Below are 54,773 nucleotides of genomic sequence, written 5' to 3' on the forward strand. Positions count from 1 at the left end.
ATGACCACCATGAGCTGGACATAGTTGAGGTCGGAGGCCTGGACGGCGCCGCTGACGAGGCCCGCGACGCCGCTGAGGCCGAGGAAACGGGTGAACATCACCGCGCCGACGCCGATGATGAAGAGCGAGGCGCAGGTGGCCAGGGTTTCCAGCATGGACTGGCGCAGCACGTCCCAGTTGAGTCTGCCGGTGAGCGCGACCAGTACCAGGGCGCCCGCGGCGCCGACGGCGCCGGCCTCGGTAGCGGTAAAGAGGCCGGAAAACAGCCCGCCAAACACCAAAGCGATCAGCACCAGAATGGGCCAGACGGCGCGCAGCACCTGGCTGGTTTCGAGGTGCTCGATGCCTTCGACTTCGGCGGGGATGATGTCCTTGCGCAAAAAAGCGATCAGCAGGATGACGATGGCATAGCTCAGCGCGGTCAGCAGGCCGACGGAAATGCCGCCCATGAACACCTGGGTGACCGAGGTTTCGGCAAAGACGCCATAGATGATCATCAGGATCGAGGGCGGGATCAGCGCGCCAATGGTGCCGCCGGCGGCCAGCGTGCCGGCGGCAATAGAGGGCTTGTAGCCGGCGCGAACCATTTCGGGGATGGCGATGCGGCCCAGGGAGGCGGCGGTGGCCAGGCTCGAGCCGCAGACCGCGGCAAAGCCGGAACAGGCGACGATGGCGGCGATGCCCAGCCCACCGGGCACCTTGCGCAGGCCCACCTTGGCGGCGTCGAACAGGCCGGCGGTGAGCCCGCCATGAAAGGCGACAAAGCCCATCAGCAGGAACATGGGCACGGCCGACAGGGTCCAGCTGGCGATGAACTCATAGGGGGTATTGGCCAGCACGCCGATGGCGGGCGCCAGGCCCAGCATGAGCCAGACCCCGGCAAAGGAGACCACGATCATCGCGATGGCAATGGGCACCTGCAAAGCGAGCAGCAGGAAGAGGACGGCGAGCGCGGCAAGGCCCAAAGTGACATTCATTTGGCGGCTCCGGGCAGCGGCGGCATGACGCCGCGATAAAGGGCCACCAGGGCCGCAAGGGCAAAGGCCAGCGGCAGGATGAAATAGCTCGGCCAGACCGGGACGGCGACGCTGAGCGAGATGACATAGCTGCCCGCGGTGAACTGGCGCATGGCGACCGTCCAGGTGGTGTAGGTCAGCACCAGATAGGCGGCAAAGGTCACGACCGAGACAAAGACCGCGTTGATGCGGCCGATGCGGCCGACCAGGAAATGGCTGAAGATCTCGACCGAAATCATGTCGCCGCGCCGCTCGGCCCAGGCCAGCGGCAGGAAGGCGATGGCGACCATGTAGTAGTAGGAGACGATCTCGACCGTGGCGGGAATGGGTGCCGAGGCGAAGTTGCGCAGGATGACGTAGAGGGTGATGTGCACCAGCATGGCCATGACGCCGACGGCGCCCAGCAAGGCCAGGCCGCTGGTGATCGCGTTGACCAGTCTATCAAGCCGTTCGCGCACGGTCCTTCTCCCTCAAGACGATCGGCAACAGGCGGCCCGCGGATGAAAGCTCACCCGCGGGCCGGGCAATCAGAGGCCGTAGGTGGACCAGTCCACCTTGTCCCAGACCTGTTCCTGCACGGCGGCGGCGATGGCATCGACATCGCCATCGGCAGCGTCGGTCAGCGCCGTCCACTTCTCGACCAGCTCCTGGAAGCGGGCGATCTTGGCGGCCGCATCGGTGACGCCGAGCTGGCTTTCGGCCACGGCGACGGCGTCAGGAATGTCGCTGAAGCGGAACTCATTGGTGGCGTCGAGCAGGTCCTGGCTGGCCGGGATGATCTCGATGCCGGCGTCGAGCGCGGCCTGGCGGGCGGCAGCGGCCCGGTCATAGCCCCAGCTCTGGGTGAACAGCGCGCTGGAGCGGTTGGCGGCCCGGGCAAAGCCCTCGCGCAGTTCGGGGGTCATTTCCGCCCAGGCGGCCGAGGCCACGGTGAAGTTGGACGTGGTGTGGTAGGTGCCCAGCGGCACGTCGATGAGATATTTGATGACGTCGACGAGGCGATAGGAGATCAGGTCGGAAATCGAGGCCATGGTGCCGTCGAGCACGCCCTGGGAGATGGCTTCGAACTGGTCGCTCACCGGCACCTGGGCCGGTGCGGCGCCGAGCTTTTCGGCCCAGCGGGCATAGGGGGCGCCGCCCGAGCGGAGACGCAGGCCCTGCATGTCGGCCAGGGAATTGACCGGCTTGGTGGACATGACCAGATAAATGTCGGACGAGCCGGCGCCGACAAAGACGCCACCCATGGCCTTGAACTCGGCTTGGCATTCTTGGCAGGTGACGACATATTCGGTCATCGCCGCGCCCATGGCATGGGGCGTGGTGGCCAGGAATGAGAGGTCACCCATCAGGGCGGTATTGGGCAGGTCGGCCGGCACGAAGAGCGGCAGCAGATTGCCCACCTCGGACAGCGAGGACTGCAGCGCCTGCTTGGCCGCGCCGATCCCCACCACTTCGGGGCCGATCATCACCCCGGTCAACTCGCCACCGGTTTCCTCGGGCAGCAGTTCCATGAAGCTGTTGTAGAGCGGATCGACCGCCGGATGCACCGGGGGCGTGCCGGGGGCCAGGCGCAGTTCGCGTGCATCGGCCGTGCCGGCGGCGAGCGCCGCCAGCGAGACCACAGAAAGCATTCTGAAAAGTCGGTTCATTGATGTCCTCCCGCGACCGCGCGGCGGTCGCTCACATGGTTTCTAGTGTCGTGCCGCTTGGCGCGGTCTTGTCATTAGATTCCGAGCAGGCGGCGTGCGTTCTCCTTGAGGATCAAGGGACGAACCTCCGGCTTGATGTCGAGTTTGTCGAAATCGGCCAGCCAGCGATCGGGCAGGATGGCAGGCCAGTCGGAGCCAAACAGCATGCGCTCCTTGAGCAGGCTGTTGGCGTATTTGACCAGGATCGGCGGAAAGTATTTCGGCGACCAGCCCGACAGGTCGATATAGACATTGGGCTTGTGGGTGGCGACGGCCAGCGCCTCTTCCTGCCAGGGGAAGGAAGGGTGGGCCATGATGATCTTGAGATCGGGAAAGTCGGCCGCCACGTCGTCGATATAGAGCGGGTTGGAATATTTCAGCCGCAGGCCATAGCCGCCGCGCATGCCCGCGCCCACGCCGGTCTGGCCGGTATGGAACAGAGCCGGCACCCCGGCCTCCTGGATGGCCTCGTAGAGCGGATAGGCCGCCCGGTCATTGGGGTAGAAGGCCTGGTAGGTGGGGTGGAACTTGAAACCACGTATGCCGAAATCGGCGACCAGGCGGCGCGCCTCGCGCACCCCCATCTTGCCCTTGGCCGGATCGATCGAGGCAAAGGGGATCAGGATATCCGAATGCTCGGCCGCCAGCGTCGCCACATCCTCGTTATTGTAGCGGCGATGGCCGGTGGCGGCCTCGGCATCGACGGCAAAGATCACCGCGGCGATGCGGCGCTCGCGGTAATAGGCGGCCGTTTCGGGAATGGTCGGCGGGGTCTTGAAGGGGGAATGGAAATAGTGCGCCATGGCATGCTGGAGGTCGTCATAGCCGTCATCGGCATGCATGCCGCAGGCTTCCTCAGCATGGGTGTGGAAGTCGATGGCGACGATGTCGTCGAGGTTCATCGGGCCCGCCATCACTTGAGCTCCGGCCAGCCGGCGATCTTGCGCGACAGCGCGATCAGCTGGGCATGTTCGGCATCATCGAGCATGGCGAGCGCCTCCCGGTCGGAGCGGTACATCTTGTCGGCATAGCTATCGACCTGGTTTTTGCCGGTAGCGGTGACGCTGAGCACGACGGAGCGCCGGTCATCGTGCGGAATGTGGCGGGCGATCAGGCCGCGTTCCTCGAGGGCGCGCACCAGCTTGGTCATGTTGGACCATTTGATCTTGAGCACGTCGGCCAGTACGCCCTGGCGAATGCCCGGATTTTCCGACAAAGCCAGCAGCACGGTGAATTCGGAGATGCGGATCTCGCTCTCGCCGAAGACGGCAAAGAAGCGCTCGAAGGCGGCGAGCTGGGCAATGCGCAGCACGAAGCCGCCGGACGTCTCCAGGGCGCCCAGCGAGACATCGGCCTTGCCGGCCATGCCATCCACGTCCTCGTCAGCGAGCTTACGGACCGCCATCAATCAATTCTCCAGATATGCATAGGGCGCCAGGGGCGCGGGACAGGCCATGCGGCGCGCTGTAGCCCGAAACGGGGGCCAAGAGCCAATGCCAAGCTGTGGATTCTCCCCCCGCCGGCGCCGCGCCCAAGGGTCCCTCAACCCTGGTGTCATGCGGCCCGACATTGTTTACGAGTGTATTATTCGGAAATAAACAATCTGTCGTCAAGCGGTAAAATCAGCGCCGATCAGGCGCACCGGGCGGCGTGCAGGTCAAAGCGCGCCTGGCACAGCGCGAGGCTTTCATCGGCATGGATGCGGAAGGCCATCCAGCCGGAAACAGCGGCCCAGGCGGCCCGCATGAAACTGTCGGCGCGATAGAGCGCGGCGTCGGGCTGGCTCTGCATGGCCGTCATGGCCTGGGCCAGCAGGGCAAGATCGTCGAGCAGTGACGCCACCCTGGCAGCCTGTTCCGGTCGCGCAACGGCACCGGTGGCCAGCTCGCTGCGGGCGTGGGCGAGAAAGACCGCCAGCCCCCGCCCCTCGTCGCGCCAGAGGCGGCGGGTGAGGAAATCGAGCGCCTGCATGCCAGTGGTGCCCTCGTAAAGCGCCATGACTCTTGCGTCGCGCAGATAGTGTTCGAGCGGGCAGTCTCGGACATAGCCGGCCCCGCCCAGCACCTGGATGGCGGCGTGGGCGGCGTCAAAGCCGGTCTCGGCGCCGAAGGTCTTGATCAGCGGCAGCATGAAGCTGGCCAGATCGCCGAGGCCCGCATCATTCTCGAGCCGCGCCAGGTCCATCACGGTTGACAGTTCGAGCACGGCGGCGCGCAGGATTTCGGTGCCGGCGCGGATATCGTGCAATTGCCGGCGCACGTCGGGATGGCGGGCAATGGGGGGTGGCGCCTGGTCGGGGCGCCCGCCCTGGCGGCGCTGGGCGGCATAGTCCTCGGCAATATCGGCGGCGGCCGAGGCCAGGCCCAGGCCCTGGCAGCCGGTATGGAGCCGCATCGGCTCGATCATGGCAAAGAGCTGGCTCAGCCCCCTTCCCTCTTCCCCCAGCAGAATGCCTTGGGCGGCGCGGAAGCGCATGGCGCAGGTGGGCGAGGCATGAAGGCCCAGCTTTTCCTCAAGGCGTTCGACACTCACCCCATTGGGCGCCCCATCAACATGGTCGGGCACGAGAAAGAGGCTGAGGCCGCGCGTGCCGGGCTCATCATTGCTGCGGGCGAGCAGGCAGTGGCCGATTCGGCTGGCCATGTCGTGATCGCCAAAGGAGATCCAGATCTTTTGTCCGGTGATCCGCCAGGTGCCATCGCGCTGCTCGGCTTTGGTGCGGATACGGCCGATATCGGAGCCGGCCTCGGGCTCGGAAATGCAGATGGTGGCGGCCCATTCGCCCGAGACCAGTCTGGGCCCCCACTCTTCTGCCGTGGCTGGGTCGGCACTGGCGGCCAGCAGCTGGATGGCGCCGCGTATCGAGCCGGCGGCCATCATCAGCGCCATGCAGCCGCGATCGAATAGCGGGCCGCAGACGGCCTGCATTGTAATGGGTAGATCCATGCCGCCAAAGGAAGCCGGGGCGTCGATGCCCAGCCAGCCGGATTCGGCATAGGCATGAAAGGCCTGGACAAAGCCGGGCGGCAGTACAACGTGGCCCTCCACCAGCTGCGCGCCGATCTGGTCGCCCACCGGATTGAGCGGAGCCAGCGCGGTTTCGGCAAAGCCGGCAGCGGCGTCGAGCAGCATGGCGACTGTGGCGTCATCGCAATCGGGGCGCAGGGCCTGCAGCCGCGCCCAGCCCGGGGTCAAGGCCAGCATGGCGAGGGTCCGGCTGGCCTGATCGGCAAAGCTCATTTGGGCTGCAGCCTGATGGCGCCGTCCAGCCGGATGACCTCGCCGTTGAGATAGTTGTTTTCGACGGCAAAGCGCACGGCGTCAGCGAATTCGGCCGGATCGCCCAGCCGGGCGGGGAAGGGAATGGCGGCGGCGAGGCTTTCCTGCGCCTCGGTGGGCAGGTTTGCCAGCAGCGGCGTCATGAAGATGCCCGGGGCGATGGTATTGACGCGAATGCCGAAGCGGGCGAATTCGCGCGCCGCCGGCAAAGCCATGGCGACAATGCCGCCCTTGGAGGCGGCATAGGCGGCCTGGCCGATCTGGCCCTCAAAGGCGGCGACCGAGGCGGTATTGACGATGACGCCGCGCGCCTTGTCGTCCCGCTCGGCCAGGCCCGCCATGCGCTCGGCGGCCAGCCGCAGCATGTTGAAGCTGCCCACCAGGTTGATGCGGATGACGGTCTCGAAATCGGCCAGCGGCAGCGGCCCGGCTTTGCCCAGGATGCGGCCGGCCAGGCCAATGCCGGCGCAGTTGACCAGGATGCGCAGTCCATCCCCGGCGGCATTGGCCACATCCAGCGCCGCGGCGGCGTCGGCCTCACTGGTCACGTCACCAAACACGGCGACGCCGCCGATCTCGGCAGCCACAGCCTCGGCAGCCTCGCGGTTGCGGTCAAAGACATGGACCATGGCGCCGTGCCGGGCCAGTAACCGCGCCGTGGCTGCGCCCAGGCCCGAACCGCCGCCGGTGACCAGGGCGCTGGTTGCCTCAAGCTTCATGCGACAGTCTCCCTTGCGGCCTCGATGACGTCGGGCCCGTCGCCATAGAGCGCTTCGACGAGGTCGCTGCGCAGCGCCAGCACGGCGCGCTGATTGATCGAGCCCTTGTCGGTCACCTCGCCCTTGTCAAAGCGCAGCGGCGCGGTCATGGGCAGGATGCGGGTAATGCGGGTGGCCGAGCCGGTGGCCTCTCGCTGATGGGCGGCCAGCTTGTCGGCCAGGGCGGCGCGGACAGCCGGATGAGCCAGGACCTGGACGTCCGACAGGCCATCCCCGCCCGCGACCAGCGCGCGCAGAGCCGGCATGACGGGCACGACCAGGGCGCCCAGGGCACTATGCCCTTCCCCGGTAATGACAGCGTCGCGGATCAGGCCGCCGAACTGGTTGACCAGCTGCGCCCTCAGCACGCCCACCGCCACCCAGGTGCCGGTATTGAGCTTGAAATTCTCCGCCGTGCGGCCGGCGAAATAGAAGCCATGCCGGGGATCGCCTGGCACGGCGAACTTGACCGCGTCGCCGATGCGGTAAAAGCCCTCGGCGTCAAAGGCGGAAGCGGTCAGCTGGGGATTGTTCCAGTAGCCGGGCGTGACATTGGGGCCCTTGAGGCGCAGCTCGTATTTGTCATCCAGGGGTACCAGCTTGAGCGTGACGCCCTGGGCGGGAATGCCGATATTGCCCGGCCCGGCCTGCGGCTCGGTGCAATAGACGGCAAAGGGCCCGGTTTCGGTGGAGCCCAGGCCCGTGCCCATGGGCACGGCTGTGCCGGTGGTCGCCTCGGAGAGCTCGACCAGATCGTCCCAGGTATGCTGGGCCAGACCCGCCCCGGCATACATCAGCATGTTGAGGCGCGAGAAGAAGTTCTGTCGCAGGGCCGCGTCATCGCGCATGGCGCCGACCAGCATTTCGTAGCCGGCCGGCACGTTGAAATACCAGGTCGGGGCGACCTCGCGCAGATTGGCAATGGTCTGGCCCATCAGCGCCGGGGTCGGCTTGCCGCGGTCGATATAATAGCTGCCGCCATTGTAGAGCGTGAGGTTGAACACCTTGTTGCCACTGGCGGTGTGGTTCCAGGGGGCCCAGTCGACCACGACGGGCGGCTCGTCGCGGAAAAAGGCGTAGCAGTCGGCGATCATTTCCTGATTGGCACAGAGCATGCGCTGGGTCTGGATCACCGCCTTGGGCGAGCCGGTCGTGCCGGAGGTGAAGAGGAACTTGGCCACCGTATCGGGGCCGGTGGCGGCAAAGGCGGCGTCGACCGCTTCTGTGGGGTCGGTAGCGGCGATGCCCGCAAAGAGATGGCTATTGGCCCGGCCGGCGGGCAGGTCGTGCACCGCGGCAAAGGCCATGGCCGGCCCAAAGGCCGCGTCGACAGCCGGGGCAAAGCTGGCGCCGTCATCGGCAAAGACCATGCCGGGGGTGATCTGGCCGGCAATCTCGCGCAGCTTGGCATAGTCGGAAGCGGCACTGGCATAGGCCGGGGCAATGGCGGCCGAAGGAATGCCGACATGCTGGGCGCCCAGGGCCATCAGGCCGTGTTCGATGGAGTTCTCCGAGAGGATCAGCAAGGGGCGATCGAGCGACAGGCCGGCGGTCAGCAGGAACTGGCCGATGCGCCGCACCAGGTCGAGCGCCTTGGCATAGGTCACGGTCTGCCAGGGGCCGGTGCCGCTGCGGTCGGCCATCCAGATGCGGTCAGGCGCCGTTTGCGCCCAGTGGATCAGCCGCTCGTTGAGCCGGGCCGGATAAGGCCCGAGCGGATCGGTGCGCCAGATGATGAACTCACCATTGGCCCTTTCCCCCCAGGCAAGTTCGGGCGTCCAGAGCCGGACGGCGCGCGCGGCCTGTGCGGCCATGACCCTCTCCCCTTGGTCATTCTCCTCGCAATTTGTTTACAAGGAAACTATCTACCTGTAAACAATTAAACAATCGGTGCGGCAGCCTGAGGCTGACCGGCGCGTGGTCGAGGGGGAGCTGCCTATGGCTGAGACAAGCACATTCATCACCTATGAACTGAACGGGGCGGTGGCCCATATCGGGCTCAACCGGCCCGCCAAGCGCAATGCCCTCAATGACGCCTTTGTCGAGATGCTGGCCGAGGCGATTGCCCGGGCCGAGCGTGAGGCCAAGGCGGTGGTGCTGTTCGGCCATGGCGAGCATTTCTGCGCCGGGCTGGACCTGGCCGAGCATGTGCAGAAGACCCCGTTCGAGGGGGTGCGCGGCTCGCGGCGCTGGCATGCGGTGACGGCGGGCATGCAGCATGGCAATATTCCCTGGGTCTCGGCGCTGCATGGCGGGGTGATCGGCGGCGGGATGGAACTTGCGGCGGCGACGCATGTGCGGGTCACCGACCGCTCGGCGTTTTTCGCCCTGCCCGAGGGCCAGCGCGGCATCTTTGTCGGCGGCGGCGGCTCGGTGCGCATTGCCGGCCTGCTCGGCGTGGCGCGGATGAGCGACATGATGCTGACCGGGCGCGTCGTCTCGCCCGACGAGGCCGAGCGCTGGAACCTGGTGCAATATGTGGTCGAGACCGGCGCGGCGCGGCAGAAGGCGCATGACCTGGCGGTGAGCATGGCGAGCAATGCCGAGCTGTCCAATTACGCCATCATCAACGCGCTGCCGCGCATCCAGGACATGGCCAAGGAAGACGGGTTGTTCGTGGAATCCTTCATTTCCGCCTTCACCGCCACCAGCCCCGAAGCCGAAGAGCGGCTGCGGGCCTTCCTCGAAAAACGCGTCGCGCGGCTCAAGGCGCCGGGAACGGAATAGGCTTTTGTAACCACGCCGAGCCCCCCACCCAACCTCCCTCTGAAGGGGGAGGAGCCGCGTGGTGGGTGGGTCCGAACGTGCCGCAAACTGGATGGGTCCCTCCCCCTTCAGGGGGAGGTTAGGTGGGGGTATCCGCACTAGCGCTGCTTGCTGCGCCAGCTGTCGGCATAGCTTTCGCGAGCCTGGGCGGCATAGGGGGTGGGCGAGACGCGGACGCGGATCTCGGCCTGCTTGTGCCGCTCGGTCGAGGTCTTCTTGGTGCCGCCATCGGGCTCGCCCCAGACCAGGGTCAGCACGTCGCCCACCTGCACATCCGCATTGACCACGCCCAGCGAGAGCATGGCCCGCTCATTGTAGGAATAGCCGTTGAACATGGACATGCCGACCATCTTGCCATCGCGCAGCACCATGTCGGCGCTGGTCGAGGCATAGTTGGGCTGGGGGAAGTCGATCCACTTGTAGTGGTCCTCGCCGGGGCGGAAGGCCGAGGCGATGACATCGACCACGTCCTCGGCATTCCACTCGAAGGTCACCTTCTTGCGGTGGGTCTGGCCCTTCATCTGCTCAAGCGCGGCCTTGCCAATGAAGTCGTCCTTCTTCCAGCCGACATAGAAGTCATAGCCCAGTTCGAAGGGGGTGACGTAATAGTCCTCGATATTGTCCGAGACGTAAGAGCCGCCAATGGCGCCGATGGATTCGTAGCTGTCGGCCGCCAACCAGTCGCGATAGGCGGCGAGCATGCCATCGCCGGTATAGATGCCGGGCAAAGGCGAGGGGATCCAGCCCGATTCCAGCGTATTGGTGGAATAGGCGCGGCTGCCGCAGCGCACCAGATCGACCTGGGCCTCGCGGGCGGCCTCGAGGATGCAGGCGAGGATATAGCTCTTGTCCTCATAGGGGCCCCAGATTTCGAGGCCCGGCGCGCCGGACATGCCGTGACGCAAAGCCCGCACCTTCTTGGAGCCGACATTGATGAAATCGGTGTGGAAGAACTTGATGTCGGGGATGGGCCCGCGATTGAGCTTTTCGAAGATCTTGGGGGCTTCCGGCCCCTGGATCTGGTAGCGGTAATGGGTGCGCAGCACCCGCTCGCCCTCGGGCCGCGAGGTCGAGCGCGGGTCATGCTTGAGCCGCACATTCCACTCGCCATAGGCGGCACAGAACATCAGCCAGTTGCTGGTCGGCGCGCGCCCCACCAGCACGAACTTGTCCTCGCGCTCGCGGAAGATGATGTGGTCGCCGATGACATGGCCATTGGGCGTGACCGGCACGAAGTGCTTGGCGCGGTCGAGCGCGAAATTGGCGAAGGAGTTGATGCCGTGATGGGAGAGGAATTTTTCGGCGTCCGGCCCCTCGACGGTGAGCTCATCCATATGGTGGGACTGGTCGAACAGCACGGCGGAATGGCGCCAGGCGGCCTGCTCGGTGCGCCAGTTGGTGAATTCGGGCGTCACCACCGGGTATACATACATGCCGATCTGCGAATTGCGCAGGCGACCCACGACGTCCGGGTTTTCCCTCAGAATGTCGCCAAGACTGGAATGTGCCATCGCCGTCTCCTCCCTGTTATTGCGATTGATGTATACATCATGCGCAAAAGAAAGACGGGATGGCAAGCGGGTTTTGCGTCGGCACGCACGCGCGCCGGCGCCGATGCCCAGCAAACCCGGGGCGGCAGGACTAGTGGCGGATCAGCGCCAGGCCGGGGATCTTCTGCAGCAGTTCGGGATCCTGGCTGAAGATGTATTCCAGGTTCTGCCTGGCGGTGCGGGCATGCTCGCGGCCGAGGAATTCGGCCCGGGCGCCCTCGCGCGCCACAATGGCATTGAGCAAGGCATGGTGCTGCTCCTGGGCGGTGCGCAGCGAGCGGCGAAAGGCGGCGATAGCGAGCTTGTTGGGCAGGAAGGCGGAGGGCGAGGCGAAGGGCAGCGCGGTGGCGCGTTCGACTTCGCGCTGCACCATGGGGCTGCCGCACAGCCCGGCCAGTTCGACATGGAAGGCGGCGTTGAGATCGGCATAGGCGTCGAAATCGACATCCTCTTCGCCCGGGCCGAAGCAGGCGTCGAGCCTGGTGACAATGGCGGTGATGGCAGCCAAGGCCGCAGGCGCCACGCCGCGCTCGGCGGCCAGCCGCGCCGCCGTGCCCTCCATGACGCCACGCAGTTCGATGGCATCGACCACATCGGCATAGCCGAAGCGGCGCACGACAAAGCCGCCATTGGGCAGGCGATCGAGCAGGCCCTCCTCGGCCAGGCGCGACAAAGCCTCGCGCACCGGGGTGCGGGAAATCTGCAGCGTCTCGGCCAGCGAGACCTCGAACAGGCGCATGCCGCCGGGCAGGTCGCCATTGATGATCTTTTCGCGCAGTTCGATGACGGCGCGGCGACCATGGGTCGCGACTTCACTGCTCTTCATGGGGCAATCCCTGTTTCGCCGCTCCTATAGCATCGACCCTGCGCGCCGCGAAGAGCGGCAGCAGCGCCTAGTGGCGCCTGCCCCGCCGCGCCAGCACGGCCTGCACCGTCTCGGCCAGCGTCGCCCCGGCTGTCGGCCCGACATCGCCCATCGCGTCCTGTACCGCCGCGATCTCCCGCGCCAGATCGCCGTGCAGGCCCAGGGCGTGGAGCGTGGCGCCGCTTTCGCGCATTTCGGCGGCGCGGCGATGGCCATGGCGGGTGGTGCGTTCGAGCTGGTAACCAGCGAAGCGATCCCAGTCGAGGCCGGGAAAGGAGACTGACAGCGAGGCGTAGATTTCCTCGAAACAGTCCGAGGCCTCGGCCGCCAGCAGCGTCTCGACAGTGATGGCCTCAAGCCCTTTGACAAACAGCGAGCGCACCATCTTGATCGCCGTGGCCGCGCCCGGTGCGGACCCGACAACGCGCGCATCAAAGCCCAGGGCCAGCAAGGCCGGCAGCAGGTCATCGGCAGAGGCGCCGGCCAGCAGGACCGGGGTGGCGTGTCCCTTGGGATGCACCGGGGCCATTACCGCCATGTCGAGATAGGTGGCGCCGGTGGCCGTCACCGCCGTAGCCGTCTCGCGCTTGCGCTCGGGCGATACCGAATTGATGTCGATCAGCAACTGGCCCGGACGCAGATGGGCCAGCAGCGACGTTACCGCCACTAGACTCTGGTCGGCGGTGACGGCGCTGAAGATCCAGTCGGCTTCGGCGAGGCCCGCCAGCGCAACGGGGCTGGCGCCGCGCTCCAGCATGGCGGCGCGCATGGCGCCGGTATCGGCATCGAGCAGGCGATCATGGGCCAGAGCCGGGCCGCCCAGCCCGGCGTGAAAGGCCCGCGCCGCCTCGCCATAGCCCAGGAACCCGATGCGCATGAGCCTCCTCCCCGTTCTAGTGCTGGAACACCACCGTCTTGTGCTTGTTGATCAGCACCCGGTCTTCCAGGTGCCAGGCGACGGCGCGGGCCAGCACGCGACGCTCGATATCGCGGCCCTTGCGCACCAGGTCCTCGGGCGTATCGGCATGGCTGACCGATTCCACATCCTGGCAGATGATCGGCCCCTCATCGAGATCGGCGGTGACGTAATGGGCCGTGGCGCCGATCATCTTGACGCCGCGCGCATGGGCCTGGTGATAGGGCTTGGCGCCTTTGAAACCAGGCAGGAAGCTGTGATGGATATTGATGCAGCGACCGGCGAGCCAGCCGGAAAACTCGTCGGACAGGATCTGCATGTAGCGCGCCAGCACCACCAGTTCGGCGCCAGTTTCCGCGATGATGGATTTGACCCATTCCTCCTGCTCGGTCTTGGTCTCCTGGCTGACCGGGCGGTAGTGATAAGGAATGCCTTCCATCAAAGTGAGGTTGAGCGCCTCGCGCGGATGGTTGCTGACAATGCCGACCGCCTCGATATTGAGCTCGCCGATGCGCATGCGGTAGAGCAGGTCGCCCAGGCAATGGTCGAATTTGGAGACCAGGAACAGCACCTTTCGCCGCTGCCCGGCCGGGCGCAGCGAGAAATCGAGGCCGAGGCTGTCGACCTCGGCGGCAAAGCCGGCGCGGAAGTCGGCCTCCGGCGCTTTCATCTTGAAGCCGACCCGCATGAAGAAGATGCCGGTATCGGCGTCGTCGAACTGGTTGGCCTCGTGGATGTCGCCGCCATGGCGGGCGATGCGCGCGGCCACTGCCGCGACGATGCCGCTGCGATTGGGGCAGCGCAGGGTGAGAATATAGTCGGTCACGATCGCCCTCGCCTCATGCAAAAATATGTCCGTCAAAGAGTTTGCGCGCCGTGCGCAGCACCGCCGCATTGGTCACCGTACCATCGCGCAGGGTGACAATGACGCTCATCTCCCCACTGGGATGCTCCACCGAGAGCAGTTGTTCGTCGCCGCCCGGCACGACGGCTAGTTCGGAAGCCGGGCCGGCGGGCAGCAGGCACGCCGTGGCAACGCTGACCGCGCCGAGCACGCCGATAGCGTCGTGGCAGCGATGGGGGATGAAGGTGCGGGTGGACAAGGCGCCGCCGTTGATCGGGGCGGAGACCAGGGTCATTTTGGGCACGGAGGCTTTGCTCACATCGCCCAGATTCATCAGCGGCCCGGCCTTGAGACGAATGGCTTCGAGCTTTGCGCGCAGAGCGTCATTGGCCTCAAGCGCAGCGGGGGTTTCGGTGCCGGTCACGCCCAGATCGGCAGCGCGGAGGATGACGCAGGGCATGCCATTGTCGATCAAGGTCACGTCCACGCCATTGATGATGTCCACCGCGTTTCCCGTCGGCAGCAGGGCGCCGCAGCTCGAGCCGGCGGTATCGGCAAAGGTGATGGGAATGGGCGCGGCGGTGCCGGGCACGCCGTCGATGCGCGCATTACCTTGGTAACTGACACTGCCGCCCGGCGTCTGCACCAGTGCCTCGGCCAGCTGGCCGGTATTTTCCATGAATATGCGGACCAGGGTCTGGCCGGACTCAGCCGCCACCAGGCCGCGCTCGATGGCGAAGGGGCCGATGCCGGCCAGGATATTGCCGCAGTTCTGCGCGTCGGTGACCACTGCCTGATCGACAAAGACCTGCAGGAAGAGATAGTCGACATCGGCGCCGGGGCGGGTAGATTTTCTGACCACCGCGACCTTGGAGGTCAGCGGATTGGCGCCGCCCATGCCGTCGATCTGGCGCGGATCGGGCGAGCCCATGGCGGCCAGCAGGAAGGCGTCGCGCGCTGCCGTGTCAGCCGGCAGATCATCGGCCAGAAAATAGCCGCCCTTGGAGGTGCCGCCGCGCATCCACATGCAGGGCACGCCGGGCTCAGACATATCTGAGCCCCTTGGCGGCCAGTTTTTCGTGCATGCCATAGATGTCGAGGCCAAGCTCCCCCGCGGCGAGGCGTTTGCGCTTGTCTTCCTCCAGCGCCATGCGGGCCTCGGCCTTGGCGGCCACGGCCTCGGCCTCCTCGCGGCGCACGACGCAGACGCCGTCGTCATCGGCCACGATGACATCGCCCGGATTGACCAAAGCGCCGGCGCAGACAATCGAGACATTGACCGAGCCCAGGGTCTCCTTGACCGTGCCCTGGGCGTATATGGCGCGGGACCAGACAGGGAACTGCATGGCGGTGAGGTCGGCCACGTCGCGCACCCCGGCATCGATGATCAGGCCCCGGCAGCCGCGCGCCCGGGCCGAGGTGGCGAGCAGGTCGCCGAAATAGCCGTCCTCGCAGGGGCTGGTGGGCGCCAGCACCAGGATGTCGCCTGGCTGCAGCTGCTCGATGGCGACGTGGATCATCCAGTTGTCGCCGGGCGGGGCAGAAATGGTGACGGCGCTGGCGGCGATCCGCGCCCCGGCATAGATGGGCCGCATATGACTGGCCAGGAGGCCCCGGCGTCCCTGGGCTTCATGCACGGTGGCGACGCCGCAGACGGCGAGGCGGTCGATGACGGTCTGTTCGGCCCGGGCAATGTTCTGCACCACGACGCTCATCACAGTTCATCCACGGTGCGCGGATAGACCGACTGGAAGCCCTCGGCATATCGGGCCGGGCGCCCCCCGGCCTGGCCGCCGGAATTGCGGGTGAAGTGGTTGGCGCGGTTCTCGGCGACGTTCTTGTAATAGTGCCAGAGGTGTTCCTGGCCTTCCATTGCCTGGATGGCGGCCCACTTTTTCTCCCAGACATCGGTGATGTCCAAAAACACGTCGGGCTGCCAGTCCATCTGCTCGGTCTGGTGCGGCTCGAACAGATAGACCTGCGGCGCGCCGAGGATCTTTTCACCCGGCTTGTGACCCCAGGCCTGGGCCATGGCGCGGCATTCCAGGGTCCACTGCGACACATACATATGGTCGGTATTGTAGGGGTCGTATTTGGAATGGGTCATGATGAAGCCCGGCTGCACCGACCGCATCACGTCGACCAGCCGGTCCTTGGCCTGCCGCGTCATCTCGAGCGGATAGTCGCCCAGGTCGAAGAACTGGATGTCGTGCACGTCCAGCGCCTTGGCGGCATTCTCGGCCTCGCGGCGGCGCTCGGTCTTGACCTTGTCGAGCGTCATGCCCGGCAGCTTCCAGAGCTTGGCGCTTTCGCCGCGCTCGCCATAGGAGAGGCACACCACGGTCACCGCATAGCCCTTGGCGGCATGGGCGGCGATGGCGCCGCCGCAGCGCCAGACGAAGTCGGCCGAATGGGCGGAAACGATGAGGGCGGACTTGCTCATGCTTGCGGCTCCTGGCTGACGGGCGGCGTGCCGTGGGTGTGGAAGGTGTCGATGGTTTTCAGCCCCCAGGCCTGACCCTTCTTGCGCTCGGTCTCGGTCCAGGTGATGGTCTCCCAGTCCGGCGCCAGGATCAGCCGCGCCCCGGCATTGGCCAGCTCGACGCGATTGCCGGCCGGCTCCCAGACATACAAAAAGAACGTGCCCTGGATGGCGTGCTTGTGCGGCCCGGTTTCGATATGGACGCCGTTTTCGAGGAAGATATCGGCGGCGCGCAATATGTCCTCGCGCTGGTCGGTGGCATAGGTGACGTGGTGGAAACGGCCGCTGGCGCCGCCATGCTCCTCGGTGCAGGCCAGGTCATAGCTCTTGTTGTTGATGGTGAACCAGCAGCCGCCCAGCCGCCCATTGTCGAGCCGGATCTGCTCGGTGACCCGGGCGCCGAGGCAGGTGACCATGAAGTCGCGGAAGGCGGTGACGTCGGCCGCCAGCAGGTTGAGGTGGTCGAGCCGGCGCGGCGACGCGCCCTGGCCATGGTAACGACTGGCCATGTTCTTGAGCGCGGGGCGGTCATTGTCGTCGGGCACGTAGCGGCGCGTGTCCCAATAGAGCTCGAAGACATGGCCGAAGGGATCGGCAAAGCGGAAGGCGCGGCCATGGCCCATATCCCCCTCGGTCCAGCCGATCACCTCGTAATCGGAGGCCTCGATGACCTTGACGCGGCGGTCGAGCGCCTCGGGCGAGGAGGTGCGATAGGCGATGTGGCCGACGCCGGTCGTGGCGTGCCGGGTCAGCTTGAGGGTGTGGAACTCGTAATCATCCCAGGCGCGCAGATAGGCGGAGTTACCGTCTTGGCCGGAAAGCTTGAGCCCATAGATGCGGGTGAAGAAGTCGAGGCTCTCCTCGAAGCGGTCGGTATAGAGCTCGACATGGCCCAGATGGGCGGTGTCAAAACAGGGTTCGGCCATGCCGGTTCCTCCCTTGCATCCGGCGCTTTGTGCCGCCGCTTGCCGCCCTGTGCCGGACGGTTCTTGCGGCGCTCGCGCTGGTTCTTGTATGCACTATGCGACATCTCCCGGCCGGACGCAATTGAGGTTTGCGGCCAAATTCACCCATTATCGGCGGTTTTGCGACTCGACTTGATTGCACTCGCCACATCAATGTATACATTATGGGTGTGGATGAGGAGGATCACCATGGGTCTGGCCAAACTGGAGACGCGCCCCGAGACGTCGGCGCTGCGTGCCGACGTCTCGCAGAACTGGTCCATCGAGGTGATGCCGCGGACCGCCGCCAAGGTGGACGATTTCCGCGCGCTGCTGCCGGCGGGCACGCGCGTCTATATCGCCCATATTGCCGGCACGCCGATCGACGACATGGTGGCGACGGCGCGGCGGCTGGCTGAAGACGGCTTTGCCGTGATGCCGCATTTTCCCGCGCGCGAGATTGCCGACCGGGCCATGCTGGAAAACTGGATCAGCCGCTATCGCGAGGAGGCCGACGTCACCCAGGCGTTGCTGCTGGGCGGCGGCCATGCCAGCCCGGTGGGCAGTTTCGACAGCGCCATCCAGCTGATGGAAACGGGCCTCTTTGACCGCCATGGCTTTACCCGGCTGCATGTCGCCGGCCATCCCGAGGGCCATGCCGATATCGATGCGCGGGGCAGCACGGCCAATGTCGATGCGGCTTTGCTGACCAAGCAAGATTATGGGTCGCGCACAGATGCGCAGATGGCCATTGTCACCCAGTTTGCCTTTGACGCGCCGGCGGTGATCGCCTGGGCCGAGCGCATTGCCGATCTTGGCGTGACGCTGCCCGTGCATGTCGGCATTGCCGGCCCGGCCAAGCTGCAGACGCTGATCCAGTTTGCGCTGTCCTGCGGCGTCGGCGCCTCGATCGGCGTGCTGCACAAAAGGGCCCGCGACTTCACCAAGCTGCTGGTGCCCTATGAGCCCGGCGACATGATTGCCGACCTGGCCGAATATAAGGCACGCCAGCCGGAAAGCCTGATCGCCCAGCTGCATGTGTTTCCGCTGGGCGGCATCACCAAGGCGGCCGAGTGGATGAAGGCGCATGCATCAGAACCGGAACAGGCCGCGATAGGCTGAGGCGCCCGTATACATTTGCCGGAACAGCGCCGCACCACGGGCACAAACCTTGCCCGAATCCGGCAAGCCTGTGTACACCAAGGGCCAAAACCTGCCTGAGGAGAGAGTGCCATGACCCCTGCCCGCCCGCCCTTCCGCGCCGACCATGTCGGCTCCCTGCTGCGCAATGGTGCCGTCAAGCAGGCCCGCCACAGCCATTTCGACGAGCATAAATTGTCGCGCGAAGAACTGGCCGAAGTCGAGGATGCGGCCATCGTCGAGGCCATCGCCTTGCAGGAAGATGTCGGCCTGCCGGTGGTGACCGATGGCGAGATCCGCCGCTCGTTCTGGCACTATGATTTCATGCAGGAGCTCGATGGCTTCAAGTTCGTCGAGCGCGACGTGGCCACCGGGCACAATTTCAAGGGCGCCAATACGCGGCCGATCTTTCCCACCATTACCGACAAGGTGGATTTCCCGGCCGACCACCCGATGCTGGAGCATTTCAAGTTCGTCGCCGCGCACACCAAGGTGACGCCCAAGATTTCCATTCCCGGCCCGAGCTGCTGCCATTTCCGCGTTGCCAAGGACGATATCGGCTATCAACCCTATCGCGACGATCTCGAGCTGCTGTTTGCCGACCTGGCCCAGGCCTATAAAAAGGCCGTTGCGGGTTTCTACGCCGTCGGCTGCCGCTATTTGCAGATGGACGACATCTTCTTTGCCTATCTCTGCGATCCCAAGATCCGCGCCGAAAAGCAGGCCCAGGGCCTCGATCCGGACTGGCTGATAGCGCAATATGCCAAGATGATGCATGACGCGATCGTCGACCGCCCAGCTGACATGCTGATCGGCATGCATATGTGTCGCGGCAATTTCAAATCCACCTGGATTGCCGAAGGCGCCTATGATCCGGCGGCCGATGCGGTGTTCAACCAGACCGGCGTCGATATCTTCTTCATGGAATATGACACCGAGCGCGCCGGCGGGCTGGAGCCGCTGCGCCTCCTGGCCAAGGGCAAGCAGCGCGTCATGCCTGGCTTCATCACCACCAAGACGGGTGAGCTGGAAAGCCTCGACAGCCTCCGCCGCCAGTTCGACGAAGCGGCCAAATATGCCGATCTCGACCAGATGGGCATTGCGCCGCAATGCGGCTTTTCCTCCACCGAGGAGGGCAATGCCATCACCGAGGACGACCAGAAGCGCAAGCTCGCGCTGGTGGTCGAGACGGCCGAGGCAATCTGGGGCTCGGTTTAGGCCCCTAATCCGCGCCCAGCGTCAGCCCCAGATACCGCTCCAGCGTCGCCGCGTCGCTCAGCAATTCGGCTGAGGGGGCGCGGTGGGCGATCATGCCGCGTTCGATGATGATGGCGTCCTGGGTCAGGCCCAGGGCGACTTCGGCATGCTGTTCGACCAGAACCAAAGCCATGCCCTCGTCGGCGCGCATCTGCCGTACGGCCGCAGTCAGTTCCTGGACGATGATGGGCGCCAGGCCCTCGAAGGGCTCGTCGAGCAGCAGCACGGATGGATTGGTCATCAGCGTGCGGGCAATGGCCAGCATCTGCTGCTCGCCGCCCGAGAGCTGGCTGCCCATATTGGCCTTGCGCTCGGCGAGGCGGGGAAACAGCGCATAGATCGAGGCCAGGTCCCAGCGCCCGGGCCGGGCGATGACGGTGAGGTTTTCTTCGACCGAGAGCGAGGGGAAGACATGGCGCTCCTGGGCCACCCAGCCCAGGCCGAGCCTTGCGCGCAGATGCGGCGCAAGCTTTGAGATATCGCGACCCTGCCAGTGGATGCTGCCGCGGGCCAGGGTGACAAAGCCCATGGCGGTGAGCAGCAGCGTGGTCTTGCCCACACCATTGCGGCCGAGCACGGCCAGGCTCCCCTGCGCCGGCAGGGCAAAGGAGACGCCATCGAGCACCACGGCCTCGCCATAGCCGGAGCGGACGTCGCGAAATTCCAGCAGCGGCTCAACCATGGCCATGCCCCAGATAGACTTCGCGCACGCGCGGATCGCTGCGCACGGTATGCGGATCGGCTTCGAGCAGCACGGCGCCGCCGACCAGCACGATGATGCGGGTGGCAAACTTGAAGACGATGTCCATGTCGTGCTCGATGAAGAGGACGGAAATATCGGCGGGCAGCGCCGCGATGACAGCAAAGAGCGTCGCGCTTTCGTCCTTGGGCACGCCGGCGGCCGGCTCGTCGAGCAGCAGCACCTTTGGCCGCGTCGCCAGCGCCAAAGCGATTTCAAGCAGGCGCTGCTGGCCATAGGGCAGCGTGCGCGTGGTGCGGGTGGCGACATCGCCGAGACCGAGCTGTTCGAGGATGGCCACAGCCTCGTCAAGGACATCCCCCTGGGCCGATAGGGGTTTCCAGAACTGGCTGGCGCGACGCTCGCGCTCCAGCACGGCCAGGGTCACCGCCTCGATGGGGGCCAGGTCTGGGAAGAGCGTATTGATCTGGAAGGTGCGGCTCAGCCCGCGGCGCACGCGCCGAGCCGGCGCCAGGCCGGTAATGTCCTCGCCCTCGAGTTCGATCCGCCCGGCATCGGGGCGCAGCTGGCCGGTCAGCAGGTTGATCAGCGTGGTCTTGCCAGCGCCATTGGGACCGATCAGGGCGTAGCGGGCGCCGCGCGGCAAAGCGATGGAAACGGCGCGCGTCACCTCGAGCTTGCCGAAGCTCATGCTCAGCGCCTCGGCGCGCAGGACGATGTCGGCATCCGCCATCACTTGGCCCTGTCCACAATGCGGGCGAGAAAGCCCAGAATTCCCTTGGGCATGAACAGCACCACCGCCATCAGCAAGAGGCCAATGCCGAAATACCAGTATTGCGGGTTGATGCCGGCCAGCTGGTCGCGGGCGACGAGAAAGATCAGCGTGCCCAGGATGGCGCCATAGAGCCTGCCGGTGCCGCCCAGGATCAGCATGACCACGACATCGGCCGAGCGCTCGAAGCTCAGGGAATCGAGCGCCACCGTATTGGTGGTCTGGGCCAGCAGCCCCCCGGCCAGGCCCGCCATGGCGGCGGAAATGGCGTAGATCAGCCGCAGATGGGCCTTGTGATCGGCGCCGATGGCGGGCATGCGCCTGACGTTTTCGCGGATGCCGCGCAAGGCCAGGCCAAAGCTTGAATTGACCAGCAGCCGGCTGAACAGGAAGCAGACGAACAGCACGACCAGGGCATAGGCATAGCTGGTATAGCCCCACATATCGAAGCGGAACTGGCCGAAAACCGGCCAGGTGCGGATGCCGCGCAGCCCGTCGGTGCCCCCCGTCAGCCAGTGCACCGCATTGGCCAGTTCATAGGTCAGAAAACCCAGACCCAGCGTCACCATGATCAGCGCCAGGTGCTGTACGCGGGTGATGAGGAAGCTGGCGACAAAGCCGACCGCCCCGGCAAAGACGCCCGCCGCCAGCAGGCCGGTCAGCGGCTCGCCCCAGCCGCGCACGCTGATAATCCCGGCGCAATAGGCGCCGAGGCCGAAGAACATGGCGTGGCCCAGGGTGACGATGCCGGCATAGCCCAGGATCAGGTCGACCGAGAGGGCAAAGAGCGCAGCAATGGCGATCTGGTTTGCCAGCGGCAGATAGGAGGGAAAGAGGATGAAGGGCAGCAGCGTGGCCAGCCAGAAGAGAACTTCAAAGGGCGACCAGCGGCTGCGACGGGCGAGCCAGTCGCGCGGCGCGATCTTGGCGGTGGTGGAGACATCTGTGGTCATCGGGGTCTCCTAGCGCTTGCCGAACAGGCCAAGCGGCCGCACCAGCAGGATGGAAACCAGCAGCAGATAGATGAGGAAGCTGCCGATTTCGGGCCAGAAATACTTGCCCGCCACGTCGCCAATGCCGAGCAAAGCGGCGCCGACAAAGGAGCCGGTGATCGAGCCCAGGCCACCCACCGAGACCACGATCAGCACATAGACCAGCATCTGGAAGCCGAAGGAGGGCGAGAGGCCGACGATTTCGACGGCAAGCGCGCCGCCCAGCCCGGCCAGGCCACTGCCCAGCGCGAAAGTGACGGCAAAGACGCGCTCGACATCAAGCCCAAGGCCCTGAGCCATACGCTGATTGTCGACCGCAGCGCGGATCTGCGCGCCCAGCCGCGTGCGTTCGAGACCAAAGACCAGGAGCGCGGTGACCAGCAGGGCAACCAGGATGATGAAGGCGCGATAGATGCCGAAGCGGATGCCCCAGAGCTCGACCGAGCCGCGCAGCCAATCTGGCAGGATGATGACCTGCTGCACGGTGCCGAAGGTGAAGGTGGCCACGGCGGCGGCAACGAAAACGAGACCGATGGTGAACAGCACCTGGTTGAGTTCGCCCGCCTTGTAGAGCCGGCGGAACAGGCTGCGCTCGATCACGACGCTCGCCAAGGCCATGGCGATGAAGGCCAAAGGCAAAGCGGCGAGGAAAGGCAGGCCGAGCTGGCGCATGGCGGTGACGGCGACATAGCCGCCGAACATGCCGAAGGCGCCATGGGCCAGGTTGATGAAGTTCATCATGCCCAGCGTTACCGACAGGCCCACCGAGAGCAGAAACAGCAGCATGCCAAAGGCAAAGCCGTCAAACAGCACGATGGTGATCTGGCTGATCATGGTCTGCCTTCTTGGAAGTCACACGTCATCTGCTGGCCTTTTCGGAGCGCCGGGTCGCCTCCCGCCCCGTGCGGGGCGAGAGGCAGATCATCTGCCCGTTGCTACTTGGCGACGCCGTGCAGCGGATCCTTGACGGCGGGGATCTCCTCCAGGATCACGTTCTGCAGCTCGCCATCCACTTCCTGGACTTCGCGGATATAGACGGTCTGCACCACGTCCCGGGTTTCCGGATCGATCGACATCGGGCCGCGCGGGCTGTCCCAAGCCATGCCCTTGGCCGCTTCGACCAGGGCGTCGCCGCTGGTATCGCCATTGGTGGCCTTGAGCGCCTCAAAGATCAGGTGCATGCCGTCATAGCCGCCGATGGAGAAGAGGTCCGGCTTGCGGCCATTATTGGCGGATGTATAGCCCTCGACATAGGCTGCGTTCAGCGGGTCGTCGCGCTCGAGCGTATAGTGGAAGGTGGTGATGATGCCACGGGCGGTTTCGCCCATGCTTTCCATGGCTTCGGGATGGGTCAGCTCACCCTGAGCCAGCACCTTGAAATCGGGCGGGGCAATGCCGCGATCGGCGAGCGCCTTGCCGATGGCCGCCGGCTGGGCGCCACCGGGGACGAAAATGTATACAGCTTCGGGCGAAGCATCGGCGACGCGCTGGACGAAGGCGGAAAAGTCCGGATTGGCGACCGGGGTGCGGTCCGCGCCGACAATGGTGCCGCCGGCTTCGGTAAAGCCCTTGGCAAAGGAGGCTTCGGCGTCGATGCCGGGGCCGTAATCGGCCACCAGGGTATAGACCTCGCGGATGCCCTGCTCATAGGCCCAGCCGCCGAAGGAATAGTTGAGCTGGGGAATGGTCACGCCGGTGCGCACGATATAGGGCGACTGTTCGGTGACGATGGAGGTGGCGGCGTTCATCACCACCATCAGCTTTTGCGCTTCGGTGGCGATTTCGGCGGCGCCGAGCGCTTCTGGCGTCAGGGCAAAGCCGGCCAGGATATCGACATTGTCGCGCACCACCAGTTCCTGCGCCAGGCGGCGGGCGACGTCGGGGGCCGGGCCGCCGGTGTCGCGCTTGATGATCTCGATGGTGCGGCCGGCCACTTCATTGCCGTGCTCGGCCAGGTAAAGGTCGATGCCGGCCTGGAGCTGGTTGGCGGCGTCGGCGAACGGGCCCGAATAGGGCAGGATGACGCCGATCTTGAGCGTTTCCTGGGCCATGGCGCCGGCCGAAAAGGCCAGCCCCAGGGCAAGCACGGCGGCCCCTGCTGTTGTCTTCAACATGAAATCCTCCCTAGTGTTTTGGCGAGAGGGCAGCCGGGTCAGTTGGGACCTCTGTTCTGCCTCGCCGGGTTGAGTGTATACATCGCCTCCAGTTTCGCCAAGTATCGGCGGGGTGGTAAAAAGTTCAACTCTCGCGGACCGAAGCGGATCGACCGCCGGTCCCGTCAGACGCGTTCGAGGGCCACGGCAATGCCCTGGCCGACACCGATGCACATGGTGGCCAAAGCCAGCCTGCCGCCACCCAGTGACAGCTCCAGCGCCGCGGTGCCGGCAATGCGGGCGCCGCTCATGCCCAAGGGATGGCCCAGAGCGATGGCGCCGCCATTGCGGTTGACCGCTGCAGCATCCTCGGCGAGGCCGAGTTCGCGCAGCACGGCAATGCCCTGGCTGGCAAAGGCTTCGTTGAGCTCGATGACGTCGAACTGCTCCGGCGTCAGGCCGAGCCGGGCACAGAGCTTCTGCGTGGCCGGGGCCGGGCCCATGCCCATGATGCGCGGCGGCACGCCCGCCGTAGCGCCGCCCAGAATGCGGGCGATCGGGGTGAGGCCATATTTGCGGGCTGCCGCTTCGCTGGCGATGATCAAGGCCGCGGCGCCGTCATTGACGCCCGAGGCATTGCCGGCGGTCACAGAGCCCTCGGCAAAAAGCGGGCGCAGCTTGGCCAGCGTTTCGAGCGTCGTGCCGGCGCGGGGGTGTTCGTCCGTATCGACGATGACGGGGTCGCCCTTTTTCTGGGGAATGGCGACCGAGGTGATTTCCCGGCCCAACCGGCCATTCTGCTGCGCCGCCACCGCCCGGTCCTGGCTGCGGACGGCGAATTCATCCTGCGCCTCGCGACTGACGCCGTACTCGCGGGCGACGTTCTCGCCGGTCTGGGGCATGGAATCCACGCCATAGAGCTTTTCCATGCGCGGATTGATGAAGCGCCAGCCAATGGTGGTGTCGTAAATCTCGGCCTGGCGCGAAAAGGCCGTCTCGGCCTTGGGCATGACGAAGGGGGCGCGGCTCATCGATTCGGTGCCGCCGGCAATCAGCAGCTCGGCCTCGCCGGATTTGATGGCCCGCGCCGCTGACATCACCGCGTCCATGCCCGAGCCGCAGAGCCGGTTGATGGTGGTGCCGGTCACGCCCACGGGCAGGCCGGCCAACAGCAGGCTCATGCGGGCGACATTGCGGTTGTCCTCGCCGGCCTGGTTGGCGCAGCCGAAGATGACGTCATCCACCGCGTCCCAATCGACCCGCCCGTTACGGGCAACCAGCGCCATCAGCGGCACAGCGCCGAGATCGTCGGGCCGCATCGAGGACAGGGCGCCGCCGAAGCGGCCGATGGGGGTGCGGATATAGTCGCAGATAAAGGCTTCGGTCATCTCACAGCTCCGGAGCGACAAGGTCGCCAATCTGGTCGGGCAACACCAGTTCGGCCCCGGTCAGTACCTGCAGGTCCGCAACGCTCATGCCGGGCAGCTTTTCGCGCAGCACGAAGCGGCCGCCCTCAATATCGATGACCGCCAGGCTGGTATAGACGCGGGTGACGCAGCCGACGCCGGTCAGCGGCAGGCTACAGCGCTTGACCAGCTTGGGCTTGCCGTCCTTGGTGACGTGATCGGTGATGACGGCGACGCGTTTGGCGCCATGCACCAGGTCCATGGCCCCGCCCACCGCCGGCACGCCCTTGGGCCCGGTCGACCAATTGGCCAGGTCGCCATTCTCGGCCACCTCATAGGCGCCCAGGATCGCCACATCGAGATGGCCGCCGCGCACCATGGCAAAGCTGTCGGCATGGTGGAAGAAGGCCGCGCCCGGCTTGAGCGTCACCGCCTTCTTGCCGGCATTGATCAGGTCCCAGTCCTCCTCGCCCTCGGGCGGCGCTTCGCCGAAATTGAGGATGCCGTTTTCGGTGTGGAAAATGGCTTCGCGGCCGGGCGGCTGGAAGCGCGCCACCATTTCGGGGAAACCGATGCCCAGATTGACATAGGCGTCGTGCTCGATGTCCTGGGCGGCGCGCCAGGCGATCTGGGCGTTGGAAAGCTTGTCGGTCATCAATAGGCCACTCCATCGCGCATCAGGGCTTCTTCCTGTTTGGCATCGGCTACTTCGACGACGCGGGTGACGAAGAGGCCGGGGGTGATGACCTGTTCGGGGTCGATGTCGCCGGGCTCGACCACCTGATGCGCCTGGACAATGGTCATTGTGGCGGCGGCGGCCATCAGGGGAGAGAAATTGCGCGCCGCCTTGCGGAAGGTCAGGTTCCCCTGGCGGTCGGCCAGCTCGGCCTTGAGCAAAGCCACGTCGGCCTTGAGCCAGCGCTCCTGCACATAGCTTCGACCGTCGAACTCGGCCACCGGCTTGCCCTTGGCCAGATCGGTGCCAAAGCTGGTGGGGGTATAAAAGGCCGGAATGCCGGCGCCGCCAGCGCGGATGCGTTCGGCCAGCGTGCCCTGCGGCACCAGTTCGAGATCTATCTGGCCGGCCAGGTATTTCTCGGTAAAGGCGCGCGGATCGGCCGAGCGCGGAAACGAACAGACCATCTTGGCCACCATGCCTGCATCGATCATGGCGGCAATGCCGATGCGGCCATTGCCGGCATTGTTGTTGATCAATGTGAGGTTCTTCGGGCTGCCGGTCGCCTTGAATATATCGATGAGCGCATGGATCAGCTCGATGGGGGCGCCCGAGCCGCCAAAGCCGCCGATCATCAGCACCATGCCATTCTTGATCCCCGCCAGAGCGGTGGGCAGATCGGCCACTGTCTTGTCCATGCAAAGTCCTCGTTGCTTGCCCCAAGCCTTGCAGCCGCATGCTTGGCGGGCAAGGCAATTTGTGCGATATGATGATTTTGTTGACATAGCGCACAAACGAGGCGGCATGCAGACGACAGCGCGCGACATCATGGGTGGCCTGGGCAAGGGGCTTCTCGTCATCGAGAGCTTCACGGCCGAGCGCCCGCGCCAGTCGATTGCCGAGGTGTCGGCGGCGTCGGGGCTGGACCGGGCCACGGCGCGGCGGTGCCTCCTCACCCTGGCCCATTTCGGCTATGCCGATTATGACGGCAAATATTTCACGCTGACGCCGCGCATATTGCGGCTGGGCACGGCGTGCCTGGCCACCATGCCGCTGCCGCAGCTGGTGCAGCCGCAGCTCGACGCGCTGGCGGAAATGCTGGGCGAAAGCGCCTCGGTATCGATCCTCGATGGAGGCGACATCGTCTATGTGGCGCGCGCGGCGCAGCGCAAGGTGATGTCGATCGCGCTGATGCCGGGTTCACGCCTGCCGGCCTTTTGCACCTCGATGGGGCGGGTGCTACTGGCCGCCCTGCCCGAGCCGCAAGCCCGGGCGCAGCTGACGGCGACCCCGCTCGTGCCCCGCACCCGCCATACGCTGACCGACCCCGAAGCGATTCTGGCCGAACTGGCGCGGGTACGGGCGCAGGGTTATGCGCTGATCGACCAGGAGGTCGAACTCGGCCTGCGCTCGATTGCCGTGCCGCTCTACAATGCGCGCGGCGTTGTGGTGGCGGCGCTCAATGTCGGGGTGGCAGCGACCCAGGCCGGCGTCGAGGACCTGACCGGGCTCTATCTGGCGCCTTTGCGCGCCATACAGGCCGAGCTGCGGGCGATGTTAGGCTAGCCTGATCTGCTCGAGCAGGCGCAGGCTGAGGCGCAGGCTGGCGGCGGTGGTGACCAGCATGGGCGGCAGGGTCAGCCATTCGAGCGTCCAAGCGGCGCCCGAGCGCTCATATTCATGCACCATGGCCTGGCCCAGCGTGCCCGAGAGGCCAGCATTGTACCGCGCCAAAGCCACCAGCACTTCGGCGGCGACCGGATTGGCCTTGTGCGCCATGGAGGATGAGCCGCCCGCGCCTTCGAGCTTGAGCGCACCCAGTTCGGTCTGAGAGAGCAACGCCACATCGGCGCCGAACTTGCCCAGCGAGCCTGATATCAGCGCCAGGAGGTTCCCCAAGGCCACGATGGGGTCGCGCGTCGCCTGCCAGGGGCTGGCCGTGCCGAGATCAAGTCTTCTGGCCATGCCCGCGGCAATGGTGCCGCCATGGCCCTCGAAACTCTCGCGGTCGCCCACCGGCCCGCCCAGCTGCACCACCAGCAGCGTGCCGCGCATGGCGGTCAGCGCCTGGCGATGGCGGCGCAGCGGTTCGGCCCAGCTGTCGATCTTGGCGCGCCAGCGCGTCGGCAGGGCCGCCTGCATGCGGGTATGAGCCATGAGCGGCCGCTCGCCGGCGCTGCGCGCCAGCGCCTCGAACTCGGCCAGGAGGCCGGTCAGCCGGGCCTCATAGAGGTCGAAGATCTTTGCCAGGGACAGCATCAGCGCGGTGTCGATAATGTCCTGGCTGGTGGCGCCCCGGTGCAGCGCGTCGGCATGGGCCGGGTCCACGCGCGCGCGCAACTGCCGCAGCAGAGCCGGCACGACGACGCCATCGGCCAGCATGCCGGCAGCCAGCTGGGCGTGGTCCGGCACGAAGCCGGCAATGGCGTTCTTGATGGCGGCGGCAGCGTCGTCGCTGATCCAGCCGGCATCGGCACTGGCCTCGGCCAGCGCGACCTCGACCGCCAGCATGGCGGCAAGCTGGGCGTCGTCGGCGAGGATGGCGGCAATGTCATTGTCGCCGGCAAGGGCGGAAAGCCAGGGGGTCATGGCGCTATCCTATAGCGGTATTTGAACGCGCGAAACCTCTGCGGTCGCCTCCCTCCCCCTTGAGGGGAGGGAATGAGGGAGGGGGTCGATTGGATCAACCCTTGAGGGACCCCCACCCCGGCCCTCCCCTCAAGGGGGAGGGAAGGCAACCCGGCCCTCCACCCCTCCCCCCATCACATATCGAAAAACACGGTTTCTTTGTCGCCCTGCAGGTGAATTTCCAGCATGTAACGTACGGGATCGCCCTCTTCGCGGCGAGCGATCAGGGTCTGGCGGCGGCGCGGGTCCATGATCTTGTTGAGGACGAAATCGGTGCCATTGGCCTCGGCCTCATCCTCGAAATAGAGCCGGGTCTGCAGGCCGATATTGATGCCGCGGGCGACGATCCACAGATTGACATGGGGGGCCATCAGCTTGCCATCGGGGCCGGGCACGGGGCCGGGCTTGATAGTGGCAAAGCTGAACACGCCCTCGCCATTGGTGGGCTGGCGGCCCCAGCCGGTAAAGGCCGGTGCCGCATTGGAACTGGGGCCCATGGGCGGCACATAGGAGCCATCACCATCGGCCTGCCAGAGCTCGACCAGCGCGTCATTGACCGGGGCGCCCGAGCCGTCAAAAATCCGGCCGGCAATGGTGATGCGCTCGCCCTTTGTGTCGGGCGTCAGCATGGTGCTGCCGGGGTCGGTGGCGTAGACGCCGCGGATCTCGGCAAAATTGGGCGTCAGCCCGATATGGACATAGGGCCCCGCCGTCTGCGACGGGGTTTCCTTGAGCGTCGGGACCGGGTGCAGCATCAGTTCCCCTCCAGCTTGTTTTCGAACATGGTCGAGCGACGGCCGCGCAGCACGATATCGAAGCGATAGGCCAGCGCGTCCATCGGGGTGGTGTTGTGGCGGTCGAGCCGGGCGATGAGCTGGTCGATGGCCGACTTGTCGGCAATCGAGCCGACAATCGGGCACTGCCAGATCATCGGGTCGCCCTCGAAATACATCTGGGTGATCAGGCGCTGGGCAAAGGCATGGCCAAATACCGAGAAGTGGATATGGGCGGGGCGCCAGTCATTGCCGCCATTGGGCCAAGGATAGGCGCCCGGCTTGACGGTGCGGAAGGAGTAAAACCCATTCTCGTCGGTCAAGGCCCGGCCGCAGCCGCCGAAATTGGGATCGAGCGGGGCGAGATAGGCCTCCTTCTTGTGGCGGTAGCGCCCGCCGGCATTGGCCTGCCAGAACTCGACCAGCGTATTGGGCACGGCCCGGGCATTTTCGTCGAGCACCTGACCATAGACGATCAGCCGCTGGCCGATGGCCTCGCTGCCGTCCTGGCTGAAATTGCGGATGAGGTCGTTATCCAGGGGATTGATGCTTGAATGGCCAAAGGTCGGCCCGGTCAACTCGGAGGCGGTGCCGCCCAGCGAGAGCAGAGCGTGCTTTGGCGCGCGGAAGGTGGTGCTTTTATAGCCCGGCGTATTGGCCGGCGGATGCCAGGCCCGGTCGCGTGGATAAAGGGCGCCATCCGCGCCGGGTAGAATGATGCCGCTCATTGTGCCGCCTCCCGCTTGGCCTGTTCCTTGGCCAGTTCTTCCTTGGCAATCCTGAAGGCCCGGTTGGCTGCCGGTACGCCGGCATAGACGGCGACATGCAGCAGGGCCTCCTTGATATCGTCGGGCGAGCAGCCGGTATTGGCCGTTGCCCGCACATGCATGGCCACTTCCTCATCATGGCCCAGCGCCGCCAGCAGCGCGATGGTCACCAGGGACCGCTCGCGCTTGGTCAGGCCCGGCCGCGACCAGACCGAACCCCAGGCGCCTTCGGTGATGAAGCGCTGGAAATCGGCGTCGAAGGGAGTCTGGCGCGCGGTGGCGGCATCGACATGGGAGTCGCCCAGCACGGCGCGGCGAGTCGCCATGCCGGTGTCGAAGCGCGTGGGCTCAGCCATGGATGGTCTCCTTGAGAAAGCGGTCGATCAGCCGCGCCAGGGCGCCGGGCTGCTCGATAGAGGGAAGATGCCCGGTCTCGGGCAGGATGTGAAAGTGGGAGCCGGCAATGGCGTCGGCGCAACTGCGTACCAGCTCGACCGGGGTCGACAGATCGTCCTCGCCCGCCACGACCAAAGTCGGGGTGGCGATGGCGCCGATCTGCGTCCGCAGGTCGGTGTCGCGCAGGGTGGCGCAGGTGGCGGCATAGCCGGCGGCATCGCTGCGCAGGAAGAGATTACGCCAGCCGGCGAGCTCATCGGGATGGGCCTGGCGGAAGCGCGGGCTGAACCAGCGCTGCATCACCAGATCGGCAATGGCGCCCAGCCCCTGCGTATTGACTGTGTCGATGCGGGCATTCCAGCTGGCCGCGTCGCCAATGCTGGCCGCCGTGTCGCAGAGCACCAGCGCGCTCAGCCGCTCGGGCGCGCGCAAAGCCAGGCCCTGGGCGATCAGCCCGCCGACGGAGACGCCGGCCAGCGCCAGTTGGCCGATACCGAGGTGATCGAGCAGGCCGAGCAGGTCGTCGACATGATCGTCGAGCGTATAGTCGCCCGGCGGTGTATCGCTGATTCCATGGCCGCGCTTGTCATAGGAGAGCAGGCAGTAATCGGCCGAGAGGCGCTCGATAACGCCATCCCAGATGCGCGCGTCGGTGCCCAGCGAATTGACCAAAGCCAGCACCGGCGCCGTTGCCGGGCCGGTCAGCCGATAGGCCAGCAGCACCCCATTGATGCGAACGAAATCCATGGTTACTCCTCGCCCCGAGGATGCGCGCTGGGACGCGCCAAGTAAAATGATGACTGCTGCGTGACTCATAACCGGTGGATTATGCTAATGGGCATATCTGGCCAATGTCAGGCCGCGAGATAACCGGAGCCCGGCATTGCCGCAGCGCATCGACAACCGCATCAAGCTGCGGCACCTGAGCTGCTTTCTCGAAGTGGCCCGGCTCAACAGCGTCGGTCAGGCCGCCACGGCGCTGCATGTCAGCCAGCCGGCGATGTCCAAGACGATCCGGGAACTCGAAGAGATCGTGGGGGCCAAGCTCTTTGATCGCAGCCGGCGCCAGCTGGTGCTGAGCCCGTTCGGCGAGGTGTTCCAGCGCTATGCGGCGACCAGTCTGGCCGCCCTGCGCCAGGGGCTCGACGTGGCGCAAGGCACGCGCGAGGCCAGCGTGGTGCGGGTCGGCGCCCTGCCCACCGTTTCCGCCCGCATCCTGCCCGGCGCGGTCGCCGCCTTTACCGCTTTGCAGCCGGGCGCCCGCACCCGCATCATTACCGGGCCCAATGATTATCTGCTGGCGCTGCTGCGCGGCGGCGATGTCGACCTCGTCATCGGCCGCATGGCCGAGCCCGATGCGATGGCGGGGCTCTCCTTCGAGCATCTTTATTCCGAACGCGTCGTGGTGGCGGTGCGGCCGGGGCATCCGCTGCTGAGCCAAACCAGTTTCAGCCTGCGCCTGATCGAGGCCTACCAGACGCTGATGCCGACGCCCAATTCGGTGATCCGCAGGCTGGTCGACCGCCTGCTGCTGACCCATGGCATCAGCGACCTGCGCGATCCCGTCGAAACCGTCTCCAATGCCTTTGGCCGCGCCTATATCAGGCAGAGCGATGCGGTGTGGATTATTTCCGAAGGCGTGGTGAGCAATGACGTGGCCGAGGGCCAGCTCATGCTGCTGCCGGTCGATACCAGCCAGACCACCGGGCCGGTGGGCTTTACCACGCGCAGCGCCACGGTGCCCAGCCTGGCCGCCAGCAGCCTGATGCAGGCGGTGCGCGACGCAGCGGCGGGGCTGGCCTGATCAGCTCTGGCCGCTTCTGCGCAAGGCGGCCGGGGTCACCCCGAGCAGGCGCTTGACCACCCGGGTGAAATAGCCCGGGTCGTCATAGCCCAGCCCGGCCCCGATCTGCTGGATCGACAGCGTCGAGAACAGCAATTGCCGGCGCAGCTCCAGCGCCAGCCGCCGCTCGATCACTGCCAGGGCGGAAATGCCCAGCACCTGGCGGCAGACCCGGTTGAGATGGGTCGGGGTAATGCCCATGCTGGCGGCATAGTCGGCAATGCGCCTGGTGTCGCGGAAGCGGATATCGACCAGCGAGCGGAACGCGGCCACATGCAGCCGGGCTTTTGCCGCCCCCTCGCTGGGCGCTGCCGGCAGGCTGCGGCCACGCTGCAGCGCCACCTGCAGCACGGTGAGATGGGCGCGCATGGCCAGTTCATGGAACAGGCCTGGCCGGTCGGCTTCGGTCAGCAGCGCGTCGAGCGCCGTGTCGATGGCCGTGGTGCCGCTGACGATCACCCCGGCGGGCGGGCTGTCGATGGCCTCGCCCAGATCGCGCTCGAGCAGCGTCACCACCAGGCCCTCGACATTGTGGCTGAAGACATAGGCATGCACGGTCAGCGCCGGCACCACGACGATGGCCGGCGGGCGGAGCTCAAAGCCGGTGCCATCGAGCGTGGCATGGCCCCAGCCATGGGTGAGGCTGAGGATCTGGAAGAAGCGCTCATGGCGATGGGGGGCGATGCGGTAGTCGTGCAGCGCGCTGCGCGACTGGATGGTTTCCCAATGCAGCCAGTCCTGTCGGGCATCGGCATCGGCCTCGCCATAAAGCGCATAGGTGGGGATCCGGTCCATGTTCGGATAGTGCAAGAGATAGAGAGCCCCGTCCATTCCCCAAAACGCGGAAATGCGCATGCTGAGGTTAACCGGAGGGGAACACATTGCGCAGTCAGGTGGTGATTATTGGAGCAGGGCCGGCAGGGCTGATGCTGGGGCGGCTGCTGGAGCTGGCGGGGGTCGATGCGGTCATTCTCGAGCGCAAGAGCGCCGATTATGTCCTCGGCCGCATTCGGGCCGGTGTGCTGGAACAGGGCACGATCGCGCTGATGGATCGCGCCCAGGCGGGCCAGCGCATGCATGCAGAAGGCCTTGTGCATCAAGGAGTTGAGCTCAGCTTTGACGGCGACAGTCAGCGCATCGACTTTGCCGCGCTGATCGACCGCCATGTTATGGTCTATGGCCAGACCGAGGTCACCGCCGACCTGATGAAGGCGCGGCAGGGCCGCACCCTCTACGAGGCCGAGGACGTCGAACTGCACGATCTGGCTGGAAAGCCCTTTGTCACTTTTCGCCAGAACGGGGTCACGCAGCGGATCGACTGCGACTTCATCGCCGGCTGCGACGGCTTTCACGGCGTGGCGCGGCAGAGCGTGCCTGCATCGGCGCTGACGACCTTCGAGCGCGTCTATCCCTTTGGCTGGCTTGGGGTATTGGTGGACCAGCCGCCGGTGGCCGACGAGCTGATCTATGCCCATCATGAACGCGGCTTTGCGCTGTGTTCGCAGCGCTCGCATACGCGCAGCCGTTACTATGTGCAGGTGCCAACCGACGAAAAGGTCGAGAACTGGTCCGATGACAGGTTCTGGGACGAGCTGCGCCTGCGGCTCAATCCGGCCACCGCGGAGGCGCTGAAGACCGGGGTTTCCATCGAAAAGTCCATCGCGCCCTTGCGCAGTTTCGTCGCCGAACCGCTGCGCTTCGGCAAGCTGTTCCTGGCCGGCGACGCGGCCCATATCGTGCCGCCGACCGGGGCCAAGGGGCTGAACCTGGCCATGAGCGACGTGGCCGTGCTGGCCGATGCGCTGATCGAGCACTGCGTCGAGAAATCATCGGCCGGGATCGATGCCTATTCGGCCAAGGTCTTGGCGCGCATCTGGAAAGCGGAGCGCTTCAGCTGGTGGATGACCAGCCTGCTGCACACTTTCCCCGATACCGGCAGCTTCGGCCGCCGCATCCAGCGGGCAGAGTTCGACTATCTGTCCGGCTCGCTGGCCGCGCAGCAGAGCCTGGCGGAGAACTATACCGGCCTGCCCGACTGACGAAGCCGGATAGGCGTTACCCGGCTTTCAGCATCAGCCGATCAGTTTGCGGCACAGCAGCTTGATGGCCGCGGTCATGGCGGCTTCGTCCGGGGTCTTGAGCGCAATGCCATAGGCGGCGGCGCAGATTACCTTGGCCAGCATGGCCGGATCCTCGGTGCCGGCGGCCTGCAGGGCGGCGGCGATCTCGGCTTGGGCGCGCAGGTCGGTGTCGCGGACCCGGATCCCCGCCCGCCGATGCTCGCTCATGATCTCGGCGGCGTGGGGCGAACCCTCGAGGGACCGCGCCAGGCTGGCAAATTGCCCCGCCAGCGCATTGCCGATGCGCTCGGCAATATCCCCGGGGCCCTGCATGCCCCTATCATAGGCAGCCAGCAGCTCGTCCATCATGGTGTCGACAATGCCGGTAAAGACGGCGTCCTTGTCGGCAAACTGGGCATAGAGCGTCGGCTTGGCGATCTGCGCCGCGCGCGCAATGGCCTCCATGGTGGTGCCGCGCAGGCCATGGCGCAGCACCAGAATACGGGCGGCATCGAGGATGCGCCGCCGCTTTTCCATCATCCGCTCGTCAACCGCGTCAGCCAATGTTCGAATCCGTCTTGAACTGATTGAACGAATATAATATCTTTCGTTCAATTCGTAAAGGAGATCAGCATGACCGACCGTGTTCTCGTCACCGGCATATCCGGCTTTCTCGGCGGCCATGTCGCCCTGCAACTGCTCACTGCTGGCTACACCGTGCGCGGCAGTGTGCGCAACCTTTCCAAGGCCGACAAGGTCCGCGATACGCTGAGCAAGGCCGGCGCCGACACGTCGCGCCTCGAATTCGTGGCGCTGGACCTGCTGAGCGATGCCGGCTGGCGCGAAGCGATGGATGGCGTGCGCTACCTCCAGCATACCGCCTCGCCCTTTGCGCTGGAAACCCCCAAGGATCCCAACGACTTCATTCGCCCCGCCGTCGAGGGCACGCGCCGGGCCATCGAGGCGGCCCTGGCCGCCCAGGTCGAGCGCGTGGTGCTGACCTCCTCCATCGCCGCCATCCAGTATGGCCAGGCCGACTATGCGCGCACCATGACCGAGGCCGACTGGACCGATGTCGACAGCCCCACGACCGGCGCCTATCCCAAATCCAAGACACTGGCCGAGCGCGAGGCCTGGCGGCTGATGGACGCCGCCGGCCGCCACGATGACCTGGCCGTCATCAACCCGGCCGGCATTCTCGGACCGCTGCTGGACGAGGATCCCGGCACCTCGGCGACGATCATCCGCCGCCTGCTCGACGGCAAGCTGCCGGCGGCGCCGAAACTGGCGATGTCGCTGGTCGATGTGCGCGACGTGGCGGCGCTACAGGTCGATGCCATGACCAATCCGGCCGCCGGCGGCCAGCGCTGCATTGCCTCACAAGGCACCTACTGGATGAGCGATGTGGGCCGCATGCTGCGCCCGGCCTTTCCGGACCGCCGCGTACCGACGGGCGAATTGCCCACCTGGCTGCTGCGCGTGGTTGCCCTGTTCGACCGGGATATCCGCGACAATCTGCACGAACTGGGCACCATGAAGCGCGTCGATGGCCACCGCGGCAGCGAGCGCCTGGGCCGGCCGCTGATCACCGCCGCCGACGCCGCCATCGCCACCGGCCGGAGCCTTGTCGCCCATCACCTGGTGTGAGCGGGGGGTTGCCGCAGGGCAATGAGGTGCTGGCGGGATCATTCCATGCAGACAGGAATGCGCCCGCCCGTCGCTGTTGCCCTATCGCCAGCAGCCCCTTCCTAGAGCGGTTTCTTGAGCCACTTGGCAAGAACGCCCGCGATACCTTCGCGGAACAGTAGCACGCTGGCGACGAAGATCACGCCCTGCAGGACCGTCACCCAGGCCCCGAAGCCGGCAAAATAGTTCTGCATGGTGACGATGACGGCCGCGCCGATCAGGGGCCCGAAAACCGTGCCCATGCCACCCAGCAGTGTCATCAGCACCACCTCGCCGGACATGGACCAGTAGACATCGGTCAGCGAGGCAAGCTGGAAGACGATGGCCTTGGTGGCGCCGGCGAGGCCCGCCAGGGCGGCCGACATCACGAAGACGGCGAGCTTGTAGCGGTTGACCTTGTAGCCCAGCGAGATCGAGCGCGGTTCATTGTCGCGAATGGCCTTTAGCACCTGTCCGAAGGGCGAATGGATGATGCGGTAGATCAGCAGCAGCGCCCCAAAGACGATGGCCAGCACGACGAAATACAGCGTGTAGTCCGAGGTGAGGTCAATCAGCCCGAACAGCTTGCCGCGCGGCACGGCCTGGATGCCGTCTTCGCCGCCGGTGAAGGGCGCCTGCACCGCAATAAAGTAGACCATCTGCGCGAAGGCCAGCGTCACCATGGCGAAATAGATGCCCTGACGGCGAATGGCGAGCACACCGATGCCTAGGCCAAGCACGGTGGCCGCCAGCACGCCCAGCAGGATAGCAAATTCGGGGTTGAGCCCCCAGGCCTTGGCGGCATAGGCCGCAACATAGCTGGACGACCCAAAGAAGGCCGCATGGCCGAATGACAACAGGCCGCCAAAGCCGAGCAGCAGGTTGAGCGCACTGGCGAACAGCGCGAAGCACAGCACCTTCATCAGGAAGACGGGATAGAGCACGCTGGGCGCGATCAGGAGCAGACCGAGCAGGACGGCAAAGATCACCACATGGTGGCGCGGCGTGCCGATCGGCAGGGCCGCAGCGGCGGATCGATAGCCGGTTTCCGACGGGGTGGTCATCACTGAGTCCTTCCAAACAGCCCTGCAGGCTTGACGAGCAGCACGATGGCCATGATCACGAAGATCACCACGGACGAGCCTTCGGGGTAGATGACGCGGGTCAGCCCCTCGACGATGCCGAGGCCGAAGCCGGTTAGGATAGCGCCCAAGATGGAGCCCATGCCGCCAATGACAACGACGGCAAACACCACGATGATGAGGTCGGCGCCCATATTGGGATTGACCGAATAGATGGGGGCTGCCAGCACGCCGGCCAGCGCTGCCAAGGCAACCCCGAAGCCATAGGTAAGGGTGATCATGCGCGGAACATTGATGCCGAAGGCGCCTACCAGCGTCGGGTTTTCGGTAGCGGCGCGCAGATAGGCGCCCAGGCGGGTCTTCTCGATGGCGAACCAGGTGGCAAAGCACACCACGACCGAGGCGAACACCACCCAGCCGCGATAGTTGGGCAGGAACATGAAGCCAAGATTGGTGCCGCCCGAAAGTTCGGCAGGAATGGAATAGGGCAGGCCGGACACGCCATACTGGTTGCGGAACAGGCCCTGGATGATCAGCGCCAGCCCGAAGGTCAGCAGCAGGCCATAGAGATGGTCGAGATGGTAGAGCCGGCTAATCATCAGGCGTTCGATCACCACCCCGCTTGCGCCCACCACGATCGGCACGATCAGCAGCGCCCACCAATAGTTGATGCCGGTGTAGGTCAGCAGCATCCAGGCGACGAAGGCCCCCATCATGTACTGCGCGCCGTGGCTGAAATTGATGATGTTGAGCAGGCCGAAGATGACGGCCAACCCCAGGCTGAGCAGGGCATAGAACGAGCCGTTGATCAGCCCCAGCAGCAACTGGCCGAAAAGTGCCTGAGGCGGTATGCCCAAAAGCTCGAACATGACAAATGGTCCCGGTGGTAACGAAGGAGAACGCGCCGGCGGGGCCGGCGCGTCCGATAGCGACTAGTTGGTGATGAAGGCGCAGCCGCCATCGGCCAGTGGCCGGAAGGCTTCGTCCGCCGGAATGGTCGCCAGCAGATTGTAATAGTCCCATGGGCCGGTGGACTCGGCGGGCGTCTTGACCTGGAACAGGTACATGTCGTGCACCTTGCGGCCGTCTTCGCGGATCGTGCCTTCGCCGAACAGCGGATCGCTGGTGGGCGTTGCCTTCATCGCCGCCATCACGGCCTCGGTTTCCTTGCTGCCGGTCGATTCAACCGCCTTGAGGTAATGCAGCACACTGGCATAGACGCCGGCATGCACCATGGTCGGCTTCTTGCCGTCATTTTCGGCCGCGAAGCGCTCGGACCAGGCGCGGGTCTCGTCATTGAGATCCCAGTAGAAGCTTTCCGTCAGCACCAGCCCCTGCGCGGTTTCAAGGCCGAGCGCATGGATGTCGGTGATGAAGATCAGCAACCCGGCAAGCGCCTGGCCGGCCTGGGTAATGCCGAATTCGGCGGCCTGCTTGATGGTATTGACGGTATCGCCGCCGGCATTGGCGAGGCCAATCACTTGGGCGCCCGAGGCCTGCGCCTGCAGCAGGTAGGATGAGAAATCAGTGCCCGGGAAGGGATGACGAACGGTGCCGAGCACCTCGCCGCCCGCGGCTTCAACAACGGCAGCGGTATCCTTCTCCAGCGCCTGACCAAAGGCATAGTCGGCAGTGATGAAGAACCACCTGGTATTGCCTTCGGCAACCATGGCCGAGCCGGTGCCATGCGCCAGGGCCCAGGTGTCATAGGTCCAGTGCACGGTATTGGGCGAACACTGCGCGCCGGTCAGGTCGGCCGAGCCGGCGCCTGAATTCATGAAGATCTTGTTCTTCTCGCGGGTGATTTCGTTGACCGCGAAGGCAGCCGATGAGGTGGGCACGTCCACGATCAGGTCCACGCCATCCTGGTCATACCACTGCCGGGCAATGGTGGAGGCCACGTCGGGCTTGTTCTGGTGGTCGGCCGAGACGATCTCGACGGTAATGCCCTTGCCGGCGGCGTCGAAGTCCTCGGCCGCCATGCGCGCCGCGATGACCGAACCTTCGCCGGACAGGTCGGCATAGACCCCCGAGCGGTCATTGAGCACGCCGATCTTGACGGCGGTCTGGGCCAGGGCCGTGCCCGCCAGCAAGAGGCTGGTGGCCGAGGCCAGAATGAGTGTCTTGAAATTCATTGTTGCGTCTCCTCCGAGTGGTGCCGATTTCCGGCTTGGTGCTAGACGCCCAGATAGGCGTGCAGCTTGTTCATGTTGGCGGCGAGGTCGGCATTGGGGATGGTGTCGATCACCCGCCCCTGCTCGACCACGTAGTGCCGATCCGCGACCGAAGCCGCAAAGCGGAAGTTCTGCTCGACCAGCACGATAGTGAAGCCCTGCTGCTTGAGCTGGCTCAGTGTGCGGCCGATCTGCTGTACGATCACGGGCGCCAGGCCCTCGGTCGGCTCGTCCAGCAGCAGGAATTTGGCACCGGTGCGCAGGATGCGGCCAATGGCCAGCATCTGCTGTTCGCCGCCCGACAGCTTGGTGCCCTGGCTGGTGAGGCGCTCGCGCAGATTGGGGAACATTTCGAGCACCGCCTCGCGGCTCAACCCGCCCGGCTTGACCTGCGGCGGCAGCATGAGGTTTTCCTCGACCGACAGGCTGGCAAAGATGCCGCGTTCCTCGGGGCAGAAGGCGATGCCGGCCTGGGCAATGTGGCGCGGCTCCAGCCCGATCAGCTCGCGGCCTTCGAACTGCACCGATCCCTGCCGCTTGCCCAACAGGCCCATGATGGCGCGCAGCGTGGTCGTCTTGCCGGCGCCGTTGCGGCCCAGCAGCGTCACCACCTCGCCGGGCTTCACGTCGAAATCGATGCCGTGCAGCACATGGCTGTCGTCATACCAGCCCTTGAGATCGCGCACCGCCAGCAGGCTCTCGGCAGGGGCGTCGCTCGTTGCCATCGCTTCAGTCATGGCCTGCTCCAATATAGGCGTCGATCACGCGCAGGTCCTTGGAAACCACGTCATAGGGTCCCTCGGCCAGCACCTGGCCGCGCGCCAGCACGGTGATCCGGTCCGACAGATCGGCAACCACCGACAGGTTGTGTTCCACCATCAGGATGGTGCGGTTGGCCGATATCTTGCGGATCAGCGCCGAGATGCGCGCCACATCCTCCTGCGCCATGCCGGCCATCGGCTCGTCGAGCAGCAGCATCTCCGGTTCAAGCGCCAGTGTCGTGGCGATCTCGAGCGCCCGCTTGCGGCCATAGCTCAATTCGCCCGCCGTCTCGTGGGTAAAGCTCGACAGCCCCACCTCGTCGACCCGGGCCATGGCTTCCTCGTCAAGCTGGTGCAGCACCTTCTGCGAGCGCCAGAAATCGAAGCTGTCGCCGCGGCGGCGTTGCAGCGCGATGCGGACGTTTTCCAGCACGGTAAGCTTTGGAAACACCGCCGAGATCTGGAACGATCGTATGAGGCCGAGTCGGGCGATATCGGCGGCTGGCAGGCGCGTAATGTCGCTGCCATTGAGCGTGATGGTCCCGGCACTGGGCTGCAGGAACTTGGTCAGCAAATTGAAGCAGGTGGTCTTGCCGGCGCCATTGGGGCCAATCAGGGCATGGATCGAGCCGCGTCTGACATCGAGATCGACGCCGTTGACGGCCGTAAAGCCGGCAAAGCGCTTGGTCAGCCCGCGGGCGGAGAGGATCACGTCCTGCGCCGTCTGATTTTGTGTCGTCATGCCTGCGCTCATTTTGCGGTCCACCCGCCGTCAATGGAGATCGCCGAGCCGGTGATCGATCGGGCCAGATCGCCGCAAAGATAGGCCGCCAGTTCGGCGATTTCCTCGGGCTGAACGAATTGCCGTGTCGGCTGGGGCGCCAGCATCACATCGCGCACCACCTGTTCCTCGCTCATGGCGTGCAGGCGGGCCTGATCGGCAATCTGGGCGGCAACCAGGGGGGTCCATACGTAACCGGGACAGATGGCGTTGACGGTTATGCCCTTCTCGGCCGTTTCCAGCGCCACTGCCTTGGTCAGGCCGACCACGCCGTGCTTGGTGGCGACATAGGCCGACTTGAACGGGGAGGCGCGCAGGCCGTGCGCGGAAGCAATATTGATGATGCGGCCCCAGCCACGTTCGGCCATGCCGGGTACGGCGGCGCGGATGGTATGGAACGCTGAATCCAGGCTCACCGCGACTATGCGGTCCCAGTCCGCGGGAGGGAAGTCCTCGACCGGGGCGACCTTTTGCACGCCAGCATTGTTGACCAATACATCGAGCTGGCCGAAGGCGGCGACCACCGCGCCAACCAGGTCATAGCCACCGCCATTGACCGACAGATCAGACTGAAAGTAGCGGACCTTGGCGCCATGGATGGTCAGCGAACGCAGCGCGTCCACGACCTCGCCTTCAGCCTCGAAGCTGTTGATCGCCACATCGTAACCCATCGCCGCAAACCTGCTGGCGATCGAGAGGCCAATGCCGCTCGTTGAGCCGGTGACCAGTGCCACGCGCTTTGTTGTCATGCTCCACCCTGTAGCGGACCTTCAAGGGCCCGATGTTTTGCCCTCTACCTAACAAGTTCCGTGCCAAGTTCGGAACGCCCCGATTGGGGGCGTCTGCCGGGCATGTTTCCGACAAATGTGTGTGGCGAACAGGACAGTGTCCGGATTTCCGGACAGTTCAGTCGACGATATTGTGCCGCTTGAGCTTCTCGTAGAATTGCGACCGTGACACGCCCAGCCTGAGCGCCGCGGCCGACTTCTGCCCGCCGGTGGCCTGAAGCGCATCGAGGATAGCCTGACGCTCGGTATCCGCCACCGCGCTGGCCAGCCCCGCCGCTGGTGTGCCAAGCCGGGCTATTCCTGGCGGCAGGGCCCGGCCGATCACGCCGGCATCCATCACTGCGGTGGGCGCCAGGGCAGCGGCCCGCTCCAGCACATTGCGCAACTCGCGCACATTGCCCGGCCAGGCATGGCCCTGCAGCAGCTTGACCGCCTCGGGCGTGATCACCCAGCCGCTCTGGTCATCCGCGCGCAGCGTCTGCTCCAGCAGCGCCTCGCACAGCAGCGCCATATCCTCGCGCCGGTCGCGCAGCGGCGGTACATGCACGGTCAGTACGGCGATCCGATAGTAGAGATCGGCACGGAAGCTCCTGTCGGTGATCTTGGCTTCGAGATCCTGGGAGGTGGCAGCAATGATGCGGACATCGATCTTCTTGACGGTATTGGATCCCAGGGCCTCGATCTCGCCCTCCTGCAGCACGCGCAGAAACTTGGCCTGCACGGCCAGCGGCATGTCGCCGATTTCGTCAAGGAACAGCGTGCCGCCATGGGCCAGTTCGAACTTGCCTTGCCGGGCCTTCTTGTCGGCGCCCGTATAGGCGCCGGGCGAGACGCCAAAGAACTCGGCCTCCAGCAGGGCCTCGGGAACGGCCGCCATATTGACGGCCACGAACGGCCCGTCGGCGCGATCGGATTGCTGGTGGATGGCGTGAGCCAGCAATTCCTTTCCGGTACCCGTCTCCCCCAGGATCAGCGCCGCGCCGTCGCGTAGCGCAAAGCGCCGCACCATGGCCTTGAGGTCCTTGACCGCCTCGCTCTGGCCGACAAAGCTCGACAGCGAATATTTGGTGCGCCGCTCCCGGGTCAGGGCCGCCTGGGCCCGCGTGAGCTGCTTTTGCAGGGCCTCGAACTTATCGAGCATGGGCGCGAGGTAATCGACATTGTCGTAGAACACAAAGCCGATCGCGCCGTCGACCGCGCCGGCGGCATCCTTGAGCGGGATGCGGCAGACCACGAATTGCCGGTCGTTGAAATTCATGATGTCGAGGAGGATGGGCCGTCCGGTTTCGACCACGCGCCTGAGCAGCGAGTGCGGAATGACCTCCTCGACCGGCATGCCGATCGGATCGAATTCGGGCGCCAGCTTGAGCAGCTCGCGATAGCGGGTGTCCATCCAGGTGATGCGCGTCTGCGCATCGACAATGATGGCGCCCTCGAAAAAATCCCGCAGCAGGCTGAAGGCGCCTACCGCTTCCTCGATGCTGGCCAGTCCGTTGGCAGCCGGCCAGCGTTCGGTTGTCGGGATGTGCGCCATGGCCGGTCTCGCTTGATTGTTGGCCGGTCAGCCTAGTGCCCGCTTACGGCCGCGGCAACGCCATCACGCGCGCTCGACACAAAGCGCCACGCCCATCCCGCCACCGATGCACAGCGTTGCCAGGCCCTTGCGCCCGCCGCGCCGCGCCAGTTCATGCAGCAGCGTCACCAGCACGCGCGCGCCCGAGGCGCCGATGGGGTGGCCGATGGCGATGGCGCCACCATTGACGTTCACCTTGTCCGGGTCCCAGCCCATTGCCTGGTTGACCGCGCAGGCCTGTGCCGCAAAGGCCTCATTGGCCTCGATCAGATCAAGATCGGCGACGGTCCAGCCCGCCCTTGCCAGCGCCTTGGTCGATGCCGGGATCGGCCCGGTGCCCATGATCGCCGGATCGACACCTGCCGTTGCCCAGCCGGCAATACGGGCCAGTGGCGTCAGCCCGCGCCGCACTGCCTCATCGGCATGCATCAGCACCAGTGCTGCCGCCCCGTCATTGATGCCCGAGGCATTGCCGGCGGTGACCGAACCCTCCTTGTCAAAGGCCGGACGGAGCCTGGCCAGCGCCTCGGCACTGGTATCGGCGCGAATATACTCGTCGCTATCGACAACCACGTCGCCCTTGCGGGTCTTGACCGTCACCGGGGCAATCTCCGCCGCGAACCGGCCGGCCTGCTGCGCCGCGGCGGCCTTGTGCTGGGACATCAGAGCGAAATCGTCCTGCATCTGCCGGCTGATGCTGAATTGCCGCGCCACGTTCTCGGCGGTCATGCCCATATGATAGCCGCCAAAGGCATCGATCAGCCCGTCCACCGTCATCGTGTCGACGAACGTGATCGGTCCCATCTTGGCGGGGGCCCGCAACTGCTGGCAATGGGGCGCCAGCGACATCGATTCCTGCCCGCCGGCCACGATGACCTGCGCGTCGCCGGCGGCGATCTGCTGCATGCCCAGCGCCACCGCCCGCAGCCCCGAGCCGCAGACCTGGTTGAGACTCCAGGCCGTGGCGCCCTGCGGCACGCCGGCCCGCATCGCCGCCTGACGGGCCGGGTTCTGTCCGGCCCCAGCGGTGAGTACCTGCCCAAGGATCACCTCGTCCACGGCGCCAGGCTCCACGCCGGCGCGCTGCAAAGCTGCTGCAAGCGCTATGGCGCCCAGTTCATGCGCCGGCACGCTGGCGAGCCCGCCCATGAAGGCGCCGACCGCCGTGCGCGCCGCCCCGACAATGACGATATCGCTCATGCGGGCACCTTCAGGTTCGGTCCAATGCTGAAGCGCGCCTCGGTCTTGGCGGTAATCTCGTCCACGCTCACCCCGTCGGCCAGTTCGATCAGCACCATGGCCGGTTCGCCCCGCCGCTCCAGCGTGAAAACCCCAAGGTCGGTGATCACCAGGTCCGCCACGCGCTGGCCCGTCAGCGGCAGGGTGCAGGCCTTGAGCAGTTTGGGCTCGCCCTTGGCCTCATGTTCCATCACCACCACCACGCGCTTGACGCCGGCCACCAGGTCCATGGCGCCGCCCATGCCCTTGACCATCTTGCCCGGGATCATCCAGTTGGCGAGGTCGCCATTTTCGGCCACCTGCATGGCGCCCAGGATCGACAGGTCGATATGGCCACCCCGGATCATGCCGAAGCTGTCGGCGCTCGAAAAGAAACTCGTCATGGGCAGCTCAGTGACGGTCTGCTTGCCGGCGTTGATCAGGTCGGCGTCCTCTTCACCTTCGAAGGGAAACGGCCCCATGCCCAGCATGCCATTCTCGCTCTGCAGCCGCACGTCGATGCCGGCGGGAATGTAATTGGCCACCAGCGTCGGAATGCCGATCCCCAGATTGACGTAAAAGCCGTCCTGCAGTTCGTGCGCCGCGCGGGCGGCCATCTGTTCGCGTGTCCAGGCCATTACACTGCCTCCATCTGGGCGCGCGGCCGGACCGTGCGCTGCTCGATATGCTTGACCGGCTTGGGTACATGCACCAGCCGCGTGACAAAGATGCCCGGCGTGTGGATCTGGTCGGGCTCGATCTCGCCCACCTCGACCAGGTGCTCGACCTCGGCAATGGTCACCTTGCCGGCTGTCGCCATCATCGGATTGAAGTTCCGCGCAGTCTTGCGGTAGACCAGATTGCCCTCCGCATCGCCCTTCCAGGCATGCACGATGGCTATGTCGGCCACCAGGCCGCGCTCCATGACATAGTCGTCGCCGTCGAAGCTGCGCACTTCCTTGCCCTCGGCAATGATGGTGCCCACGCCGGTCTTGGTGAAAAACGCCGGAATGCCGGCGCCCCCGGCCCGGATGCGTTCTGCCAGCGTGCCCTGGGGGGTGAATTCGAGTGACAGTTCGCCCAACAGGTATTGCTGGGCAAAGAGCTTGTTCTCGCCCACATAGGACGAGATCATCTTGCTGATCTGCCGCGTTTCCAGCAAGGTTCCCAGCCCGATGCCGTCGACCCCGGCATTGTTGGAAATGACGGTCAGATCACTGACGCCCGACAGCTTGATCGCGGCGATCAGCGCCTCGGGAATGCCGCAGAGGCCAAAGCCGCCCGACATGATCACCATGCCATCCGCCAGCAGTCCGGCCATGGCCGTCTGTGCATTCGTATAGACCTTTTGCAAAGCCATCTCCTCGCCGTCTTGGTGGATTTTGGCCATGCCGCTCCCCGCCGCATGCCCTTGACGAGAAGGTTAGGGCTTGTCCGGTCAGGCCCGTTAGTCGTATTTATACGCTATGCTGCCAGCCCATTCCGATAGTGCAACTGTTCCGCCCGCGCGCTTCACCCTGGGCGAAATCCCCGTCCCGATGGTGTTTGCAACCCATCGCATCATCCGCGACTGCAATGACGAGTTTGCTGCCCTTTTCGGCTACGAGCGCACGGACCTCAGCGACACCAGCTTCTCACGGCTCTATCCGGCCATTGCCGATTTCGTGCGCACCGGCCAGATGTGGCGCAGCCATCTGCCCGGCGGCCAGGTTTATTATGACGAGCGCATCATGGAGGGCGCGGACGGGCGCCGCTTCTGGTGCCGCGTCAACGGCCGTTCGCGCCATGGAGTCGACCCGTTTGCCGAAGCGCTCTACTGCTTCGAGCCGATGAACCGGCCGGTCACCGAGGCGACGGTGACCGGCCGGCAGCGTCAGATCCTCACCTTGGTCGCACAAGGCAAGACCAATTCCGCCATCGCCACGGAAGTCGGACTGAGCAAGCGAACCGTCGAGGCCCATCGCCTGCGCATGATGCGACAGGTGGGCGTGCGCAATACCGCAGAACTGATCGCCTGGTTCTTTGCGCGATAAGCGAGGGTCGCATGAATCCCGGACCATTACTCAGGACCGCCACCAGTTTTTGGCAATTGACTGACTGCTGATCATCTTTTTGGGCGAGCCGCCGCAGAGCGATCTGCCTTCACAAGAGAGATGATCATCGACAGATCGGTTCAAGAATTGGACGCGGATATAGCGGAGCTTTTTGGCGCAGTGGAAACCCTACTTCCCATCCAGCAGTGGCCTGCTGTTTGGCGCAGGGGTATGGTTCGAGCCGCTCATGTCGAGGACGTGCGGATGTCAAACGGCCTGCTGCATAAACGTGGTCACTTCCCGGGCGTTTTGCGCCCCATATCGGTTATTCCAGACGTCTTGGTGGTCGCCCGAAAGTTGACGGTCAGCCTAAGCCGGCCAGGCAAAGTTTGCGGGCGTCCGAATTCGGGCTCTACCCTGCCGCTTGCAGCCAGACCGTGCCGGTATAGAGCCCAAAGCCGGCCACCAGCAGCATGCCCTCGACCCGGCCGATGCGGCGCCCGGTAACGGCAAAACCCAGCAGCAGCACCGTCGTGGCCAGCATGACGGGAAAATCCACCATGATCAGCCGGGCCGGAATCGGCCCGCTCGACAGCATGGCGGTAAGCCCGCCAATGCCCAGCACGTTGAAGATATTGGAGCCGATGACATTGCCCAGGGCGATGTCGGACTGCTTGCGCGCGGCGGCCAGCAGGCTGGTGGCCAGTTCGGGCAGCGAGGTCCCCACGGCAATGATGGTCAGCCCGATCACCGCCTCCGATACGCCCAGGCCGGCGGCCAGGCTGACCGCTCCGTCGACCAGAATCTTGCCGCCCGCCGCCAAGAGCACAATGCCGGCCACGGCGGCCAGCAGCGCCGCGGGAACCGGCCAGCCGGGCGCGGCGGCCGCTTCGGCATCTACCGCCTCGCCGCTGCGATAGGCAAAGACGATATAGGCCACCAGCCCCGCCAGCAGCACCACGCCCGCCCAGACATTGAGCAGGCCCAGGGCGCAAATCAGCCAGAACAGCACCGCGGCGCCCAGCGCCACGATGCCGTCGCGCCGCAGCGCCGCCGTTGACACGGCAATCGGCATGACCAATGCGGCCGCGCCCGCCACCAGCAGGCCATTGGCAATATTGGAACCCACGATATTGCCGATCGCAATGCCGGGCGATTGCGCCAGCGCGGCCATCACGCTGGCCACTACTTCGGGCGCCGACGTGCCAAAGGCCACGATGGTCAGCCCGATGATCAGCGGGGACACGCCCAGCCGCACTGCAACGGCGCTGCTGGCGCGCACCAGCAGCTCGGCCCCGGCGATCAGCAGTATCAGCCCCCCCAGGATCAACAGCCCATCGCTCATTCGGTCATCTCCGGCAACCACCCCATAGTCTTGCCCGATCCGTGCCGGCACACAATCGGCAAGGCCGGACTTGACGCAGGTCAATGCGTCGCACCGGCCAGGCCCTAGCCTGTGCCCAGTTTGCACCGAAAGGATTTTGCCATGCCCCTGACCCGCAGAACATTCTTCGCCGCGTCGGCCCTGGTGGCCAGCCTGCTGACCGGCCGCGCCATGGCGCAATCGGTGCCTGAGACCCTGGTGGGGTTTGGCGCCATGTCGCTCAGTGATGCGCTGGCGCGCCGCGAATCCATCCGCACCTATACCGACAGCCCCATCGAAGAGGCGCAGCTGCTGGCGCTGCTGGGCGCCGCCAACGGCGTCAATCGCGGCGACGTCGATGGCCGCACGGCACCCTCATGGCGCACCGCCAAGGATATCGAAATCTATGTCGCCCAGGCTGCCGGGATCAGCCATTATGACGTGGCCAACAATGCGCTGCTGCCGGTTTCGGGCGATGATATCCGCTCCATTGCCAGCCCGCAGCCCTTCGTTGCCAAGGCGCCGGCGCTACTGATCTTCGTGACCGAGCTGTCGCGCATCCTTGAAGCTGCCGGGCTCGAACCCGATGCGCTGGACGCCCTTACCGAGGACCACCGCATCGCCGCCCATGTCAACGCGGCCGTCATCGCGCAGAACGTCTATCTGTTCTGCGCCGCCGAGGGCCTGGGCACCTGCCTGGTGGGTGGCGCCGACCGGGCGGCCCTGGCCAGCGCGCTCAAGCTGACCGAGGGGCAATTAGTAGCCTATATCCAGCCCGTGGGTCACCCCGCCGGCTGAGCGGGGCCGCCGTAACCAGCCGACGGAATCGGCTGGCGGGCCTCATGACGAAGCCGGTGCGCCCTGGGGGCGTACCGGCTCTTTGCATTGTACCGGCTGGTGGGTGCTTCGGCCTATTGCTGCCATGCCGCCGGAATGTCTGCGGCGGCGATGGGCATGGCCGAGGCCGCATAGCTGGCAAAGGTCTCGCGTTGCTTGTCCTCGGTCAGCAGCCGGCGGTGATAGGGCGCGCTGAAGATATCCATCCAGCCATCAACATCCCGATCCTGCTGCAGGTAATAGGCCCCCACTCCATGGCAGGCAAAGCAGGTCTGCGCGAACAGCTCGCGCCCGTCCGGCGGCAAGGACTGCACCATGCTGGCGACGTCGGTGCCGGTTACCGCGGCGGGCAGGTTGAGCGCAAGGTATTCGGCCAGCATTGCCTGCTGGTCAGGCGTCATGGCCGTGCCCCTGCCGGCCAGGTCACTGGCCCACTCGGCGTTGCTGGCGGTGGTGCCAACCATCTCGACGAGGACCGCCGTATCGGTGGTCAGGCTCAGCAGCAGGTCCTTGGGGCTGCTGGGCAGGCTGGCAATGGGGTCGCTGGTCTGCGCCAGCGCGCCCATGCTCATGACGCCGGCAAGCGTCAGCACAAGCACGGTCAGGGGCAGTCGGCGGGCGGCGCTGCACAGAGGGGCTGATGTCATCGGCTTGAGGTCCTTTTTCGTGTTGCATCCATGGCTATCGACACTGCCGGGCAGTGTAGGGCCAAAACCTCCCCCCACCGTGATCCAGATCAATTTTCCTGCGCCCTGCACGGTTAATCTCCTGGCACCGGACAAATCGGATGGATGGGAAACCACGGCATGGCAGGTGGCCACAGGGCAGTGCGGATCCGCCAGGGGCTCGACCTTGATTATGCCGGCGCGCCCCGGCAGGTCGTTGATGACACGGTAGCGGTGACTGCGGTGGCCGTTCTGGGCAGCGATTATCCCGGCCTGCGGCTGGAGCCGCTGGTGGTGCCGGGCGCCCGGGTGCAGCCGGGCCAGCCAGTGCTGCGCGACCGCCGGCAGCCTGAACGACTGGTGGTGGCGCCGGCTGCCGGCACGGTCGGCGAGGTCAGGCGCGGCCCCCGCCGCAGCATCGAGGCGGTGACCATCGCCGTCGGGGACGCGGCCGGCGTGGACTTCCCCATGCCCACGACCCTTGACCGGTCCGCGCTTGTCAGCCTGCTGCACGCTTCCGGGCTCTGGGCTGGCATTCTGAGCCGACCCTTTGGCCGGCCGGCCGACCTCGAGGCCACGCCGGCAGCACTGTTTCTCACCGCCATGGACAGCCGGCCGCACGCCGCCGATGCGGCCATGGTGATCGCCGAGCACCTGCCCTGGTTCCAGCGTGGCGCCGCAGCCCTGCGCCTGTTGACGCCCGGCCCCTGCTATCTGTGTCACGAGGCTGCGCACAGTCCGGCGCCGCTGAGCGGTATCACCCCGGTCGGCTTTGCCGGCCCGCATCCCGCCGGCCTGCCGGGCACCCATATCCATCACCTGCACCCGGTTGGCCGCATGCCGGGCGTGGTCTGGCAAATCGGCTATACCGACGTCATCGCGCTGGGCCATCTGCTCGCCACCGGGCAGGTCTGGACCACCCGCATCATTGCGCTTTCGGGGCCGGCCGTCACCGACCCGGTGCTGCTGCGCGTGCCCCCGGGGGCGCGGCTGCACGATCTGGTCGCCGGCCGGCTGGTTCAGCCGGCGGTGCGGCTCTATTCCGGCTCGGCGCTGGACGGGCGGGTGCAGGATTTTCTGGCGCGCGACCATCTGCAGGTCTTTGCCCTGCACCATCACGCGCCCGCCGCCCCCCTGCCGCCGCTGCTGCATCGGCTGCAGGCCTGGATGGGCACGGGCATTCCCGCCCTCATCCCCAATGGCGTGCATGAGCGCGTTGCCCCGCCCGGCATCCTGCCCATTCCCCTGCTGCGCGCGCTCAGCACCGGCGATGTCGACATGGCGCGCCAGCTGGGCGCGCTGGCTCTGGTCGAGGACGATCTGGCGCTGCTCTCCCATGTCGATGGCGCCGGCACCGATTACGGTGTCATGCTGCGGGCCGTGCTCGATGAACTGGCGCCCCAGCCATGATCGGCACCGCTGATACTATCGCCCGTCGTGAGCCGCTCGGCCAGATCTGGGGCCGCAGTGCGCTGCCGACCCTGCTCGGTCTGGTCCTGCCGCTCTTCATGCTGGCGCTTGCCCAGGGTGCTGGCCTGTGGGGGCGGCTGGCGCTGATAGCAGCGGTCGTGCTGGCCCTGCAGCTGGCCTTTGCCGTGCTGCGTCGGCACAGCGTTGATCTGCATGGCCTGGTCACCGCCGTCATCATCGCCCTTGCCGTGCCGGCCGAGGCCCCGCTCTACCAGCTGGTCCTGGGCACGGCTTTTGGTGTCGTGATCGGCGAACAGGTGTTTGGCGGGCGGGGCCGCTCCTTCCTGCATCCCGCGGTGGTCCCGCTGGCCTTCCTGACCTTTTCCTTTGCCGACCAGGACTACCGCACCGGCCCCGATCTGGCGGCCTGGACCCTGCTGCCGGCGCTGCTCCTCATGGTGGCCAGCGGCCAGGCCGCCTGGCGCCTGCTGCTGGCCGCCGCCGGCACGCTGGTGCTGCTGGCGGCTCTGGCCGGCAATGGCGAGCCCTGGACGGCCCTGGCGCCGGGCGGCGTGCTGCTGGTGCTGCTCTACCTGGCGGCCGATCCGGTCGCCTCTGCATCGACCAATCCGGGCCGCTGGGCCTATGGCGCGCTGCTCGGCCTGTTGGCCAGCGTGTTCGGCCAGGTCGGGCCGGGCTTTGGCGCCATGGTCTTTGCCACCCTGCTCGGCGCCATCTTCGCCCCGCTGCTCGATCGCCTCGTCATCATCGCCCACCAGCTTATCGAGGAGCGGCGTCATGGCTGATCAAGCGCCCCGCGGCCCTTGGCAACGCTTCCTCGCCCGTCCCAATAGTGATCGAACCAAGACGCTGGGCGTGGCCTTTCTCGTCGCCCTGGTCTGCGGCCTTGCCGTCTCGGCCGCCGCAGTGAGCCTGCGACCGCTGATCGCCGCCAATGTCGATGACGAGCGCCAGGCCCGCATGGCGGCCATGCTGGCCGACCTGCCCGGCATTGGCGACATCCTGGCCGAGGCCGGCGCCGGAGCGGTCGATCTGCAACTGGTCGACCTGGCCAGCGGCACCCTGGTCAGCGACCGCGATCCGGCCAGCTATGACCCGCTGGTCGCCGCCGCCGATCCCGCCATGAGCACGGAACTATCGCGGGCCGAGGACTTTGCCGGTCTCGGGCGGCGCGAAAACATTGCCCCGGTCTATTTCGTGCGCCGCGATGGCGCCCTGGCGCTGCTCGTCCTGCCGGTGCGCGGCACCGGCTATGGCGGCCTCATCAAGGCCTATCTGGCGCTGGAGGGCGATCTCAATACCGTGGCGGCGCTCACCGTCTATGAACAGGCCGAAACCCCCGGCCTGGGCGGCCGCATCACCGAGCACGACTGGCAGGCCCAATGGGCCGGCAAGCAGGTTGCCGAGGACGGTGCCGTGGTCATCGAAGTGGTGCGCGGCGAGGCCACCGGCCCCCATGAGGTTGCCGGCATTTCGGGCGCCTCGGTCACCGGCTATGCCGTCACCGACATGATCCAGTTCTGGCTCGGCCCGGCCGGCTATGGCCCCTTCCTCGAACGCCTGCGGGCAGGAGACACGCCATGATCAAGGGGCTGCGCACGCTGACTGACCCGCTCGTCGAGAACAATCCGGTCACCGTCCATATTCTGGGCATCTGTTCGGCACTGGCCGTTACCACGGCCATGGCCACGGCCCTGACCATGTCGATCGCCCTCACCCTGGTACTGGTTGCCGCGGCCGGCATCATCAGCCTGATCCGCGCGCACATTCCCGGCGCCATCAGGCTGATCGTGCAGATCACCATCATCGCCGCCCTGGTCATTGTCGCCGACCAGCTGTTGCGCGCCTTTGCCTATGAGATGAGCCAGCGGCTGACGGTCTTCGTCTCGCTGATCGCCACCAATTGCATCGTGCTCGGCCGCACCGAGGCCTTTGCCCTACACAACCCGCCCGGTCCCAGCATGCTGGACGCCCTGGGTAATGGCCTGGGCTACAGCGCCGTGTTGCTGCTGGTCGCCTTTATCCGCGAACTATTTGGCTCGGGGAGCCTGTTCGGCATCAGCCTGCTGCCCCTGGCGGCCGATGGCGGCTGGTACCAGCCGCTACGTCTGATGCTGCTGGCGCCCAGCGCCTTCATCATCCTGGGCCTGCTGATCTGGGCCATTCGCAGCCTGCGGCCGCACCTAGCCGAACCGCGCGAATTCGCGCTGCGTCATGCGCCGCGGGAGACTCGCACATGATCGAGCTCTTCCAGCGGTCGATCTTCGAGGAAAACCTGGCGCTGTCCTTCTTCTTGGGCATGTGCACCTTTCTGGCGGTGTCGCGGCGCATCGAGACCGCCTTCGGCGTCGGCCTGGCGCTCATCGTCGTGCAGGCCATCAGCGTGCCGCTCAACAACCTGCTCTATAGCCATGTCCTGGCCGATGGCGCGCTGGCCTGGCTGGGCCTGCCCGATACCGATCTGGGCTTCATGCGCCTGATCACCTTCATCGCCATCGTTGCCGCCCTGGTGCAGGTGCTCGAAATGCTGCTCGACCGCTTCGTGCCGGGCCTGCATCGCGCGCTGGGCATTTACCTGCCGCTGCTGACGGTCAACTGCGCCATTCTGGGGGGGAGCCTCTTCATGGTCGAGCGCCAGCTCGACCTGCCCGAAAGCGTGGTCTTTGGCCTCGGCACCGGCATCGGCTGGGCCCTCGCCATCGTCACCCTGGCGGCTATCCGCGAGCGCCTGCGCTATGCCAATGTGCCCAGGGGGCTCGAAGGGCTGGGCATTGCCTTCATCGTCACCGGCCTCATGTCCATGGGCTTTTCCGCTTTTGTCGGCGTGCGGGTGCTGTGATGGAAATCCCCATTGCTGCCGGCTTCACCGTCCTGCTCATCGTCGTTCTGGCGGCGCTGCTGCTGCTGGTGCGCGCCGTGCTGCTGCCCTCCCGCCCGGTGACCATCACCCTCAATGGCGAACGGGCGATCGAGACGCTGACCAATATGCGCCTGCTTGAGGCGCTCAACGGCAACGGCATTGCCGTACCCTCCGCCTGCGCCGGCGCTGGCAGCTGCGGCCTGTGCCGGGTCACAGTGACGGGCGCCGAGCCGGCTCTGCCGACCGAACTGGCACTGCTGTCGCGCCAGGAGCTCCGGGACAATGTCCGGCTGGCCTGCCAGGTGGTGGTGCGCGGCCCGCTCGCCGTCACCGTGCCCGACGACATTCTCAATGTGACGCGCTTTGACTGCACGGTGGTCTCGAGCACCAGCCTCACGCCGCTGATCAAGGAAATCGTGCTGGCGCCCCCGGCGGATCTGGATTTTGCCCTGCGCCCGGGCGGCTTCGTGCAGGTGACCGCGCCGCCCTACCGGCTCGACTTTGCCGATATCGCCGTGGCGCCCGCGCATGCCGCCCATTGGGAGCGCCTGGGCCTGCGCCGGCTCGCCGTCCACAGCACCGAACCGGTGACCCGCGCCTATTCGGTGGCCAACCGACCGCAGGACAGCGGCAGGATCGTGCTCAATATCCGCCTCGCCGAGCCGCCCCCCGCCCGGCCCGACGTGATGCCCGGCATCGTCTCCTCCTACCTGTTCGGGCTGGCCACGGGCGACAGCGTCGCCATCTCCGGTCCCTATGGGCATTTCGGTGCCAGCGACACCAACAAGGAGATGATCTTCATCGGCGGCGGCGTCGGCATGGCGCCCTTACGGGCCATCATCCACGATCAGCTCGAAGCCCGCGCCTCCGGCCGCACCATCAGCTTCTGGTATGGCGCCCGCAGCCGTAGCGAGCTCTATTATGCCGACCA

The 54,773-nt window shown here is 65.9% G+C and carries 58 protein-coding genes (2 of these 58 running past the window's edge); 15 read left to right on the forward strand and 43 right to left on the reverse strand.

Annotated elements, in window-relative coordinates:
- The 8 genes from GDR53_RS06925 to GDR53_RS06960 form a co-directional block, all read right to left on the reverse strand.
- On the reverse strand, positions 1-977 hold the 5' portion of the coding sequence (locus GDR53_RS06925) for a TRAP transporter large permease (protein ID WP_193337334.1). It extends 328 nt beyond the left edge of the window; only the first 977 of its 1,305 coding nucleotides appear in the window; its start codon is at positions 975-977; the stop codon falls past the left edge of the window.
- The gene (locus tag GDR53_RS06930) at positions 974-1,474 is read right to left on the reverse strand and encodes a TRAP transporter small permease (RefSeq protein WP_210321409.1); all 501 of its coding nucleotides are present in this window, start codon (positions 1,472-1,474) and stop codon (positions 974-976) included. The genes GDR53_RS06925 and GDR53_RS06930 overlap by 4 nt, the downstream gene beginning before the upstream one ends.
- A gap of 69 nt (positions 1,475-1,543) precedes the next feature.
- Positions 1,544-2,665 (reverse strand): C4-dicarboxylate TRAP transporter substrate-binding protein, encoded by a 1,122-nt coding sequence (locus GDR53_RS06935; protein WP_193337335.1) that lies wholly within the window; start codon positions 2,663-2,665, stop codon positions 1,544-1,546.
- 74 nt (positions 2,666-2,739) lie between these two features.
- Positions 2,740-3,606 (reverse strand): amidohydrolase family protein, encoded by an 867-nt coding sequence (locus tag GDR53_RS06940; RefSeq protein WP_193338005.1) that lies wholly within the window; start codon positions 3,604-3,606, stop codon positions 2,740-2,742.
- Between the two features lie 11 nt (positions 3,607-3,617).
- Positions 3,618-4,109, reverse strand: a complete 492-nt coding sequence (locus tag GDR53_RS06945) for a MarR family winged helix-turn-helix transcriptional regulator (RefSeq protein WP_193337336.1) — start codon at positions 4,107-4,109, stop codon at positions 3,618-3,620.
- A 227-nt stretch (positions 4,110-4,336) separates the two neighbouring features.
- Positions 4,337-5,944 (reverse strand): acyl-CoA dehydrogenase family protein, encoded by a 1,608-nt coding sequence (locus GDR53_RS06950; RefSeq protein WP_193337337.1) that lies wholly within the window; start codon positions 5,942-5,944, stop codon positions 4,337-4,339.
- Positions 5,941-6,702, reverse strand: a complete 762-nt coding sequence (locus GDR53_RS06955) for an SDR family NAD(P)-dependent oxidoreductase (protein WP_193337338.1) — start codon at positions 6,700-6,702, stop codon at positions 5,941-5,943. Before GDR53_RS06955 ends, GDR53_RS06950 begins: the two co-directional genes overlap by 4 nt.
- On the reverse strand, positions 6,699-8,555 hold the full coding sequence (locus GDR53_RS06960; RefSeq protein ID WP_193337339.1) for a feruloyl-CoA synthase: 1,857 nt from the start codon (positions 8,553-8,555) through the stop codon (positions 6,699-6,701). Before GDR53_RS06960 ends, GDR53_RS06955 begins: the two co-directional genes overlap by 4 nt.
- 124 nt (positions 8,556-8,679) lie before the next feature.
- On the opposite strand from GDR53_RS06960, the gene GDR53_RS06965 reads away from it, so the two are divergent.
- Positions 8,680-9,468, forward strand: coding sequence for a crotonase/enoyl-CoA hydratase family protein (locus GDR53_RS06965; RefSeq protein WP_193337340.1), 789 nt, complete (start codon positions 8,680-8,682; stop codon positions 9,466-9,468).
- Between the two features lie 137 nt (positions 9,469-9,605).
- Here the strand turns inward: GDR53_RS06965 and ligM are convergent, their stop codons facing one another.
- From ligM to GDR53_RS07005, 8 genes are all read right to left on the reverse strand, one after another.
- A complete protein-coding gene (gene ligM, locus GDR53_RS06970) occupies positions 9,606-11,018 on the reverse strand; it encodes a vanillate/3-O-methylgallate O-demethylase (RefSeq protein WP_193337341.1) in 1,413 nt (470 codons plus the stop codon).
- Between the two features lie 130 nt (positions 11,019-11,148).
- Positions 11,149-11,883 (reverse strand): GntR family transcriptional regulator, encoded by a 735-nt coding sequence (locus GDR53_RS06975; RefSeq protein WP_193337342.1) that lies wholly within the window; start codon positions 11,881-11,883, stop codon positions 11,149-11,151.
- 67 nt (positions 11,884-11,950) lie between these two features.
- Entirely contained in the window at positions 11,951-12,799 is an 849-nt protein-coding gene (locus GDR53_RS06980; protein WP_193337343.1) for an NAD(P)-dependent oxidoreductase, read from the reverse strand.
- Between the two features lie 16 nt (positions 12,800-12,815).
- Positions 12,816-13,664, reverse strand: a complete 849-nt coding sequence (gene purU, locus GDR53_RS06985; protein ID WP_193337344.1) for a formyltetrahydrofolate deformylase — start codon at positions 13,662-13,664, stop codon at positions 12,816-12,818.
- A 13-nt stretch (positions 13,665-13,677) separates the two neighbouring features.
- Positions 13,678-14,733 (reverse strand): 4-oxalomesaconate tautomerase, encoded by a 1,056-nt coding sequence (locus GDR53_RS06990; RefSeq protein ID WP_193337345.1) that lies wholly within the window; start codon positions 14,731-14,733, stop codon positions 13,678-13,680.
- Positions 14,726-15,397 (reverse strand): 4-carboxy-4-hydroxy-2-oxoadipate aldolase/oxaloacetate decarboxylase, encoded by a 672-nt coding sequence (locus tag GDR53_RS06995; protein WP_193337346.1) that lies wholly within the window; start codon positions 15,395-15,397, stop codon positions 14,726-14,728. The genes GDR53_RS06990 and GDR53_RS06995 overlap by 8 nt, the downstream gene beginning before the upstream one ends.
- Entirely contained in the window at positions 15,397-16,125 is a 729-nt protein-coding gene (locus GDR53_RS07000; RefSeq protein WP_193337347.1) for a PIG-L deacetylase family protein, read from the reverse strand. The genes GDR53_RS06995 and GDR53_RS07000 overlap by 1 nt, the downstream gene beginning before the upstream one ends.
- Complete coding sequence (locus GDR53_RS07005; protein WP_193337348.1) at positions 16,122-17,090, reverse strand: VOC family protein; 969 nt, start codon at positions 17,088-17,090, stop codon at positions 16,122-16,124. Before GDR53_RS07005 ends, GDR53_RS07000 begins: the two co-directional genes overlap by 4 nt.
- A gap of 228 nt (positions 17,091-17,318) precedes the next feature.
- On the opposite strand from GDR53_RS07005, the gene GDR53_RS07010 reads away from it, so the two are divergent.
- The gene (locus GDR53_RS07010) at positions 17,319-18,230 is read left to right on the forward strand and encodes a methylenetetrahydrofolate reductase (protein ID WP_193337349.1); all 912 of its coding nucleotides are present in this window, start codon (positions 17,319-17,321) and stop codon (positions 18,228-18,230) included.
- 111 nt (positions 18,231-18,341) lie between these two features.
- The gene (locus tag GDR53_RS07015) at positions 18,342-19,466 is read left to right on the forward strand and encodes a 5-methyltetrahydropteroyltriglutamate--homocysteine S-methyltransferase (protein WP_193337350.1); all 1,125 of its coding nucleotides are present in this window, start codon (positions 18,342-18,344) and stop codon (positions 19,464-19,466) included.
- Between the two features lie 4 nt (positions 19,467-19,470).
- On the opposite strand, the gene GDR53_RS07020 is transcribed toward GDR53_RS07015, so the two are convergent.
- From GDR53_RS07020 to GDR53_RS07055, 8 genes are all read right to left on the reverse strand, one after another.
- Positions 19,471-20,187 (reverse strand): ABC transporter ATP-binding protein, encoded by a 717-nt coding sequence (locus tag GDR53_RS07020; RefSeq protein ID WP_193337351.1) that lies wholly within the window; start codon positions 20,185-20,187, stop codon positions 19,471-19,473.
- The gene (locus tag GDR53_RS07025) at positions 20,180-20,938 is read right to left on the reverse strand and encodes an ABC transporter ATP-binding protein (protein ID WP_193337352.1); all 759 of its coding nucleotides are present in this window, start codon (positions 20,936-20,938) and stop codon (positions 20,180-20,182) included. The genes GDR53_RS07020 and GDR53_RS07025 overlap by 8 nt, the downstream gene beginning before the upstream one ends.
- Complete coding sequence (locus tag GDR53_RS07030) at positions 20,938-21,930, reverse strand: branched-chain amino acid ABC transporter permease (RefSeq protein ID WP_193337353.1); 993 nt, start codon at positions 21,928-21,930, stop codon at positions 20,938-20,940. Before GDR53_RS07030 ends, GDR53_RS07025 begins: the two co-directional genes overlap by 1 nt.
- A 9-nt stretch (positions 21,931-21,939) precedes the next feature.
- Positions 21,940-22,803: a branched-chain amino acid ABC transporter permease gene (locus GDR53_RS07035; RefSeq protein WP_193337354.1), complete on the reverse strand. Its 864-nt coding sequence runs from the start codon at positions 22,801-22,803 to the stop codon at positions 21,940-21,942.
- 101 nt (positions 22,804-22,904) lie between these two features.
- The gene (locus GDR53_RS07040; RefSeq protein ID WP_193337355.1) at positions 22,905-24,083 is read right to left on the reverse strand and encodes an ABC transporter substrate-binding protein; all 1,179 of its coding nucleotides are present in this window, start codon (positions 24,081-24,083) and stop codon (positions 22,905-22,907) included.
- Between the two features lie 164 nt (positions 24,084-24,247).
- Complete coding sequence (gene pcaF, locus GDR53_RS07045; protein WP_193337356.1) at positions 24,248-25,450, reverse strand: 3-oxoadipyl-CoA thiolase; 1,203 nt, start codon at positions 25,448-25,450, stop codon at positions 24,248-24,250.
- Position 25,451: 1 nt separating this feature from the next.
- Positions 25,452-26,123: a 3-oxoacid CoA-transferase subunit B gene (locus GDR53_RS07050; RefSeq protein WP_193337357.1), complete on the reverse strand. Its 672-nt coding sequence runs from the start codon at positions 26,121-26,123 to the stop codon at positions 25,452-25,454.
- Positions 26,123-26,842, reverse strand: coding sequence for a 3-oxoacid CoA-transferase subunit A (locus tag GDR53_RS07055; protein ID WP_193337358.1), 720 nt, complete (start codon positions 26,840-26,842; stop codon positions 26,123-26,125). The genes GDR53_RS07050 and GDR53_RS07055 overlap by 1 nt, the downstream gene beginning before the upstream one ends.
- A 106-nt stretch (positions 26,843-26,948) precedes the next feature.
- On the opposite strand from GDR53_RS07055, the gene GDR53_RS07060 reads away from it, so the two are divergent.
- Positions 26,949-27,710, forward strand: a complete 762-nt coding sequence (locus tag GDR53_RS07060) for an IclR family transcriptional regulator domain-containing protein (RefSeq protein ID WP_193337359.1) — start codon at positions 26,949-26,951, stop codon at positions 27,708-27,710.
- On the opposite strand, the gene GDR53_RS07065 is transcribed toward GDR53_RS07060, so the two are convergent.
- The 5 genes from GDR53_RS07065 to pcaD all read right to left on the reverse strand — a co-directional run bounded on the left by GDR53_RS07065 (position 27,702) and on the right by pcaD (position 31,455).
- Positions 27,702-28,733, reverse strand: a complete 1,032-nt coding sequence (locus GDR53_RS07065) for a 3-carboxy-cis,cis-muconate cycloisomerase (RefSeq protein WP_193337360.1) — start codon at positions 28,731-28,733, stop codon at positions 27,702-27,704. The two genes, GDR53_RS07060 and GDR53_RS07065, sit on opposite strands and share 9 nt — an antisense overlap.
- A gap of 173 nt (positions 28,734-28,906) precedes the next feature.
- Entirely contained in the window at positions 28,907-29,527 is a 621-nt protein-coding gene (gene pcaG / locus GDR53_RS07070) for a protocatechuate 3,4-dioxygenase subunit alpha (protein ID WP_193337361.1), read from the reverse strand.
- The gene (gene pcaH / locus GDR53_RS07075; protein WP_193337362.1) at positions 29,527-30,273 is read right to left on the reverse strand and encodes a protocatechuate 3,4-dioxygenase subunit beta; all 747 of its coding nucleotides are present in this window, start codon (positions 30,271-30,273) and stop codon (positions 29,527-29,529) included. Before pcaH ends, pcaG begins: the two co-directional genes overlap by 1 nt.
- Positions 30,270-30,668 carry a 4-carboxymuconolactone decarboxylase gene (pcaC, locus tag GDR53_RS07080; RefSeq protein WP_193337363.1) on the reverse strand — a complete coding sequence of 133 codons (399 nt, stop codon included), beginning with the start codon at positions 30,666-30,668 and terminating at the stop codon, positions 30,270-30,272. The genes pcaH and pcaC overlap by 4 nt, the downstream gene beginning before the upstream one ends.
- Positions 30,661-31,455, reverse strand: coding sequence for a 3-oxoadipate enol-lactonase (gene pcaD, locus GDR53_RS07085; protein WP_193337364.1), 795 nt, complete (start codon positions 31,453-31,455; stop codon positions 30,661-30,663). Before pcaD ends, pcaC begins: the two co-directional genes overlap by 8 nt.
- Before the next feature lie 136 nt (positions 31,456-31,591).
- On the opposite strand from pcaD, the gene pcaQ reads away from it, so the two are divergent.
- Positions 31,592-32,512 (forward strand): pca operon transcription factor PcaQ, encoded by a 921-nt coding sequence (pcaQ, locus tag GDR53_RS07090; protein ID WP_193337365.1) that lies wholly within the window; start codon positions 31,592-31,594, stop codon positions 32,510-32,512.
- Here pcaQ and GDR53_RS07095 read toward each other — a convergent pair whose 3' ends face one another.
- Positions 32,513-33,346 carry a helix-turn-helix domain-containing protein gene (locus GDR53_RS07095; RefSeq protein WP_193337366.1) on the reverse strand — a complete coding sequence of 278 codons (834 nt, stop codon included), beginning with the start codon at positions 33,344-33,346 and terminating at the stop codon, positions 32,513-32,515. It abuts the gene before it with no gap.
- An 86-nt stretch (positions 33,347-33,432) separates the two neighbouring features.
- On the opposite strand from GDR53_RS07095, the gene pobA reads away from it, so the two are divergent.
- Entirely contained in the window at positions 33,433-34,590 is a 1,158-nt protein-coding gene (gene pobA / locus GDR53_RS07100; protein WP_193337367.1) for a 4-hydroxybenzoate 3-monooxygenase, read from the forward strand.
- Positions 34,591-34,623: 33 nt separating this feature from the next.
- Here the strand turns inward: pobA and GDR53_RS07105 are convergent, their stop codons facing one another.
- Positions 34,624-35,175 (reverse strand): TetR/AcrR family transcriptional regulator, encoded by a 552-nt coding sequence (locus GDR53_RS07105; RefSeq protein WP_193337368.1) that lies wholly within the window; start codon positions 35,173-35,175, stop codon positions 34,624-34,626.
- 69 nt (positions 35,176-35,244) lie between these two features.
- Here GDR53_RS07105 and GDR53_RS07110 point away from each other — a divergent pair, with 69 nt between their 5' ends.
- Positions 35,245-36,258: an SDR family oxidoreductase gene (locus GDR53_RS07110; protein ID WP_193337369.1), complete on the forward strand. Its 1,014-nt coding sequence runs from the start codon at positions 35,245-35,247 to the stop codon at positions 36,256-36,258.
- A 101-nt stretch (positions 36,259-36,359) separates the two neighbouring features.
- Here the strand turns inward: GDR53_RS07110 and GDR53_RS07115 are convergent, their stop codons facing one another.
- The 10 genes from GDR53_RS07115 to GDR53_RS07160 all read right to left on the reverse strand — a co-directional run bounded on the left by GDR53_RS07115 (position 36,360) and on the right by GDR53_RS07160 (position 46,007).
- The gene (locus GDR53_RS07115; RefSeq protein WP_193337370.1) at positions 36,360-37,340 is read right to left on the reverse strand and encodes a branched-chain amino acid ABC transporter permease; all 981 of its coding nucleotides are present in this window, start codon (positions 37,338-37,340) and stop codon (positions 36,360-36,362) included.
- A complete protein-coding gene (locus tag GDR53_RS07120) occupies positions 37,340-38,227 on the reverse strand; it encodes a branched-chain amino acid ABC transporter permease (protein WP_193337371.1) in 888 nt (295 codons plus the stop codon). Before GDR53_RS07120 ends, GDR53_RS07115 begins: the two co-directional genes overlap by 1 nt.
- A gap of 63 nt (positions 38,228-38,290) precedes the next feature.
- On the reverse strand, positions 38,291-39,493 hold the full coding sequence (locus tag GDR53_RS07125; RefSeq protein WP_193337372.1) for an ABC transporter substrate-binding protein: 1,203 nt from the start codon (positions 39,491-39,493) through the stop codon (positions 38,291-38,293).
- A gap of 41 nt (positions 39,494-39,534) precedes the next feature.
- The gene (locus GDR53_RS07130) at positions 39,535-40,269 is read right to left on the reverse strand and encodes an ABC transporter ATP-binding protein (protein ID WP_193337373.1); all 735 of its coding nucleotides are present in this window, start codon (positions 40,267-40,269) and stop codon (positions 39,535-39,537) included.
- On the reverse strand, positions 40,262-41,035 hold the full coding sequence (locus GDR53_RS07135; protein WP_193337374.1) for an ABC transporter ATP-binding protein: 774 nt from the start codon (positions 41,033-41,035) through the stop codon (positions 40,262-40,264). Before GDR53_RS07135 ends, GDR53_RS07130 begins: the two co-directional genes overlap by 8 nt.
- Before the next feature lie 8 nt (positions 41,036-41,043).
- A complete protein-coding gene (locus tag GDR53_RS07140) occupies positions 41,044-41,823 on the reverse strand; it encodes a 3-hydroxybutyrate dehydrogenase (RefSeq protein WP_193337375.1) in 780 nt (259 codons plus the stop codon).
- A 157-nt stretch (positions 41,824-41,980) separates the two neighbouring features.
- Entirely contained in the window at positions 41,981-43,396 is a 1,416-nt protein-coding gene (locus GDR53_RS07145) for a sigma-54 interaction domain-containing protein (protein ID WP_193337376.1), read from the reverse strand.
- Positions 43,397-43,459: 63 nt separating this feature from the next.
- Positions 43,460-44,635: an acetyl-CoA C-acetyltransferase gene (locus GDR53_RS07150; protein ID WP_193337377.1), complete on the reverse strand. Its 1,176-nt coding sequence runs from the start codon at positions 44,633-44,635 to the stop codon at positions 43,460-43,462.
- Complete coding sequence (locus GDR53_RS07155; protein WP_193337378.1) at positions 44,632-45,291, reverse strand: 3-oxoacid CoA-transferase subunit B; 660 nt, start codon at positions 45,289-45,291, stop codon at positions 44,632-44,634. The genes GDR53_RS07150 and GDR53_RS07155 overlap by 4 nt, the downstream gene beginning before the upstream one ends.
- Complete coding sequence (locus GDR53_RS07160; RefSeq protein WP_193338006.1) at positions 45,291-46,007, reverse strand: CoA transferase subunit A; 717 nt, start codon at positions 46,005-46,007, stop codon at positions 45,291-45,293. Before GDR53_RS07160 ends, GDR53_RS07155 begins: the two co-directional genes overlap by 1 nt.
- A gap of 184 nt (positions 46,008-46,191) precedes the next feature.
- Between GDR53_RS07160 and GDR53_RS07165 the strand changes: the two genes are divergently transcribed.
- Complete coding sequence (locus tag GDR53_RS07165) at positions 46,192-46,686, forward strand: LuxR family transcriptional regulator (protein WP_193337379.1); 495 nt, start codon at positions 46,192-46,194, stop codon at positions 46,684-46,686.
- A 412-nt stretch (positions 46,687-47,098) separates the two neighbouring features.
- On the opposite strand, the gene GDR53_RS07170 is transcribed toward GDR53_RS07165, so the two are convergent.
- The gene (locus tag GDR53_RS07170; RefSeq protein WP_193337380.1) at positions 47,099-48,031 is read right to left on the reverse strand and encodes a calcium/sodium antiporter; all 933 of its coding nucleotides are present in this window, start codon (positions 48,029-48,031) and stop codon (positions 47,099-47,101) included.
- Between the two features lie 141 nt (positions 48,032-48,172).
- Here GDR53_RS07170 and GDR53_RS07175 point away from each other — a divergent pair, with 141 nt between their 5' ends.
- Entirely contained in the window at positions 48,173-48,847 is a 675-nt protein-coding gene (locus tag GDR53_RS07175; protein WP_193337381.1) for a nitroreductase family protein, read from the forward strand.
- A gap of 113 nt (positions 48,848-48,960) precedes the next feature.
- On the opposite strand, the gene GDR53_RS07180 is transcribed toward GDR53_RS07175, so the two are convergent.
- Complete coding sequence (locus GDR53_RS07180; RefSeq protein ID WP_193337382.1) at positions 48,961-49,533, reverse strand: c-type cytochrome; 573 nt, start codon at positions 49,531-49,533, stop codon at positions 48,961-48,963.
- Positions 49,534-49,692: 159 nt separating this feature from the next.
- Between GDR53_RS07180 and GDR53_RS07185 the strand changes: the two genes are divergently transcribed.
- The 6 genes in view from GDR53_RS07185 to nqrF are tightly spaced (each overlapping or abutting the next) and all read left to right on the forward strand, a layout consistent with a single transcriptional unit that may run on beyond the window.
- Positions 49,693-50,961, forward strand: a complete 1,269-nt coding sequence (locus tag GDR53_RS07185) for an NADH:ubiquinone reductase (Na(+)-transporting) subunit A (protein WP_193337383.1) — start codon at positions 49,693-49,695, stop codon at positions 50,959-50,961.
- Positions 50,958-51,767 carry an RnfABCDGE type electron transport complex subunit D gene (locus tag GDR53_RS07190; protein WP_193337384.1) on the forward strand — a complete coding sequence of 270 codons (810 nt, stop codon included), beginning with the start codon at positions 50,958-50,960 and terminating at the stop codon, positions 51,765-51,767. Before GDR53_RS07185 ends, GDR53_RS07190 begins: the two co-directional genes overlap by 4 nt.
- Positions 51,760-52,566, forward strand: coding sequence for an NADH:ubiquinone reductase (Na(+)-transporting) subunit C (gene nqrC / locus GDR53_RS07195; protein ID WP_193337385.1), 807 nt, complete (start codon positions 51,760-51,762; stop codon positions 52,564-52,566). Before GDR53_RS07190 ends, nqrC begins: the two co-directional genes overlap by 8 nt.
- Positions 52,563-53,222: an NADH:ubiquinone reductase (Na(+)-transporting) subunit D gene (locus tag GDR53_RS07200; RefSeq protein WP_193337386.1), complete on the forward strand. Its 660-nt coding sequence runs from the start codon at positions 52,563-52,565 to the stop codon at positions 53,220-53,222. The genes nqrC and GDR53_RS07200 overlap by 4 nt, the downstream gene beginning before the upstream one ends.
- Positions 53,219-53,821: an NADH:ubiquinone reductase (Na(+)-transporting) subunit E gene (nqrE, locus tag GDR53_RS07205; RefSeq protein WP_193337387.1), complete on the forward strand. Its 603-nt coding sequence runs from the start codon at positions 53,219-53,221 to the stop codon at positions 53,819-53,821. Before GDR53_RS07200 ends, nqrE begins: the two co-directional genes overlap by 4 nt.
- Positions 53,821-54,773 carry the 5' portion of an NADH:ubiquinone reductase (Na(+)-transporting) subunit F gene (gene nqrF, locus GDR53_RS07210; RefSeq protein ID WP_232846753.1) on the forward strand. Its footprint extends 262 nt past the window's final position, so only the first 953 of its 1,215 coding nucleotides appear in the window; it begins with the start codon at positions 53,821-53,823; its stop codon lies beyond the right edge, outside the window. Before nqrE ends, nqrF begins: the two co-directional genes overlap by 1 nt.

This window comes from Devosia beringensis, from assembly GCF_014926585.1.
GTDB lineage: Bacteria > Pseudomonadota > Alphaproteobacteria > Rhizobiales > Devosiaceae > Devosia > Devosia beringensis.

Bases quoted from the DNA above. Each gene is read 5' to 3' on its own strand.
- GDR53_RS07130 (WP_193337373.1), bottom strand. From the start codon at position 40,269: ATGACTGAAGCGATGGCAACGAGCGACGCCCCTGCCGAGAGCCTGCTG.
- GDR53_RS06935 (WP_193337335.1), bottom strand. From the start codon at position 2,665: ATGAACCGACTTTTCAGAATGCTTTCTGTGGTCTCGCTGGCGGCGCTC.
- GDR53_RS07125 (WP_193337372.1), bottom strand. From the start codon at position 39,493: ATGAATTTCAAGACACTCATTCTGGCCTCGGCCACCAGCCTCTTGCTG.
- GDR53_RS07010 (WP_193337349.1), top strand. From the start codon at position 17,319: ATGGGTCTGGCCAAACTGGAGACGCGCCCCGAGACGTCGGCGCTGCGT.
- pcaG (WP_193337361.1), bottom strand. From the start codon at position 29,527: ATGCTGCACCCGGTCCCGACGCTCAAGGAAACCCCGTCGCAGACGGCG.
- pcaF (WP_193337356.1), bottom strand. From the start codon at position 25,450: ATGACCGAAGCCTTTATCTGCGACTATATCCGCACCCCCATCGGCCGC.
- GDR53_RS06975 (WP_193337342.1), bottom strand. From the start codon at position 11,883: ATGAAGAGCAGTGAAGTCGCGACCCATGGTCGCCGCGCCGTCATCGAA.
- GDR53_RS07020 (WP_193337351.1), bottom strand. From the start codon at position 20,187: ATGGTTGAGCCGCTGCTGGAATTTCGCGACGTCCGCTCCGGCTATGGC.
- GDR53_RS07150 (WP_193337377.1), bottom strand. From the start codon at position 44,635: ATGAGCGATATCGTCATTGTCGGGGCGGCGCGCACGGCGGTCGGCGCC.
- GDR53_RS06960 (WP_193337339.1), bottom strand. From the start codon at position 8,555: ATGGCCGCACAGGCCGCGCGCGCCGTCCGGCTCTGGACGCCCGAACTT.
- GDR53_RS07135 (WP_193337374.1), bottom strand. From the start codon at position 41,035: ATGACGACACAAAATCAGACGGCGCAGGACGTGATCCTCTCCGCCCGC.
- GDR53_RS07025 (WP_193337352.1), bottom strand. From the start codon at position 20,938: ATGGCGGATGCCGACATCGTCCTGCGCGCCGAGGCGCTGAGCATGAGC.
- GDR53_RS07110 (WP_193337369.1), top strand. From the start codon at position 35,245: ATGACCGACCGTGTTCTCGTCACCGGCATATCCGGCTTTCTCGGCGGC.
- GDR53_RS07120 (WP_193337371.1), bottom strand. From the start codon at position 38,227: ATGTTCGAGCTTTTGGGCATACCGCCTCAGGCACTTTTCGGCCAGTTG.
- GDR53_RS06950 (WP_193337337.1), bottom strand. From the start codon at position 5,944: ATGAGCTTTGCCGATCAGGCCAGCCGGACCCTCGCCATGCTGGCCTTG.
- GDR53_RS07170 (WP_193337380.1), bottom strand. From the start codon at position 48,031: ATGAGCGATGGGCTGTTGATCCTGGGGGGGCTGATACTGCTGATCGCC.
- GDR53_RS07095 (WP_193337366.1), bottom strand. From the start codon at position 33,346: ATGGACCGGATCCCCACCTATGCGCTTTATGGCGAGGCCGATGCCGAT.
- pcaH (WP_193337362.1), bottom strand. From the start codon at position 30,273: ATGAGCGGCATCATTCTACCCGGCGCGGATGGCGCCCTTTATCCACGC.
- GDR53_RS06945 (WP_193337336.1), bottom strand. From the start codon at position 4,109: ATGGCGGTCCGTAAGCTCGCTGACGAGGACGTGGATGGCATGGCCGGC.
- GDR53_RS07065 (WP_193337360.1), bottom strand. From the start codon at position 28,733: ATGACCCCCTGGCTTTCCGCCCTTGCCGGCGACAATGACATTGCCGCC.
- GDR53_RS07190 (WP_193337384.1), top strand. From the start codon at position 50,958: ATGATCGGCACCGCTGATACTATCGCCCGTCGTGAGCCGCTCGGCCAG.
- GDR53_RS07030 (WP_193337353.1), bottom strand. From the start codon at position 21,930: ATGACCACAGATGTCTCCACCACCGCCAAGATCGCGCCGCGCGACTGG.
- GDR53_RS07175 (WP_193337381.1), top strand. From the start codon at position 48,173: ATGCCCCTGACCCGCAGAACATTCTTCGCCGCGTCGGCCCTGGTGGCC.
- GDR53_RS07000 (WP_193337347.1), bottom strand. From the start codon at position 16,125: ATGAGCAAGTCCGCCCTCATCGTTTCCGCCCATTCGGCCGACTTCGTC.
- GDR53_RS07015 (WP_193337350.1), top strand. From the start codon at position 18,342: ATGACCCCTGCCCGCCCGCCCTTCCGCGCCGACCATGTCGGCTCCCTG.
- GDR53_RS06990 (WP_193337345.1), bottom strand. From the start codon at position 14,733: ATGTCTGAGCCCGGCGTGCCCTGCATGTGGATGCGCGGCGGCACCTCC.
- pcaD (WP_193337364.1), bottom strand. From the start codon at position 31,455: ATGGATTTCGTTCGCATCAATGGGGTGCTGCTGGCCTATCGGCTGACC.
- GDR53_RS07185 (WP_193337383.1), top strand. From the start codon at position 49,693: ATGGCAGGTGGCCACAGGGCAGTGCGGATCCGCCAGGGGCTCGACCTT.
- GDR53_RS07005 (WP_193337348.1), bottom strand. From the start codon at position 17,090: ATGGCCGAACCCTGTTTTGACACCGCCCATCTGGGCCATGTCGAGCTC.
- GDR53_RS06940 (WP_193338005.1), bottom strand. From the start codon at position 3,606: ATGAACCTCGACGACATCGTCGCCATCGACTTCCACACCCATGCTGAG.
- nqrE (WP_193337387.1), top strand. From the start codon at position 53,219: ATGATCGAGCTCTTCCAGCGGTCGATCTTCGAGGAAAACCTGGCGCTG.
- GDR53_RS07050 (WP_193337357.1), bottom strand. From the start codon at position 26,123: ATGACCGACAAGCTTTCCAACGCCCAGATCGCCTGGCGCGCCGCCCAG.
- GDR53_RS07115 (WP_193337370.1), bottom strand. From the start codon at position 37,340: ATGACCACCCCGTCGGAAACCGGCTATCGATCCGCCGCTGCGGCCCTG.
- GDR53_RS06955 (WP_193337338.1), bottom strand. From the start codon at position 6,702: ATGAAGCTTGAGGCAACCAGCGCCCTGGTCACCGGCGGCGGTTCGGGC.
- nqrC (WP_193337385.1), top strand. From the start codon at position 51,760: ATGGCTGATCAAGCGCCCCGCGGCCCTTGGCAACGCTTCCTCGCCCGT.
- GDR53_RS07055 (WP_193337358.1), bottom strand. From the start codon at position 26,842: ATGGACAAGACAGTGGCCGATCTGCCCACCGCTCTGGCGGGGATCAAG.
- GDR53_RS07060 (WP_193337359.1), top strand. From the start codon at position 26,949: ATGCAGACGACAGCGCGCGACATCATGGGTGGCCTGGGCAAGGGGCTT.
- GDR53_RS07180 (WP_193337382.1), bottom strand. From the start codon at position 49,533: ATGACATCAGCCCCTCTGTGCAGCGCCGCCCGCCGACTGCCCCTGACC.
- ligM (WP_193337341.1), bottom strand. From the start codon at position 11,018: ATGGCACATTCCAGTCTTGGCGACATTCTGAGGGAAAACCCGGACGTC.
- GDR53_RS07165 (WP_193337379.1), top strand. From the start codon at position 46,192: ATGGTGTTTGCAACCCATCGCATCATCCGCGACTGCAATGACGAGTTT.
- GDR53_RS07200 (WP_193337386.1), top strand. From the start codon at position 52,563: ATGATCAAGGGGCTGCGCACGCTGACTGACCCGCTCGTCGAGAACAAT.
- GDR53_RS07140 (WP_193337375.1), bottom strand. From the start codon at position 41,823: ATGACAACAAAGCGCGTGGCACTGGTCACCGGCTCAACGAGCGGCATT.
- GDR53_RS07035 (WP_193337354.1), bottom strand. From the start codon at position 22,803: ATGATCAGCCAGATCACCATCGTGCTGTTTGACGGCTTTGCCTTTGGC.
- GDR53_RS07145 (WP_193337376.1), bottom strand. From the start codon at position 43,396: ATGGCGCACATCCCGACAACCGAACGCTGGCCGGCTGCCAACGGACTG.
- GDR53_RS07040 (WP_193337355.1), bottom strand. From the start codon at position 24,083: ATGTTGAAGACAACAGCAGGGGCCGCCGTGCTTGCCCTGGGGCTGGCC.
- GDR53_RS06995 (WP_193337346.1), bottom strand. From the start codon at position 15,397: ATGAGCGTCGTGGTGCAGAACATTGCCCGGGCCGAACAGACCGTCATC.
- GDR53_RS07155 (WP_193337378.1), bottom strand. From the start codon at position 45,291: ATGGCCTGGACACGCGAACAGATGGCCGCCCGCGCGGCGCACGAACTG.
- GDR53_RS06965 (WP_193337340.1), top strand. From the start codon at position 8,680: ATGGCTGAGACAAGCACATTCATCACCTATGAACTGAACGGGGCGGTG.
- pcaC (WP_193337363.1), bottom strand. From the start codon at position 30,668: ATGGCTGAGCCCACGCGCTTCGACACCGGCATGGCGACTCGCCGCGCC.
- GDR53_RS06980 (WP_193337343.1), bottom strand. From the start codon at position 12,799: ATGCGCATCGGGTTCCTGGGCTATGGCGAGGCGGCGCGGGCCTTTCAC.